35 protein-coding genes (1 of these 35 cut by a window edge) are annotated in these 46,168 nt (G+C 57.3%); 27 read left to right on the top strand and 8 right to left on the bottom strand.

Going from position 1 to position 46,168, the window contains the following annotated elements:
- The 4 genes from IEY52_RS09870 to IEY52_RS09855 all read right to left on the bottom strand — a co-directional run.
- Positions 1 to 385 (bottom strand): ATP-binding cassette domain-containing protein (locus tag IEY52_RS09870; protein WP_189002513.1); only part of this gene is annotated, 385 nt, incomplete at its 3' end.
- Between the two features lie 3 nt (positions 386 to 388).
- Positions 389 to 1,585 carry an amino acid ABC transporter permease gene (locus IEY52_RS09865; protein WP_229684709.1) on the bottom strand — a complete coding sequence of 399 codons (1,197 nt, stop codon included), beginning with the start codon at positions 1,583 to 1,585 and terminating at the stop codon, positions 389 to 391.
- 3 nt (positions 1,586 to 1,588) lie between these two features.
- A complete protein-coding gene (locus tag IEY52_RS09860) occupies positions 1,589 to 2,710 on the bottom strand; it encodes an amino acid ABC transporter permease (RefSeq protein WP_189002512.1) in 1,122 nt (373 codons plus the stop codon).
- A gap of 121 nt (positions 2,711 to 2,831) precedes the next feature.
- Positions 2,832 to 3,845: an amino acid ABC transporter substrate-binding protein gene (locus IEY52_RS09855; RefSeq protein ID WP_189002511.1), complete on the bottom strand. Its 1,014-nt coding sequence runs from the start codon at positions 3,843 to 3,845 to the stop codon at positions 2,832 to 2,834.
- Positions 3,846 to 4,402: 557 nt separating this feature from the next.
- Here IEY52_RS09855 and IEY52_RS09850 point away from each other — a divergent pair.
- Together IEY52_RS09850 and IEY52_RS09845 are read left to right on the top strand one after the other, a co-directional pair.
- Positions 4,403 to 7,678, top strand: coding sequence for a PAS domain S-box protein (locus IEY52_RS09850; RefSeq protein WP_189002510.1), 3,276 nt, complete (start codon positions 4,403 to 4,405; stop codon positions 7,676 to 7,678).
- 379 nt (positions 7,679 to 8,057) lie between these two features.
- Positions 8,058 to 10,574, top strand: a complete 2,517-nt coding sequence (locus IEY52_RS09845; RefSeq protein WP_189002509.1) for a vWA domain-containing protein — start codon at positions 8,058 to 8,060, stop codon at positions 10,572 to 10,574.
- Between the two features lie 77 nt (positions 10,575 to 10,651).
- On the opposite strand, the gene IEY52_RS09840 is transcribed toward IEY52_RS09845, so the two are convergent.
- Entirely contained in the window at positions 10,652 to 12,526 is a 1,875-nt protein-coding gene (locus tag IEY52_RS09840) for a diguanylate cyclase domain-containing protein (protein ID WP_189002508.1), read from the bottom strand.
- A gap of 125 nt (positions 12,527 to 12,651) precedes the next feature.
- Between IEY52_RS09840 and IEY52_RS09835 the strand changes: the two genes are divergently transcribed.
- The 22 genes from IEY52_RS09835 (at position 12,652) to IEY52_RS09730 (ending at position 38,738) form a co-directional block, all read left to right on the top strand.
- Positions 12,652 to 12,828 carry a hypothetical protein gene (locus IEY52_RS09835; RefSeq protein WP_189002507.1) on the top strand — a complete coding sequence of 59 codons (177 nt, stop codon included), beginning with the start codon at positions 12,652 to 12,654 and terminating at the stop codon, positions 12,826 to 12,828.
- Positions 12,821 to 13,426, top strand: a complete 606-nt coding sequence (locus IEY52_RS09830) for a Pvc16 family protein (RefSeq protein ID WP_189002506.1) — start codon at positions 12,821 to 12,823, stop codon at positions 13,424 to 13,426. The genes IEY52_RS09835 and IEY52_RS09830 overlap by 8 nt, the downstream gene beginning before the upstream one ends.
- Positions 13,417 to 14,139, top strand: a complete 723-nt coding sequence (locus IEY52_RS09825; protein ID WP_189002505.1) for a hypothetical protein — start codon at positions 13,417 to 13,419, stop codon at positions 14,137 to 14,139. The genes IEY52_RS09830 and IEY52_RS09825 overlap by 10 nt, the downstream gene beginning before the upstream one ends.
- Positions 14,140 to 14,191: 52 nt before the next feature.
- The gene (locus tag IEY52_RS09820; RefSeq protein ID WP_189002504.1) at positions 14,192 to 16,243 is read left to right on the top strand and encodes a phage tail sheath family protein; all 2,052 of its coding nucleotides are present in this window, start codon (positions 14,192 to 14,194) and stop codon (positions 16,241 to 16,243) included.
- Positions 16,244 to 16,390: 147 nt separating this feature from the next.
- Entirely contained in the window at positions 16,391 to 16,828 is a 438-nt protein-coding gene (locus IEY52_RS09815; protein ID WP_189002503.1) for a phage tail protein, read from the top strand.
- Positions 16,829 to 16,836: 8 nt separating this feature from the next.
- Positions 16,837 to 18,516 (top strand): hypothetical protein, encoded by a 1,680-nt coding sequence (locus tag IEY52_RS09810; protein ID WP_189002502.1) that lies wholly within the window; start codon positions 16,837 to 16,839, stop codon positions 18,514 to 18,516.
- A gap of 2 nt (positions 18,517 to 18,518) precedes the next feature.
- Entirely contained in the window at positions 18,519 to 18,959 is a 441-nt protein-coding gene (locus IEY52_RS09805) for a phage tail protein (protein WP_229684708.1), read from the top strand.
- Positions 18,952 to 19,704 (top strand): CIS tube protein, encoded by a 753-nt coding sequence (locus IEY52_RS09800; protein ID WP_189002500.1) that lies wholly within the window; start codon positions 18,952 to 18,954, stop codon positions 19,702 to 19,704. Before IEY52_RS09805 ends, IEY52_RS09800 begins: the two co-directional genes overlap by 8 nt.
- Positions 19,704 to 19,871 (top strand): hypothetical protein, encoded by a 168-nt coding sequence (locus tag IEY52_RS09795; RefSeq protein WP_189002499.1) that lies wholly within the window; start codon positions 19,704 to 19,706, stop codon positions 19,869 to 19,871. Before IEY52_RS09800 ends, IEY52_RS09795 begins: the two co-directional genes overlap by 1 nt.
- On the top strand, positions 19,868 to 20,917 hold the full coding sequence (locus IEY52_RS09790) for a phage late control D family protein (protein ID WP_189002498.1): 1,050 nt from the start codon (positions 19,868 to 19,870) through the stop codon (positions 20,915 to 20,917). The genes IEY52_RS09795 and IEY52_RS09790 overlap by 4 nt, the downstream gene beginning before the upstream one ends.
- Positions 20,917 to 21,561 (top strand): phage baseplate assembly protein V, encoded by a 645-nt coding sequence (locus IEY52_RS09785; RefSeq protein WP_189002497.1) that lies wholly within the window; start codon positions 20,917 to 20,919, stop codon positions 21,559 to 21,561. The genes IEY52_RS09790 and IEY52_RS09785 overlap by 1 nt, the downstream gene beginning before the upstream one ends.
- A 16-nt stretch (positions 21,562 to 21,577) precedes the next feature.
- Positions 21,578 to 23,038 carry a hypothetical protein gene (locus tag IEY52_RS09780; protein ID WP_189002496.1) on the top strand — a complete coding sequence of 487 codons (1,461 nt, stop codon included), beginning with the start codon at positions 21,578 to 21,580 and terminating at the stop codon, positions 23,036 to 23,038.
- A 3-nt stretch (positions 23,039 to 23,041) separates the two neighbouring features.
- A complete protein-coding gene (locus IEY52_RS09775; RefSeq protein ID WP_189002495.1) occupies positions 23,042 to 23,431 on the top strand; it encodes a GPW/gp25 family protein in 390 nt (129 codons plus the stop codon).
- The gene (locus IEY52_RS09770) at positions 23,431 to 25,548 is read left to right on the top strand and encodes a putative baseplate assembly protein (protein WP_189002494.1); all 2,118 of its coding nucleotides are present in this window, start codon (positions 23,431 to 23,433) and stop codon (positions 25,546 to 25,548) included. Before IEY52_RS09775 ends, IEY52_RS09770 begins: the two co-directional genes overlap by 1 nt.
- A gap of 1 nt (position 25,549) precedes the next feature.
- The gene (locus IEY52_RS09765) at positions 25,550 to 27,619 is read left to right on the top strand and encodes a phage tail protein (RefSeq protein ID WP_189002493.1); all 2,070 of its coding nucleotides are present in this window, start codon (positions 25,550 to 25,552) and stop codon (positions 27,617 to 27,619) included.
- Between the two features lie 39 nt (positions 27,620 to 27,658).
- Complete coding sequence (locus IEY52_RS09760) at positions 27,659 to 29,917, top strand: hypothetical protein (RefSeq protein WP_189002492.1); 2,259 nt, start codon at positions 27,659 to 27,661, stop codon at positions 29,915 to 29,917.
- A complete protein-coding gene (locus tag IEY52_RS09755) occupies positions 29,914 to 31,026 on the top strand; it encodes a hypothetical protein (RefSeq protein WP_189002491.1) in 1,113 nt (370 codons plus the stop codon). The genes IEY52_RS09760 and IEY52_RS09755 overlap by 4 nt, the downstream gene beginning before the upstream one ends.
- A gap of 124 nt (positions 31,027 to 31,150) precedes the next feature.
- Positions 31,151 to 32,707: a hypothetical protein gene (locus IEY52_RS09750; RefSeq protein WP_189002490.1), complete on the top strand. Its 1,557-nt coding sequence runs from the start codon at positions 31,151 to 31,153 to the stop codon at positions 32,705 to 32,707.
- A complete protein-coding gene (locus tag IEY52_RS09745) occupies positions 32,704 to 34,461 on the top strand; it encodes an ATP-binding protein (protein WP_189002489.1) in 1,758 nt (585 codons plus the stop codon). The genes IEY52_RS09750 and IEY52_RS09745 overlap by 4 nt, the downstream gene beginning before the upstream one ends.
- Complete coding sequence (locus IEY52_RS09740) at positions 34,458 to 37,640, top strand: phage tail protein (protein ID WP_189002488.1); 3,183 nt, start codon at positions 34,458 to 34,460, stop codon at positions 37,638 to 37,640. The genes IEY52_RS09745 and IEY52_RS09740 overlap by 4 nt, the downstream gene beginning before the upstream one ends.
- A 148-nt stretch (positions 37,641 to 37,788) precedes the next feature.
- Positions 37,789 to 38,229 carry a putative endonuclease domain-containing protein gene (locus IEY52_RS09735; RefSeq protein ID WP_229684707.1) on the top strand — a complete coding sequence of 147 codons (441 nt, stop codon included), beginning with the start codon at positions 37,789 to 37,791 and terminating at the stop codon, positions 38,227 to 38,229.
- Positions 38,226 to 38,738, top strand: a complete 513-nt coding sequence (locus tag IEY52_RS09730; protein WP_189002487.1) for a DinB family protein — start codon at positions 38,226 to 38,228, stop codon at positions 38,736 to 38,738. Before IEY52_RS09735 ends, IEY52_RS09730 begins: the two co-directional genes overlap by 4 nt.
- An 18-nt stretch (positions 38,739 to 38,756) precedes the next feature.
- On the opposite strand, the gene IEY52_RS09725 is transcribed toward IEY52_RS09730, so the two are convergent.
- The gene (locus tag IEY52_RS09725) at positions 38,757 to 39,572 is read right to left on the bottom strand and encodes an AfsR/SARP family transcriptional regulator (RefSeq protein WP_189002486.1); all 816 of its coding nucleotides are present in this window, start codon (positions 39,570 to 39,572) and stop codon (positions 38,757 to 38,759) included.
- A gap of 253 nt (positions 39,573 to 39,825) precedes the next feature.
- Between IEY52_RS09725 and IEY52_RS09720 the strand changes: the two genes are divergently transcribed.
- Entirely contained in the window at positions 39,826 to 40,665 is an 840-nt protein-coding gene (locus IEY52_RS09720; RefSeq protein ID WP_189002485.1) for an MBL fold metallo-hydrolase, read from the top strand.
- A 59-nt stretch (positions 40,666 to 40,724) separates the two neighbouring features.
- Here IEY52_RS09720 and IEY52_RS09715 read toward each other — a convergent pair whose 3' ends face one another.
- Together IEY52_RS09715 and IEY52_RS09710 are read right to left on the bottom strand one after the other, a co-directional pair.
- Complete coding sequence (locus IEY52_RS09715; protein WP_189002484.1) at positions 40,725 to 42,545, bottom strand: glycoside hydrolase family 43 protein; 1,821 nt, start codon at positions 42,543 to 42,545, stop codon at positions 40,725 to 40,727.
- A 429-nt stretch (positions 42,546 to 42,974) separates the two neighbouring features.
- Complete coding sequence (locus tag IEY52_RS09710; RefSeq protein WP_189002483.1) at positions 42,975 to 43,937, bottom strand: ArsR/SmtB family transcription factor; 963 nt, start codon at positions 43,935 to 43,937, stop codon at positions 42,975 to 42,977.
- A gap of 224 nt (positions 43,938 to 44,161) precedes the next feature.
- On the opposite strand from IEY52_RS09710, the gene IEY52_RS09705 reads away from it, so the two are divergent.
- A complete protein-coding gene (locus IEY52_RS09705) occupies positions 44,162 to 45,994 on the top strand; it encodes a glycoside hydrolase family 2 protein (RefSeq protein WP_189002482.1) in 1,833 nt (610 codons plus the stop codon).
- A 78-nt stretch (positions 45,995 to 46,072) separates the two neighbouring features.
- On the top strand, positions 46,073 to 46,168 hold the 5' end (the start) of the coding sequence (locus IEY52_RS09700) for an ABC transporter substrate-binding protein (RefSeq protein WP_189002481.1). It continues 1,206 nt past the right edge of the window; the window shows 96 of its 1,302 coding nt (coding positions 1-96); its start codon is at positions 46,073 to 46,075; its stop codon lies beyond the right edge, outside the window.

Here is a 46,168-nt window from a genome sequence, read left to right as displayed (position 1 = left end):
GCTCGGCTTTCTTTTTGTCCCATTTGCGCACCCGGATCGGAGCCAGCGTGATGTTCTGCAGCACCGTCAGGTGCGGGAACAGATTGAACTGCTGGAAGACCATCCCCACTTCCCGCCGGATCTGGTCGATGTTTTTGACATCGTTGTTGAGTAACGTTCCGTCCACGGTGATGGTGCCGCCCTGGTGTTGCTCGAGGTGGTTGATGGTGCGGATGAAGGTGGATTTTCCTGATCCGGAGGGGCCAATGATGACGACGACCTCACCCTGTTTGACGGTGATGGACACGTCCCGGAGGGCGTGGTAAGCGCCGTAATGTTTGTTGACTTTCTCGGCAATGATGATGTCTCTGGCGCTCTGGAGTCTGGCTGGATACTGATAGCTCATGGATTACCTCTTGGACGCATTCAGGCGGGCTTCTACGGCCCTGCTGGCCCGTGCCATCGGGATGGTGAAGCACAGGTAGATCAGGGTGATCCCAATGTAAACTTCTTTGCTGAGACCGATGTAATTGCTGTTGGCGGTGATGCTGTTCGCCACACCGAGCATGTCGGTCAGGCCGATGATGGCCACCAGCGAGGTGTCCTTGAACAGGCTGATGAACTGTCCCACGATGGCTGGAACCACGGCCCTGAGGGCCTGGGGCAGCACAATCAGCAGCATGGTCTGGGTGCCGGTCAGGCCCATGGCACGGGCGGCTTCATCCTGGCCTCTGGGAACGGCCTGCAGGCCGCCACGCAGGTATTCTGCAAGGTAAGCTGCACTGAAGATGGTGAAGGCCACCATGGCCCGCAACACCTTGTCAATGCGCACATCCGGCAAGAACAGAGGCAGGAACAGCTGTGCCATGAACAGAACGGCAATCAGCGGAACTCCACGCACCACTTCAATGAAAACCACGCAGAAGCCCGACACCACGGGCAACTTTGATTTTCTCCCAATGGCAAGCAGGATGCCCAGTGGGAAAGAGGCCACAATGGACACCACGGCCAGCAAAAAGGTCAGCAGCAGGCCGCCCCACAGGTCACTGGTGATGGGGCCGCCTCCGAAGTTGCCTCCAATCAGCAGCAGAAACACCCCAAAGCCAATCACCCATGCGATGGTCCACCCGAGGGTGCTGATGGGATTAAGGCGGCGACCCACAAAGAAAGCGACGGTCAGCACCACCAGCACGGCGGGTAAAAATTTCGCGCTGGGTGCGCTGAATTGCAGCGCACTGTACACCACAGTGATCACCACCAGGGCGATCCAGGTGTTGCGCAGGTCGGGACTCACCCGTTCACGGTTGCTGTTTCCGAGGTGCAGTCCTGCGAGCAGATTGATCAGCATCACACCTGCCCAGACCCGCCACAGGCTTTCCTGCGGGTAAGGTCCCACCATCAGCAGTCGAAAGTTTGCGGGAATCACGTCCCATCTGGCCTCAGTCAAAGCCCAGTTCAGGGCATTTTTGGCCACAAAGAAGATCACCAGCAGGGTGATGATGGTCAGCAGGCTGTTCCAGATGCCATTGAAGAGGTTTTCTTTGACCCAGCGCAGTGGGTCAGGTTTGCTCGGAGCCGGGGTGGGCATTTCGGTGGCGCTTTTCATGGGTCACCTCGCTCCCTGGATGTTGAAACTGCGGTTGTACAGGTTGATCAGGAAGGAGATGATCAGGCTGATGGTCAGGTAGACCAGCAAAATGATGGTCATGGCCTGCAGGTTGTTGCCCGACTGGTTGCCTGCCGTGCTGGCCACGTTGAACACATCAGGATAGGCAATGGCAACCGCCAGTGAAGAATTTTTGATCAGGTTCAGGTACTGGTTGCCCATGGGGGGAATCAGGATCCTGAGGGCCTGCGGAACGATGACCAGTTGCAAAGTCTGCCCATAATTTAGCCCGAGGCTGCGTGCGGCTTCCCACTGGCCTTTGTCTATGGCCTGAATGGCCCCACGCACAATCTCACCCGTAAAAGCCGAGGTGTAGAGCACCAGGGCCACCAGCAGTGCTGTGAATTCCGCACTGAGGGTGCTGCCTCCCGTGACCCTGAAGTTTCCGAGCACCGGATGGTCGATCCCGAAAGGTTTCAAAATGGTCCAGCCTGCAATGGCCACAACCAGTGGAAGCAGAAAGCCGATCAGGTTGTTCTTGATGGCTCTGGTGAGAAAAACACTGCCCACCACACTGGCAATGAGCAGCAACACATAAGTCCAGCTGTTTCCGTTGGGAATGAGACCTGGAATGGTCATGCCTGCATTGCTGAGGTAAAACCACCCATCAATGTTGTAGCCCTGTTTGGCTGCAGGCAGTTGCAGCACCACAGCGATGTAAAAGAAAAAGATTTGCACCAGCAGAGGGGTGTTGCGAAAGAACTCCACATAAAAAAAGGCCAGACGGTTGACCAGCCAGTTGCTGGACAGTCTGGAGATGCCAATCATGAAGCCCAGAAATGTGGCCAGCACAATTCCGGTCAGTCCAACACGCAGGGTGTTGACGATGCCGACCCAGAAAGCTTTCAGGTAACTTTCTGCAGGGTCAAAAAGAGGGCCTTCAGAAATCTGGAAGCCTGCAGAGCCGGTCAGGAAAGAGAAGCTGAAGCTGAGGTTCTGTTTCTCCAGGCTGTGGAGCATGTTGAGGCCGAGCCACACCAGAGCACCCACCACCAGCACCAGAAAAATGACCTGCAGCAGGATGCTGATGTAACGGGTGTCCCGGTAAAAGGGGATTTTTTCCATGTGACCTCCAGAATGAGGCATCTGGGGATGCCTGCCTGAGCAGGTGTGAGCAGCACGTGCCAGCGGGCATTAATGTGATGGGGCGCAAAATTGCGCCCCGTGGATGTCTGCGTTTTGAGGTTTAACGGAAAGGAACGCCGTACATCAGGCCGCCCTGGGTGTAGAGCTTGTTGAGGCCTCTGGGGATGTTCAGTTTGGTTTTCTTGCCGAGGTTGCGTTCGTAGATCTCGCCGTAGTTGCCCACAGCCTTGATCACTTCAACAGCGAAGTCGTTGGACAGTCCGAAGCCCTTGGCTCCGTTGTTTTCCAGCCCCAGGAAACGGCGGATGTTGGGATCGGTGCTGGTCTTGAAGCTGTCGATGTTCTTCTGGGTGATCTTGAACTCTTCGGCGTTGAGGGTGGCGTAAACCACCCAGGAAATCACGTCTCTCCACTGGCTGTCGCCCTGGGCCACGAAGGGGGTGAGGGGTTCTTTGGAGATGGTTTCAGGAAGGATGCGGTAATCGCTGGGATCTTTGGCGGCGGCCCGTCTGGAGGCCAGACCGGAAGCGTCGGTGGTCACGGCGTCACAGCGGCCCTGATCGAAGGCGGCCATCACCTTGTCAAAGTCCTGGAAGGTGAGCAGTTTGAACTGCTTTTTCTTCAGACGGAAGTAATCGGTGATGTTCTGCTCGGTGGTGGTGCCCTGGTTGGTGCAGATGGTGGCTCCGTCCAGATCGGTGATCTTCTTCACGGGGCTCTTGGACATCACCATCACGGCCTGACCGTCGTAGAAGGTCACGGGCCCGAAGTCCATGCCGACCTCACCGTCGCGGGAAGAGGTGTAGGTGGTGTTTCTGAAGACCACATCCACTTCACCGCTCTGGGCGGCAGTGAAGCGCACAGCAGCCGTCAGGGGAACGTACTGCACTTTGCTGGGGTCGCCAAAGACAGCAGCAGACACAGCTTTACAGAAGTCCACATCGAAACCAGAGTATTTGCCGTTGGAGTCGAGAAAGCCGAAACCGGGCAGTTTGTCGTTCACACCGCAAACGAGCTTGCCACGCTTTTTGACGGTGTCGAGTTTGTCGGCCTGAGCGCTGGACAACAGACCCAGCAGGCTGAGGGTGACTAGGGTAAAGGTTCTTTTGCGCATGGTCTTCCTCCTCGGGTGCTACAAATCTTGGGTGCGTACAACTTAGTTGTTTATTCTACAGGTATAGACGTCTTTTTTGGCAACAACAGAAACCGCAAGGGGAGCAAGGGTGAGAAATTCTGCCACCAGAACCAGCAATGACTTGCCAGGTCCTGGCTTTGAACAGGCTGGCGGCAGACCGAAGAGCATCTTGTTGAACCAAAAACACCGTAAGCGATTCCATGAAACACAAAAAACGCTCACCAGTAGATCAAAAAGTCAACGTTAGCGCTTTTTGATGTGGAGCAGTATACCATTCTGGCTTGAGGTGTCAAAATTTTAACACTTCAGGGAAGCCGAGTGTGAATCGAGTCCAAATGGGATCCTGCATCCAGGTGATTTCTGGAAAACAGGAGGCAACAAGAAACAAAAACCAGAACCCTTCAATGCTTTTCAGTCCACCAAAAGCAGATTCTGGTTTCTGCTCGTGAAGAATTCTGGGGCAACTCCTTTTTGCTCAGTTTGCTTTCAGTTGAACATGACACCCTGAGAGAAACATCTTCAAGAGATGGTGAACCATGACGTTAAATGGCCTGCAGGCCAACAGCACCCTCACCCACGCTTTAAACTTGCTTCCTCATCCTGCCTGGGTGCAGGATCGGAATGGCTGTCAGCAATTCAACTCAGCCTGGATGCTGTTTTTTGGAGGAGTCCCGGTCCACTGGACGGAAGTGCTGCATCCCCATGACCGGGAAAAAGCGGCACTGCTGCAGGAAGGTGCCTGGGAGCAAGCTGAGGGTTTTCATATGAAGGTGCGGGCGCAAAGCACCACAGCTGGAGAAAAGACCTGTCAGCTGTCTTTTCAGCCCATTTCTGGCCTGCTGGACACCTGGATGGGTCTGCTGGTGGAACTCGAAACGCCGGTTCCAGAAGCTCCAGAATTTCAGCAGGCCCTGCATGATTTGCGGGTGGGTCTGGCAAGCTCACTGAAACAACAGGACGTGGTGACGGTCATTGTGCGCCAGATGCAGCAGGCTTTTCAGGCTGCAGAATGTCAGTTGCTGTTTTGCGAAAAACAGGGAACGCTATGGCAACTGCGCCAGATCCAGGATGGCACCCTGCGGACCCTGGAGCCAGAGGTGCAACAGGGCTTGCAAGAAGGGAAAATCCTGCTGCAAAAACAAAAATCCCACACCCTTCTGGAGGTCAATGCTCACACCCTGCCAGACCCGCAGACCCTCGAGCCTGCCTTGCTGCTGGTGCCCCTCAGGATGGAAGACCAGTGGGTTGGGGTGATGGAGCTGCATTTCCCAGAGGGATTCCAGATGTCTGAAGAGCGCTATTGCGGACTGGTGATGCACACGGGATACCTGGCGCTGGTGTTGCGCCGCACCCGACTGTTTGAAGCTGAGAAGCGTGCACGCACCTCTTCGGAAGCCGCCCTGAAACACAGCCAGGTGTTGCAACAGTTGACCTCGGCTCTATTTCGCACCGACACCCCGGTGCAGATGATGCAGGAGGTGCTGGACCATGCCCGCATGCCTCTGGGCATCCAGCAGACCGCCCTGTTCCTGATGGATGCCCTGCCCGCAGACCAGAATCCGCACCTTGAACTGGTGGCGTGGCAGGGTCAGGGCTCTGAAGTGGCTTTGATCGGGAAACGCTGCACCCTGGAGGCTGGATCTCCGGCTGTTCGGGCAGCTCGGGAGCGCAAGCCCCTCTATCTGGGCACCCCAGAAGAAGCCCGTGCACTGTTTCCTGGCACCATGCAGCAACCTGCCCACACCCATCTGTCTGCCAAGGTTTATCTTCCTTTGCTGTTGGGTGAGCAATTGCTGGGCGTCTTGCTGGTGGGGTTTGCCGATTCAATGGCTTTTCAGGAAGCCCATCAGGTGTTTCTGGATGGACTGTCCACGCAGGTGGCGCAGGCGGTGGAACGCCTGCGTTACCACGCCAAGGAAAAGCGCCTGATTGAAGAGCGTGAAGAAACCATTGCCCGCCTGAACGCCATTCTGGACAATGCTCCCATTGGCATTGGGATGTTTGATGAAAACAGAAAATTTGAAACGGTGAACCCCCGTCTGGCAGAATACAACCAGTTGGCGGTTCAGGACCAGCTGGGAAAAACCCTGGCAGACCTCTATCCAGGCAGCGCAGACCACCTGATGGCTGCCCAGCATTACGTGCTGCTGAGCGGCAGACCTGTGCTGAACATCGAAGAAACCCGCGCCACCGTGACGGGTCCCGTGCAAAACCACCTGATCAGCTACTTCCCGGTGAAAACCCACGATGGACGCACCCTGGGGGTGGGCACCACCCTGCAGAACATCACCGAACGCAAACAGACCGAGGAAGCCCTCAGGGCCAGCGAGCATTTCCTGAAGCACATCAACGACACGGTGCCTGCACTGGTTTACGTGTTCAGCTTGCGTCAGAACCGCATCACCTACATCAACCCCAGTTTCACCCAGGTGACGGGGTACACCCTGCGGGATTTGCAGCAGATGGGTTCAGATGCCCTGGCCCAGATGATCCACCCGGAAGACCAGCCGATGGCTGTGCAAGAAGCCCAGAAATTGCTGACCATCAAAGATGGAGAGGTCATCAGCACCGAATACCGCACCCGCCACAAAGACGGCCACTGGTTGTGGTTGCATTCCACGCAGGCGGTGTTCGCCCGTGGACCGGATGGCACCCCCTCTTTGCTGCTGGGGGCAGGCCTGGACATCACCGAACGCAAAGAAGCCGAGATGGCTGTGCGTGAAAGCGAACAGCGTTTCCAGATGGTGGCCAATCAGGCCCCGGTGATGGTCTGGATGGGCAGCGATGCTTTTGGAGGAACTTTTTTCAACACCAGCTGGCTGAATTTCAGGGGTCGCACCCTGGAAGAAGAACTGGGAGAAGGCTGGCTGGAAGGCATCCACCCCGAAGACCTTGCCGTGTGTGACAGCGTGTTCCGCGAGGCCCACGACACCGTCAGTGAATTCCAGCTGGAATACCGCCTGAAACGCCATGATGGACAGTACCGCTGGGTGGTGGACCGGGGCATCCCCCGGCTCACCGAAAACGGGGAGTTTCGCGGGTTCATTGGGGCCTGCATTGAGATCCATGACCGCAAAATGGCGGAAACCGTTTTGCAGGACAGCGAGAAACGCTTGCGTGAACTGATGGACGCCCAGAAGCGTTTTATTGCAGATGCCGCTCACGAGCTGAGAACCCCTTTGACAGCCATTCAGGGCAACCTGGACATCCTGATCCGCTACCCCCACATTCCTGAAGACGAGAAAAAAGACATCATTCAGGATGTGCAGCGGGAAGCCACCCGTCTGGGCAGACTGGTCCATGACATGCTGCAACTTGCCCGTGGAGACAGTGGGGCCACCATGCGGGAAGCCGAGGTGGATTTCAGCAAGTTGCTGATGGACACCTGGCGGGAAACCGAAAGGGTCTTCACCTCGCACCGTTTTGTGCTGGAAGAAGTGCAGAAAGTGCACCTGTTTGGAGATGCAGACCGCCTGAAACAGGTGATGCTGATCCTGCTGGAAAATGCCCTCAAATACACGCCCAAAGGAGGTGAGGTTCGGCTTTCTTTGCAGCACCAGGGCACCCACGCCCTGCTGAAAATTGCCGACACCGGCATGGGCATCAGTGAAGAGGATCTGCCCCGGGTCTTTGAGCGTTTTTACCGGGCAGACAAATCCCGCCACCGCAGCCCGGACCCAGGTGGAACAGGTCTGGGTTTGCCGATTGCCCGCTGGATTGTGGAGGCCCATGAGGGGCACATCTGGATTGAAAGCCAGGTGGACCAGGGCACAGAAGTGCATGTGCAACTTCCCATCCGCACCGAGGAGTGAGGGTCTTGAGAGGACATCAACCCGCACAACTGCAAACCAAACTGCAGCCATCAGGATGAACAGTTGGATGCAGGGGATTCCCGTGGCTGAAGGTTTGTTGTTCGATTCAGACGAGAATTTTTTTTGTGATTGAATCAAAAATCAGGGCACATGAGCTAAGTGTAACCTATGTTGCTGATACCACATGATCCAGAGAACCAGATGCTTGCCGCATGGAGAGAATTTCTTTTCCAGAAGGCATTTTTCCAAGCTTCATTTTTTGATTGATCTGATTGATGATCTGCGGTTGCATGCTCCTGGAATTGCGGCCAACTCCAGAAGGCCATTGCCCGTGACCACCAACACCCCACATCCCTGCAAAATCCGTATCATCAAAAGTATGACCCCCTTCAACCGACTTCACCGGGCAATGGCTTTGCTGGGCTGTCTTCTGCTGTCCATGGCCAGTGCAAAAACCCATGTGGAACTGATTCTGGATGCCTCGGGCAGCATGTACAACAAACTCCCGGATGGCCAGAGCCGCATTCAGGCAGCCAAAGATGTGCTGAACAGTTTCATTGGCAGCCTGCCTGAAGACCCAGAACTGAATGTGGGATTGCGGATTTATGGAGCCAAAACCGTTGCTGGTACCCAGGGCAGCTGCGAGGACAGCGAACTGGTGCTTCCCATTGAAGGCCTCAACCGGGCGGCCTTGCAGGAAACCGTGCGCAAGACCACCCCCAAAGGGGCCACCCCCATAGCTTTCTCATTGCTCAAAGCTGCAGAAGATTTCTCCAACGATGCAAGCAAGAAGTTGATCGTGCTGGTGACAGACGGACAGGAGTCCTGCAAAGGTGACCTCAAAGCTGCCCTGGATGCCTTCAAGAAACGGGGCATTGATGTGGATTTGCGCATCGTGGGCATTGACCTGGATGAACGTGCAGTGCAGAGTTTTCAGGGGCTGGGCACCATCGAAAATGCCCGCAGTGCAGGCACACTGGCAGCAGCCCTCGGGCGTGCTGTGGAAACAGTGGCCCGCGCCGAAGACCGCACCTACCCCATCACTGTGCAACTGACCCGTGATGGTCAACCCGATCCCGGAGGCAGTCGGGTCTACCTGACCAACACCGTGGAGCGCACCCGCAAATACGACTTGAGGCCCACCGCTCAGGCTGGGGAATACACCGCGACTGTTCCAGCAGGCAGCTATGAAGCCACAGTGGAAAGCCCCGGGCAGGAGCGGCGGGTTTACTCCGGAATCAATGTGAATGTGGGTGCAGAAAACCGCTTCAGCTTTGAGACCCGCAAGCTGGACAACAAAGTCAAATTGACCCTCGGCAGCACCACGCCTCTGGCAGGCAGCAAGCTGGAAGTGCAGTATTCTGGGGCACCAGAGCTGGGAGAAGGCTGGATTGCCCTCACCACCGAAGATGCTGCAGAAGGAAGCTACCTGAACTGGGAAGCGGCAGAAGGTGCTTCGGGTAAGGTACAGTTCACGGTTCCAGAGGTCATCCAGGCCTACGTTCTGCGCTACCATTTCCCCAACCCGGATGGCAGCCTGCAAACGCTGGGACAGAGTGCCCCCTTCACCCCACGCAAGGCTGAAGTCAGTGTGAAAGTTCCGGCAGAAGTGCTGAGCGGACAGGATTTTGCTGTGGAATGGAAGGGACCGGCCAACGAAGGGGATTACCTGACCGTGGTTCCAGAAAATGCCCCGGAAGGCACGTACACCCAGTACTTCTATGCTGGCCCCAATGCTGAAAACCAGCTGCCCGCACCTGTAGAAGCAGGCACCTTTGAAGTGCGCTACATTTCCGGGCAGGGCAACACGCTGGCCAGTGCCCCCCTGAAAGTCAAACTGGATGCTTACTCGGTTTCAGGGCCATCAGAAGCGGTGGCAGGTTCCCTGATCACCGTGGGCTGGAAAGGGGGAGGGGCAAACGGAGATTACGTGACGGTGGTGCGTGCAGGGGCAGATGATCGGGCTTACACCGATTACGCGTACACCAAAGACAAACCCGACCAGAAAGCAGAATTGAAGACCCCTGTGCAGCCCGGAGAATACGAAATCCGCTACAACACCGAACGCGGCAAGGTGTACGCCAGGGCCAAACTGACCCTGAAAGCAGGCACTTACGGCCTGACCTTCCCTGCAGAGGTGATTGCAGGCAGCAACCTGACCCTCCAGTGGACAGGACCGAACAACCCCGGAGATTACATCACCATTGTTCCCAAATCTGCCCAGGACGGCCAGTACATGAAATACGCCTACACCAGCAGCGGAAACCCTCTGGAGGTGGGCACCCCCGGCACCCCCGGAGATGCAGAAGTGCGTTACATGAGTGAATCGGGCAATGTGGTGCTGTACCGCAAGGCCCTGAAGCTGACGGCGGCCAAGTACGACCTGAAGTTCCCTGCTTCCATGCAGGCCGGAGGTCATGTTTCCATCCAGTGGACGGGGCCGAACAACCCCGGAGATTACATCACCATTGTCCCTAAAAATGCGCAGGACGGACAATACGGCGTTTATGCTTATACCGACCAGAACCCCATTGTTTTGCAACTTCCTCGCACGGCAGGGGAATACGAGATTCGTTATATGAACGATCAGCAGGGAAACATCGTGGTGTTCCGCAAACCGTTCACCCTCACCGCGCCCAGAGCGACCCTGAAAGCACCCGCTTCTGTGAATGCCGGGGCAATGTTCACCCTGAACTGGACCGGTCCAGCAGGAGATGGGGATGCCATTTTCATCGTGAAGAAAGGGGCACCCCAGGACGCCAGAGACTTCGGGTTTGACCTGACCGAGGGCGGGCAGGTGGAGGCTTCTGCCCCTGAAACCCCTGGCACCTACGAAATCCGTTACCTGACAGGTGAAGGTCAGGTGCTGGTCAGCATCCCCCTTATTGTGAAGTAAGAGTTCGGACCAAAACAGGCCCTGCAGAGGAAACCTCAGGGTCTGTTTTTGCTGTTGTCTGCTGTCCAATGCGGGATTCAGCTGCGCCTGAACACATCGTTTTTCTGGTTGCTCTTGATCTGGTACATGGTGTGATCGGCATGGATCAGCAGGGCATGCTGATCTGCAGCATCATCCGGGTAGATGCTGATGCCCACACTGGCGGTGATGTGCACCTCATGGCCTTCAAGCAGAAAAGGTTTGCGCACCAGTTCCAGAAATTCCCCGGCCACCCGCTCCACGGATTGAACATCAAGCACATCGTTCAGCACGATGGCAAATTCATCTCCGCTCATGCGGGCCAGGGTGTCGCTTTCCCGGATGCGTTCCTTCCAGCGTTCGCTGACGGCCTGCAAAAGCAGGTCTCCCACATGGTGACCCAGGCTGTCATTGACCTGCTTGAAACCGTCCAGATCGATGAAAAGCACAGCGATGCGGGATTGCTTGCGTCTGGCCTGGGCCAGCGATTGCCCCAGACGGTCCTGGAAGAGCAGGCGGTTGGGCAGATTGGTCAGGGCATCATGGAAAGCCATGTGTTCGATGCGGTCCAGCAATTCACGCTGGGTGAGGGCCACCGACACCTGACTGGCGATGGCTTTCATCAATTCCAGGTCTTCCTGCGAGAAATCCGGGTCATCCAGATGGTTGAGGGCAGTCAGGGTGCCCATGGCAAGCGGACGGTCCGGGGCATTCAGCGGCACCACAATGACTGAGCCTACCTTTTGCTGGATGCGTTTGGCCTGCACCTCCAGGCTTTCCCTGGGGTCTGGGATCCCTTTCGGGGAAAAAGCCGGGCTCTGCTCCTGGATCACCCAGCCTGCGAGGCCATCCATCAACTCTTCAAACTCCACCATCTGTAGGGAGGAGGCATTTCTGGACCGGATGGCTCCAGCCTCCACCCGCCTTTCTTCATGGTTGAGCTTGAACACACTGCACCAGCGGGCAGACACCGCCTGCGCCACAATTTCACAGATGCGGTCCAGCAGGTTTTGCAGGGTGCGGGCTTCCTGCAGGGCCTCGCTGACCCGGTACAGGGCCTGGGTGCGGGCCAGGTCAGCCTTGCTGCGCTCCAGCAATTTTGAGGCCTGCAGGTACAGCTCCCGGTAACGCTCCTCGCTGGCCAGCAGTTCCTCGCGGGTTTGCTTCAACACCGTGATGTCGGTGGCAATGCCCAGCACCTCCTCCATGTGTTCGGGGGTGTTGAGGAACTGCTTGCTGGTGGTCAAAAAGCGACGGTTGCCTTCCAGGTCAGTGACGGTTTCTTCCTGAATCACCATCGGAATGCGGTTTTCAATCACATGCAGATCGGCTTCCCGGTATTTCTCGATCTGTTTGAGGTCCTTCTGGAAATCCAGATCGGTCTTGCCCAGCAGCTGCTCAGGGGTGGTGCCGTAAGCCTCTGCAAAAGCCCGATTGGCCAGGGTGAAGCGGCCCTCACGGTCCTTGGCGAAGATCAGGCTGGAACTCATGTCCACAATCTGCTGCAAGAGGATGCTGCGGCTGTGATCCAGGCCTCTCAGGTCCCAGTGCTGCTGTTTTTGCAGGTAAAACAGCACATGTTCTCCCTGGGGGCCACCCAGAGGCACCGCCATGCACAGCACATGGTGCTCTCCAAGAGGCTGTCCTTGCTGGTGGATGCTCAGGTTCAACTGCTGCACAAGGTTTTTCTGGTCTTTCAGGGCCTTTTTCAACAAGGGGCCAAAGCCCGATTGCGTGGCAGGCTGGGAGGGCACTTGCAGATGAAACTCCAGATTCAGGTCCTGACTGCGCTGTCCCAGCAAATCTGTCGGATGCAGCTTCAGGGCCTGGGCAAAACCCGCATTGATCAGCAAGTGTTCTTCCCGGGTGTTCAACACAAACACCCAGCCAGGAAGTGCCTCAAGAATGTGCTGCAGGGTCAGCCCTGAATGCATGTCTCATTTTGCACCTTCAGGTCTCACAGGATTCCACACAGAACACAAGTGCCCGGAACATTTCTGGAACACCCACGGAACGCTGCTGGGCTGCCTCCTGTTTAACATTCCAGAACGAGGTCCGTATGCAGAGAAAACGCATGGTGTTTCTGGTGAGGCTGTGGGTGGAACGCAGGCCTCTGGGGGTGCGCATTTACGGTCAGCTTTCAGAGGTCACCACCGAGACCCACCTGAAGATTCACAATTTCACGGAACTGAAAAGCCAGCTCAGACGCCTGATCCTGAGGTCAATCCATGGCTGATTCCCGGGCCATTGTTGCTGTGGCAGATGCCTTGAAGCGTCTGTTTGACCAGCAATTCAAGCAGGATTACCCCAGCCATCCCGTGGTGACCTCGCTGACGGTGCAACTGATCCGTGGACAGGACCTCGCTGGTTCTGGGGCCATTTCGCAGGGCACCTTGTTGTTGTTCATTCCCAGGGTCACACCAAACCTGTCCACCCGCAACCGCCTGCCAGAAGACCGCCCGGATGGCAAGCGCTATTACCCTCTGCTTCCTGTGGACATTCATTTCGTGCTGTTGCCGGTTTTGAAAAGTGCTGCAGCGCACCTGGAATTTCTGGGCTGGATTTACCGCACCCTGGACGACCATCCAGTGCTGTCCTCTGGGTTTCTGAATGCAGGCACCTACGGAACGGTGTTCGGGCCAGATGAATTTGTGGAAATCCAGCTGGAATCGCCGCCTTTGCCAGACTGGGTGGCCCTCTTTGAAGTCAACAAGGCCCGTCTGGATGCGGGTGTTTCCTGTGTGGCCCGCGCCGTCAATCTGGACTCCAGACGGCAGATCGAAACCCATCCCGAAGTGCAGATCCAGGACTGGAGGCACGACACATGGAAGTGAATGTGCGCATTGCAGACCTGGGGGTGCGTTTCTTTGACCCCATCCTGGGTGCTTTTGTCGAGGAGGGTTTGCAGGTGGGGGTGCATCCTGTGGGTTTTCCACACTTGCACCGCACCCTGACCAGCAACCGGGTGGGGGTGTACCACCTGCCTCCTAAACTGGTGCAAACCGAGGCTGGACATTTTGCCAGCACCACCCCGCATGAACTCACCGTGCAGGACACCCTGGGCCGTTACCTGCCTTATTCCCTGAAAGTCAATTTGCCCTTGCAGGGCCGCTTTGATGGTGGCTCTGGAAAGGGATACCTGCTGCTGTATCCTGCGCCGTCTTACCCGGTCAGTCAGGGGATGCAGGTTTATGCAAGTTTAAGAACCCTGGCCCTGGAACCCATGCCCTGGGCTGCAGTGAAAGTCACGCTGGGAACGGGAGGGAAGTCCACCAGTTCCATCGGTCTTGCAGACCAGAACGGCGAGGTTTACCTCTCGGTGCCGTACCCGGCTTACCTTCCCCTCGGCTCCAAATCCCTGATGGAGCAGAAATACCCTGTGGCTGTGGAGGTCGGATGGGACGCTGCACAGAAAGCCAGCCCCATGCCTGAACTCACTGCCGCCCTGGGAGCCACCCTGTCCAGTGTGACGGTCACCCCAACCAGCATTGCCTATGGTCAGCGTCTGGTGCTGCGCTCCTCTGGAAGCAGCTTCCTGCTGGTCTGAATGTTCTGTCCGCCCTTTTTCCGAATGCACTCTTGTTTTTCAAGGAGGAACCATGCCCGAGTATCTGGCCCCCGGAGTATTCATCGAAGAAACGTCCTTCCGCTCGAAGTCCATTGAGGGAGTGAGCACCACCACCACCGGATTCATTGGTGCCTCCCGTTTCGGTCCCATTGACCTGGAACCCGATCTGGTCACCTCCCTGGGGGAGTACGAACGCCTGTTCGGAACGGGTGAACCGCTGGCATTTGACCTCAACGACAGCAGCAAGAAAAGCCTGCCCATCAACGACCTCTGGCAGGCTGTCCGGGCTTTCTTTCTGGAAGGGGGCACCCGGCTGTATGTGTCCCGCACCTTCCGGCCTTATGCCACCGGAGGGCTGTACCTGGCCCCCACCGGAAAACCCAAAGACGATCAGGCAGCCAGGACCGTTGCAGACGCAGCAGACAGCAGCCGCTCCTACTACGAAGATGGCCATGCCCGGCAATGGATCAAAGCGGGTGCAGCCGCCGTTCCTGCCAGCAATGCCGACAGTGAAATGGCCCAGTTTCTGCAGTTGCGCTCCCGTTTCCCCGGTTCTTACGGGAATTTTGGGGTGCGTTTTGTGCTGCAAGGAGCCGGGAACCTGATCTCTGGCAAGAAAAAAGCCATGTTTCCAGACCCAGCAGACAGCACCAAAACCAAGGAATTTGAATTTCCCGTTCTGGCGGGTGTGGCTGCCGGAGATGTGATCCTGCTGGACGAAGACAAAGCCACCACCCAGACCCTCAGTAAAATTTATGTGGTCAAGGGTGTTGGTCAAGACGTGGTGCTGACCCAGACGGACGGCACAGACGTTTCTACTCACATCATCCTGGACGCTGCCAAAACCTACATTGCCCGCAAGGTCAGCCTGAACCTGGAAGTGTTCAGCCCCGAAGGTGCCCTGTTTGGTGCATGGTCTGGTCTGGGCCTCAACCTCAGAAATGTGGACAGCCTGACCAGTGTGTTCAAACAGAAACTGGACAATCCCCAGTCTGCGGTGCGCTACCCGCTGGTGATTCAACATGGTGCAGCCACCCCCACAGGCCTGGATGTCCTCAAAGCCCTGTTCTCCAAAACAGAAAAATACCTCACGGACACCGAAACCGCCCAGAAACTCACCCTGGCAGACAAGATCCTGCGGGGCATCGAAAGCCGTTTTGCCCTGACTGGAGGCAGCGATGGAGCCAGACCCACTGCTGGTGAGTACGAGGGGAAAGAAGACCTTGCGCTCAACACCCGCACCGGACTGAAACAGTTTGAGGCCCTGGAAGACATCTCCATCGTGGCCGCTCCGGGCATCACCCGTGGATACTTCACCAATCAACAAAACGCCCAGGCCATCCAGAACCTGTTGATTGCCCACTGCCAGAAGATGCGCTACCGCATTGCCGTGCTGGACTCTGGAGACAGCATGGGCATCAGCGACGTACGCACCATGCGCAGCGTTTACGACACCAGCCACGCAGCCCTGTATTACCCCTGGGTGCGCATCCTGGACCCCGTCAGCAAACAGGAGATTTTGCTGCCCCCCAGCGGTTTTGTGTCCGGGATTTACGCCCGCAACGACATCGAACGGGCGGTGTTCAAGGCCCCTGCCAACGAGGTGGTTTCTGGCGCACTGGGCTTTGAATTCAACATCCACAAGGCCCAGCAGGAGGTTCTCAACCCCGAAGGCATCAACTGCCTGCGCTTTTTCGAGGGACGCGGCAACCGGGTGTGGGGGGCCAGAACCTTATCGAGCGACAGCGAATGGAAGTACGTGAACATCCGCCGTTACTTCGCCTACCTGGAACGCTCCATCGAGCGGGGAATGCAGTGGGCGGTGTTTGAACCCAACGGCAACCAGCTCTGGGACAACGTGCGCCGCACCATCGAGGACTTCCTGCTCAACGAATGGCAGAGCGGAGCCCTGCTGGGCGAAAAACCCGAACGGGCCTACTTCGTGCGCTGCGACCGCAGCACCATGACCCAGAACGACCTGGACAATGGCCGTCTGGTGTGCCTGGTGGGTGTGTCTCCCGTGAAACCCGCAGAATTCGTGATCTTCCGCATCGGGCAGTGGACGGCGGACCGGAAGGTTTGAGCATTGCCGAGAGCCGAGAGCCAAGGGCACAAAATCCCCTTGAAACAAGGGAAAGGTCTTCAACATTCTTTTTGAAGCTTGAGCCAGAGCTTTCTGACCAGCTCTCGGCCCTGAGCCCTCGGTAAAATTCATTGAAAGAGGAAAAACATGCCAGACAGCAAAAACGCCAGACCATACATGCAATTCAATTTCCGGGTGTCGTTCGGTGGAGTGGAGGCCGGGTTTCAGGAGGTCAGCGGGATTGGCACCGAGGTGACCGTGGCCGAGTACCGCAACGGCAACGAACTGGAAAACAACGTGCGCAAACTGACCGGGCTGAACAAGGCCACCGACATCACCCTCAAGCGGGGGGTGACCGGAGCCAAGGAGCTTTACAAGTGGATGGATGAAGTGCGCTCTGGGACCGGGGAACCCCTCAAGCTGGTGACCATTGAACTGCTCAGTGCCAGCCGTGAAAAGGTGATGGCCTGGAACCTCAGCAATGCCCGCATCATCAAGCTGACTTTTGGCCCCCTCAATGCCAAGGGCTCAGATGTGGCGATGGAGGAGATGGTCATTGCCTACGAGCGCGTGACCGTGGAGTGAGGTGAGTGATGCTCAGCCGCCTGCCTGCTGTGAAAGTGGAGGCCCTGCCTCCCAGAACATCTGATTTTCTGCCCCGCATGGACATCCCGCTTTTTGTGGGGTTTGCCCAGAAAGGCAGCCTTTCTGCGGTGCTGGTGCAGGACATGGTGCAGTTCAAGGCAGAGTTTGGGGAAGCCCAGGTGTTGTGCTGGAACGACCAGGACGGCAGTGAAATCAGGATGCAACTTGCGGGAACCGTGCGGGCTTTCTTCGAGAACGGTGGGCGGCAGTGCTATGTGCTGCGGGTCAATCCCGATGGCGTGACCCATGAAGACGAGGGTGCCCAGTGGGGGTTTAACTTGCAGCGCTTTCAGGATGCCCGTCTGGATGCCCGTGATGTGCGCAGTCTGGCCTTGCAGGTGGACAGCTGGCGTCTGGCTTCTCGCACGCCCCAGGTGGGTTTTCAGGGCATTCACAAGGCCATTGAGTTGCCCGATGTGGCTTTCATCAGTGTGCCAGATGCCGTGCATGCCGGTTGGGTGCATCGGGTGGTTTTTCAGGTCAGTGTGGTGACTCCGCCTGCTCCTGTGCCTGAGGTGGTGCCCGATCCAGTGCCTCCTCCGGGTGCCTTCGAGGACTGCGAGGTGCAGCACACCCCCATCCTGACTGCTCCTTTTCTGAAGGTCACGCAGGACCATGAAAAGCTGGTGGTGTCTTTTGTCCCTGGCAAGTTGCTGAATGCAGTGGGGGTTGTGAAGCATGTGCTTCAGATCCGTTCTGACACGGAGGTGAGAGAGCGCCTCCTGCAGCCTGGTCTGGATCTGGTGCTGACCCCGGCAGACCTGGGGGTGGGGTTCTTTGATCTGCAGGTGGTGGCCAGTTGCCCTGCCCCAGTGCTCAACACAGTGGGCAATCCGGTGCGGGTGCGGGTCAGGCGGCTTTACCGGGCTTTCCAGAAAAAGAATCCGCCCAGAGAGGATCTGCTGGAACTGCACCGCTCCATGCTGCTGACCTGCGCTTTCAGGGCAGACACCCTGGCCATCCTTTCGGTGCCCGCTTTGAAGTTTGGTGCACTGGTGCGCCATGCGGCCCGCCTCAGGTCTCTGGTGCCTTCTGGAACGGAGCGTTATGGCAGCCTTTATGCCCCTTTGCTCAGGCAGGCAGAACAGGTGCTGGTTCCAGATGGGGTGGTGCTGGGACAGCTCTCCGAGGTGGCCCTGACCCGGGGAAGCTGGGTGGCTGCGGCCAACCGTCCTTATCGGGATGTGACCGGGGTGGAGCAGGAATTCAGCGATGCCCAGAGGTTGCAGTTGCAGGAGGCCAGAATCAATGTGGGCTTTCTGCCACCCGCAGGCATCCTGCACCTCTCTGCACTGGTGCTCAGCCTGGAAGAACCGCACCAGAATGTGCGTTTGCTGCTTCACCTGCTCAGGAGGTACCTGGATCGGCTGGGGAGCACTTTTGTGTTTGAACCCAACACCCAGCCGTCCCGTCTGGGCATGAAACGGCAATTGGAAGATGCGCTGGAAGTGCTGTTCAAACGCGGAGCTTTTCGGGGCCGCACACCTCAGGAGTCCTATCAGGTGGCGGTTCTGACTGCCCCGGAGAACACGCTGCTGTTTGAAATTCGGGTGAATCCCAGTGTTCCCATGACCCACCTCACCGTCACCCTGGTGCAGGCCGAAGATGGATGGAAAGTGCAGGAGTGAGCATGCAGATTTTTCAGGCCTTCAATTTTCGAGTCGAGATCCGCCTGCCCGACAGCAGCAACCCCCTGTGTGAAGCTGCTTTCAGCGAGTGCGATGGTCTGGAAGTCACCCGCGAGGTGAAAAGCATCCGGGAGGGCGGCAACAACAGCACCCACCTGCGCCTCCCTGGAGGGGTCAGTTATGGTCAACTCACCCTCAAAAGGGGCATGACAAAAGGGTTTGACCTCTGGAAATGGTTTGACCAGTCGGTGTCCAGCCCATCCCTGCGGGCCAGCATTGATGTGGTGATGCTTTCAGCCTCGCGGGAGGAGGTGGCCCGGTTCACCCTGAGCCGCGCCGTTCCTGTGAAACTCAAGGCTCCAGCCCTCAATGCCCGTGAAGGCATCATGGCCATTGAAGAACTCGGGGTGCTCTTTGAGCGTCTGGAGGTGCGTTATGCCTGAACTCCAGCAACTGGCCCGCGCTTACCTGATCGAACTGGACGCCCAGAACCAGGAAAAGGCAGACACCCGCATCGAGGTGCAGTTCAATCCTGAAACCCTGAAAGTGACTTTTGCCAACCAGGTCGCCAACCAGGACCAGGGGGGCAAGCAGAACAGCCCGCAATTTGTGGGGAAAGGCAGCACCAAGCTGTCCCTCACGTTGTATTTCGATGTGACTGCAGAACTCTCTGCAGGGCTGGACAGCACCGCCCAGGGGCAGGGAGAGGCCAATTCCGGAATGCGGGATGTGCGCCGCCTGACCCGCAAGGTGGCTTACTTCATCACCCCTGGTGAAATCAAGCAGGGCAAGGACCGGGGAAAATTTGCTCCTCCCAGAGCCCGGTTTCACTGGGGAAGCTTCCAGTTTGACGGCATCATGGAGTCTTTAGAAGAGAACCTGGAATTTTTTTCGCACGATGGTTTTCCGCTCAGGGCCAGCCTGACGGTGAGTCTGACACAACAGGAGATCCAGTTTCAGATTGCCAGCAATGCAGCAGCAGGGAATCCTGCAAAACCAGGGGCAAAACCCGCTGGAACCCGCCCGCAAACCCCGGCCAGGCAGGGCGGCAACCTGCCCCAGATGGCCGACCAGCAAGGCCTGGGAGACGACTGGCAGGGGGTGGCGCGGGGCAACAACATCGAAACCCCCAGAAACCTCAAACCCGGACAGCTGATTGACTTTTCCCTCAGGAAGCAGGTGGAGTGATGCCCGTGCAGATCAATGATTTTCAGGTGGTGACCGGGCCTGCTGCCAGCCAGAGCGGCCAGGGCCAGACCCCCCATAAAACCGACACCACAAAAGAAGTGCTCAAAATCGTGCTCAAACGTGAATCCAGAAAACAGCGCCTCAAGGTGGATGGGGGCAAACCATGACCCTCACCGTGGCCAGACCAACCCTGCTTTTGAATGGGCAGGACAGCGTGTTGTTCAGAGAAAACCTGCTGGAACTGTCCATAGAAGATTCCCTGGACGGGTTGTGCCGTCTGGAAGCCACGTTCAGCAACTGGGGCAACCGGAACAACCAGCTTGGGTTTCTGTTTCGCAAGCAGGACGTGTATTTTCAGACCCCGGTGCAGGTCAAGATGCAGGACACGCTGCTGTTTGAAGGGCGGGTCAGTGCGCTGGAAGCAGCCTTTCCAGAAGGAGAAGCCCCTCAGCTCACCCTGCTGGCAGAGGACGCTTTGCAGGAACTGCGCGTTCAGGTCAAAACCCGTGCTTTCGAGCAGGTCTCGGTGCCAGCTGTGGTGCAGCAGGTGGCCCAGCAGCATGGCCTGCAGGCCCAGGTGGAGGTGTCCAGCGAGGTTCATCCCCTGGTCATGCAACTGGAGCAGACCGATCTGGGTTTCTTGCGTGATCTGGCTTTGCAGGTGGGAGCAGAATTGTCTTTTGCCTCTGGAAAATTGTTCTTTCAGACCAGGGACCGCCGCAACACCCAGACCCTGACCCTCAAGGTGGGAGCCAGCGTGCGGGATTTGACCATCACGGCAGACCTGGCCAATCAGGTGAACCGGGTGGAGGTGCATGGCTGGGACGTGACTTCCAAACAGGGGGTCAAAGAAACGGCAGGCGATGCCAGCCTGGGGGCGGAATTGAAGGCCGACAGCGCTGCAAAAATCCTGCAGGCCCAGGGCCTCACCCGCGTGAAATCCGTGGCTTTGCCGGTGCAGATCAACCCCACCGCAGCAAAGACCCATGCCCAGGCGGTGTTCAGACGGGTGGCCCGCAGTTTTGTCACCCTGCATGGCGTGACCAACCCAGATCCCAGAATGAAAGTGGGCAACAAGCTGGAGCTGCAGGAGGCTGGAGAGGGCTTTTCTGGCACCTACACCATCACCTCCACCTGCTTCCGGTTTGACTCGCTGTCTGGGGCACGGTTTGAATTTCAAGCCCAGCGGCCTGACTTTGGGGGAGGATTCTGATGGAACGCCTCTACGGAGTGTATCCCGCACTGGTCACCAGCCACCAGGATCCGGACAACCAGGGTCGGGTGCGGGTCAAATACCCCTGGTCCAGCTCGGACAGCCAGGAAGCCTGGGCGAGACTTGCCACCCTGATGGGGGGTGCGGGCAAAGGGTCTTTCTTCATCCCAGAAATTGACGATGAAGTGCTGGTGACTTTTGAAGCTGGAGACCCTTCAAAGCCTTATGTGATGGGTTGCCTGTGGAACGGCTCAGACCGGCCCCCGGAACGGGTGGGTTCCCAGAACGAAACCAAAGTCCTCAAGACCCGGAGTGGCATGCAGCTCAGGTTCACCGAGCGTTCCGGACAGGAAGAAATCCTGATCCAGACCCCGGCAGGGCAGACCGTGAAACTGAAAGATGGACCCGGCAGCATTGAATTGCAGGACGCCAACGGAAACAGCGTGAAACTGGATCCCTCTGGAATCACGGTGAACGCTGCAGGTAAAGTGACGGTGGGGGCTGCCACCGTGGAAATCTCTGCTGGGATGGTCACGGTCAATGCAGGCATGAGCAAATTCAGCGGGGTGGTGCAGGCCGACACCGTGATCACCAACAGCGTGGTCAGTGCCGCCTACACCCCCGGCGCAGGGAACATCTGGTGAGTGTATGCAGGCAAGAATGATCGCAGCACACGCCCTGGTGGGACAGACCCAGTTTGTGACCCAGTGGGTGAGTCCTTCATCAAGCTGGCATGGTCAGAACCAGAACACCATGAAACGCCCCTCGGTGCTGGTGTTTCACGACGATGAATTCATGACCACCCTGATCGAAACGGCCAGAAACAACCCGGACGATCTGGAACAGTACCGGGTGAAAACCGCAGGCCAGAAACTTTTCCAGCCCACCCATGGAGATTTTGCAGTGGTGACGGCCAGTCTGGTTTGCTCTGGAATCACCCTCCCTGAACGCCAGACCCACCCTGAAAAAGGGGAGAGGGTGGCCTTTGTGGTGCGCCGTCTGGTGGGAGGTGAGGAGTACGCCTGGGTGAAAGGCCAGGGCTGGCTGACCGCAGACCTGCAAAAACCCAACCCCCAGGAGGAACTGCAGGGGCTTTTCCCGGTGATGTGCGGCTCTGGAGACCAGCAGCGCAAAATCTGGGCGGGTCTGGTGCCCACCTCCAGCAGGGACACTTATGTTTCTGATTCTGCCCGTCCCAGTGCGGCAGATCTGGCCCAGGAAGTGGCCCGCTATGCCAGCACCAGGGGTGCTGGCCCAAAACACCCGGCCACCCAGCAATTCAAAGAGCAATTGCAGGAAGCCCTGAATGGGTTTCAGTTTCTGCCTGCGGATCCCACCGATCAGGAGGCCAGCACCTTCTTCTTCTCGGATTTTCTGGATTGGTTTTCCAGGTATTTGCCTGCTGCCCTGAGTGCCATAGATGCTCCCAGCAATCCGACAACTGGAAACCCCATGACACCCCTTTTTGACAGGCTTTCCATTTACAAGACAGCGGGGAATGTGACCTACTGGGATGCCCTCAGGCAGGTGCGGCCCTACCACAAACTGGGCACTGTGGACCCTGCCAACCATCCCAGCCTGAATTTGCGCACCACTTCCGTTTCGGTGGGTCAGGATTTGTTCAACTTCTTCAATGGCTTGCAGTACCCGCCCCTGACCCTGCCGAATGTGCCCCTCAGGGAATCCCGACTCTCTGCCTCGGACCCGTTTGTGGTGCGGATGTATTACCACCGCCCTTACTGCCGCTTCCGGCCCCACCTCCTCTCTGAACCCAGCCTGCCTTTCCTGATTGCCCCTTATTTTGATCCTGATGCTCCTGGCAGACCCATCCGCATTGTGATGCCCAGTGATGTGAGCATCCGGGGGTTGCGCAAATACCGCCGCAACGTCTCCATCGAGATGAGCACCGAACTGCGCAAGAAAATCCAGCAGATCACCCCAAAGGTGCTGGACGGCAAGCTGGAGCAGGCGGTGGATTTCAACCTGGGCCTGATCTGCTCGTTTTCCATTCCCATCATCACGCTGGTGGCGCTGATTTTGCTGCTGGTGTTTGTGGTGGTGCTGAACATCGTGTTCTGGTGGCTGCCTTTCTTTCGAATTTGTTTCCCCGTGAAGAGGTGATGTGTGCGTGACTCCCTGTTAGGAACTGGACTGAATTTTCCACTGCAAATCAAAGATGGACGTTTCGTTTACGCTGCAGGCACCGAGAACATCCTGCAGAACATTGAAATCATCCTGCGCACCCAGGTTTCAGAGCGCCTGCGTGCCCCGGAATTTGGGGCTGGACTGGAACGCCTGCTTTTTGAGCCCAACACCCCCGCCACCCGTCACCTGATTGCTTCAAGGGTGGAACTGGCCTTGCAGCAGTGGGAAAAGCGCATCTCGGTCAAAGATGTGGCCGTGCTGGAAGACCCGCAAGACGAAACCGCTGTGATCGTGCAGGTGCAATACCAGCTGGTGGCCAGCGGAACCACCCATGAAACCCGCTTTGCCATGCAACTGGGAGGTGCCTGATGCCTTTAAAACCTCCGGTGCTGGAAGACAAAAAGTACGCAGATCTGGTGCAGGAAGCGCTGGCCCGCATTCCGGTTCACAATCCCGAATGGACCAACTTTTCCAAGGCAGATCCTGGCGTCACCCTGCTGGAACTGTTCGCCTTCATGACCGAGACCTTGCTGTACCGGGCCAACCTGATCCCGGAACGCAACCGCCTGAAATTCCTCTCCCTGCTGGGCATGGGACTCCAGGAAGCGCAGGCGGCCTCTGGACTGGTGTCCCTCAAAGCAGATGCACTGGAAGAGGTGCGCCAGGAAACCCTGCTCAGAGCAGGAAGCATCCCTTTCCGGGCCACGCATGGTCTGAAGGTGCTGCCTCTGGAAGCCAGGGTCTTTTACAAACAGCAGATCACCCCGGATGCTGCTCTCCTGCAGGCCTATCAGGACCTGTACGCCTCATACCCCGACCATGAACTGACCCTCTATCAGGTGACCCCGATTCTGGACGACTTGCTTTCACGGGTGGGGGCCAGGGACAGCGCAGATGGAGCCGTCTGGCTGGGCCTCTTTCTGCCTGAAGGCTCAAAAGACACCCGCGATGCCTTCCTGAAGAAGCACACCGGGGAAAAGCTCACTCTGGGCGTGGTGCCTTCTTACGACCTGAAAAAAGTGCGGGTGGACCAGAAACGGGACCAGTTGCCTTTCACCATCGATTTGCCCTCGCTGAAAAACGACCAGTTGACCTTCCGGACCCTGCCTGCCCGTTTGCTGCAGGACACCGTGACAGCCCCTTTCACCCTGGAAGTCACCCTGCCCACCTTTGACACCGACTGGAACGATCTGGACCCCCTGGAAGCCGGGGTGGGCCTGATGCCCCCAGATCTGGAAGACACCCAGTTGAAGGAAAAACTGCTGGGCTGGCTGCGCATCAACCTGCAGGGAAGTGAATTTCAACTGGCTGCTGTGCAGGTCAATGGTCTGAAAATCACCCAGGAGGAATGGGTGTATTCGGAGATCCTGCCAGATGGCACCGGCGAACCCGATCAGGTGGTGCGCCTGTCCCGTGCTCCGGTGCTGCCCAGATCTGTTGCCGTGCATGTCCGTGCAGGCAACGAAACCCAGACCTGGACCCGTGTCAATGACCTGCACGAAGCTGCGCCAGAGGTGATCCTTCCCGATCCGACCCTGCCCCCTGCCGTGAAAAAGGTCTACCAGGAGCAGAGTCGGGTTTTCGTGCTGGACGCAGAATCAGGAGAAATTCACTTTGGAAATGGCCTCAGAGGAACCCGTCCAGCACCCCAGTCCCAGATCCGGGCCGATTATGCCTACTCGGTGGGTGCCAGGGGGAACCTGGGGGAGAAAGCCATCAGCAGCATCGAGCACCCCAGAATCAAGGTGTTGCACAGTTACCCCACCTGGGGCGGAGCAGATGCAGAGAAAGTGCAGGATGCAGAAAAACGCATCCCGCAGCTGTTCCAGCATGGCCAGCGGGCGGTGACAGCAGAAGACTTCAAAAACCTGACCTACAGCACCCCCGGAATTGAAGTGGGGCGGGTGGAACTCCTGTCCCAGAAGACTCCTGGCACCGTGCGCCTGCTGGTGGTTCCACAACACGACGCAGCCCACATGGACGCCCCCATGCCAGACACCCTGTTTCTGCAGGCCGTGTGTGACCATCTGGACCCGCGCCGTCTGGTCACCACGGAAGTGGTGGTTTACCCTCCCAGGTACCGCCAGATTCTGGTGTCCATTGGGCTGGAGGCGCAACCTGGAGTGGCTTTTTCGCAGGTGCAGGACGATGTGAAAGCTGCATTGAGGGCCTTTCTTTCCCCCTTGCCTTCTGCAAACCAGACAGGCTGGGCCATGAAGAAACCCGTGCGGGCCATGGAGTTGCTGGCCACAGTGAACCGGGTGGCCTCGGTGCAGTACGCCCAGGATGTGCTGCTCGCAGAAGTGGGGACCCCCAACCCCACCCAGACCGTGACCCTGCAAGAAGATGAATTTCCTTTGCTTGCAGCCCTCTCCATCAGTGTGGGAGATCCCCTGCCCCTGGAAGACCTTGCTCCCAGCGCCCCGGACACCCCGGACCGCCTGCTGGTTTCGGTGCCCAGCAGCAAAGTGAAAGGATGCGGCTGACATGGATGTCAACGGCTCGGGGTACCACCTGCTGCTCGGTCAGACGGACTGGGAGAGCAGCATCGGGGGGTTTCACCTCGGATACGACCAGACATCCCAGGCCGTGACGCTGGCCCCCGAAGTGTTTCACTTCCAGACCCATCCCTCAGACCACCTGCCCACCGCTGCTGATTTGCGCAGCATAGGGGCAGATGCCTGGGGGAATGTGTACCTGATTTCCGAAGACCGCACGAAAGTGCAGGTGCTGGCCCCCCAGACCCGCATTCCCCAGACTTACTGGACAGGGGACATGGCTGCTCCTTCCAGAGAACACGGGGCTTTCAGTGATCAGCCTGCTGCTTCACCTGCTCCGGTGTTGCTGAATGCCCTGGCAGTCACCGAAAGCCAGCGTCTGGTGGTGGCTGCAGACCGCACCCTGTACGTGTTCGATCTGGTGGCCGGAGGACCTCCTTTGCCAGAGCAGGTGGATTTTGCACCCAGTGGACGCATCCAGCACCTGTACCCCAGGGTTGAAGGTGGATTCTGGTTGCTGGAACAGCAGGGTGATCAGGCCCACCTGTGGACTTTTGATGCCCAGTTGCGCCCCATTCCCACGGAAACCACAGCCCAGGAGGCCACTTTCGCAGATGTGGGGGACACCCGCACCCTGCAAAAAGTGACCGGAAGTTTTCACGATCTGGGTCAGGTGCAGGTTTTGCAGATGGTCTTTCCAGACCGTGAAAGAGGCGTGCTGTTGACCCATCAGGGCGTGTTTCAATGGACCTCCCAGAACGGGCTGCAGGACCTCAAGTTAAAGCTCCCGGATGGGTTTGAACGGGGTTATGCCCTGCATGCACTCCCCTCCTGCATTTTTCTGGTGGAAAAGCAGGGCAACCAGGCCCTGAAGTACCGCACAGGGGCCACCCTGCCAGAATCCTGCTATTTCCCCATGCGGGATTTTGTGGGGAAAGGACTGGTGCTGGTGCGGGACCGCATCCATTACCACTCTGAAAACGGGATTTTGCCTCTGGCAGAGCAACCCAGACCCCGCTTCAAGACCACCGGACAGCTGCTTTACTGCTTTGATGGCAAGGAAGCTGGTTGTGTTTGGCACCGCCTTTTTCTGGATGCCGATCTGGAACCCGACACCCGCATTGAAATCCGGGCTTATGCCACCAATCAGGCCTTGCCGCCCAATCAGGCCCCCAGAAGCCGCTGGCTGAAACCCCAGCCCACCCCCTACACCCGTGGCATGGGCCGGGAATTGCCCCTGGAACCCCTGGACGCCGGGTTTCGCACCCTGGAAACCCTCTTTCAGGAGGTGCAGGGCCGTTACCTGTACCTGGAAGTGACTTTGCAGGGTTCCGGGCGCACCACACCCCGAATCCGGGCCCTCAGGGCTTACTACCCCAGATTCAGCTACCTGCAATACCTTCCTGGAATTTTCCGGGAAAATCCAGAATCTGCCAGTCTGCTGGAGCGCTTCCTGGCCAACACCGAGGGCATTTTCACGGATCTGGAAGGCCGCATTGCTGCCAGTGAGAAACGCTTTGACCCCCACAGCACCCCGGCAGAAGACCTGGAATGGCTGGCCTCCTGGATGGGCATTGAATTTCCAGGGCACTTCAACGGGCAGCAAAAACGCTTCATGGTCCAGCATGCCTCGACCATGCTCCCCCTCAGGGGCACCCGCAGAGGACTTGAAATGCTGCTCAATCTGTCCCTCGACCCTTACCCCGCCCCCAGCACTCTGGACCCCGAATGCTCACGGGTGAAGGTGCTGGAAGACATCCGCACCCCCCACCAGTTTCAGGTGGTGATCCTGCTCCCGGATGGGGTTCCTGAAGTGGAAGAACTGGAACGCCAGGTGCAACTTCTCACCCTGATCACCGAACAGAACAAACCCGCCCACACCCGTTTTGAAGTGTATTTCGACTGGGCACTGTTCAAGGTGGGCAGCGCTGTGCTGGGTTCTGGCACAGCCCTCAAAGAGGTTCCACTTTCCAGACTGCTGCCCAGCCTGATCCTGGGCAGAAACCCCCTGCTGTCCCGGCTGTGGGACGCTGGCACCGATCCCCGCTGGGTGCTTTGATCCACCCTTTTGCTGTGCCCATTGATTCAAGGAGGACCCATGAAAACCTGCACCGATCCCCTCACCCATGCGCTCACCCGGTTTGACAAGCACGTTTACTTCGCAGAAGGCATGGTGCTGGGCGAAGACGATTTCACCCAGGAATTTGCTTACCTGTCCGGCCACCAGCACCTGCTCAGCCGGGGAGCGCTGGGATACGGCACCCTTTGCGGCCTGCAGGTCAAATACGAATCTGCGGAAGTGAAAGTCACCCCGGGTCTGGCCCTCACGCCCAGCGGAGAACTGGTGCGGGTGCCCCGTGTGCAGTGCGCCAGCCTTGCTGCATGGCTGAAAAAGCAGCCTGGTCTCAGCGAAGGGGAACAGCACCTTTACGTGACCCTGGAATACCGTTCCTGCCCCACCGATGAGGAGCCATTGCCCTCACAGCCCTGCCGCACCGCACAGGAAAGCCTGGTGCCCAGCCGCTGGGAAGACGACTTCATTCTGGATTTCAGCTTCACGGCCCCGGACCACCGTCTGTACCGCCTGGAACATGAATTCTCTGGCTGGTTGCGGGACAGGGTGCGTACCCGTGCCCTGATGGGAGAGGAAACCCCGGACCATCTGGTGAACCAGCTCATTGGCATCCTGCAGCAGAACCTCAACCCGGATCTGGGGGCAGGGCTGGAAACCCACCTGCAAACCATTCTCGCCCCCCTGCTGGACTGGGAGGGCCACCTGAGTGTTCCCGAACCGGTGCTGGACCGGGTGCTGCAGGTGCTGACCACCCACTGGGTGACCACCCTGCGCACCGCTGCACTGGACCAGGAAGCCACCCCGGATGGTCTGCCTCCCAGACAGCATGCCCTGCTGCTGGCCGGGATCATCGCTGATTTCCAGGCAGGCAACGTGAACAGCGTTCGCATTGATGAAACGGCACGTCCTGTGCTGCTGGACCTTTCCCTCCTCACCACCTACCTGCAAAAGGGGAAGGACCGGGTGCTGTACGGAGAAGTCACCGGACCCACCCACCAGACCAGAGTCTCCAAGATCCAGACCTACGATGTGTACCCGGACGGGACCATCCGCACAGACGATGAGCCCCTGACCTTCCTGGGCCTGAAAGACAACATCTGGCAGGCCACCCCCTTTCCCATGCTGGTCGGGGACATCACCGGAACGGTGAAAAGCACCTTCGTGTCTGCATTGCAGGGCATCCCGCTGCAAAGTCCAGCCACCCAGAACAACCAGCTTCTGGTCACCACCTACACCGGAAACCCTGAATCCGAAGAAGACCCACAGCGTCTGGTGTGGGTGCCTGTGAATGCACCTGCAGGAGATGTGCAGCTGGACTTTGAGCACGGAGATTCCACCGTGGTGGGCCTGCAGAAACACCCTGTGTCCAGCCAGACCCCGGATGACAACCAGATCCTCAAATACACCGGGTCAGAATGGCAACCCGTGTATCTGGGTGGAGATGTCACGGGAGATCCCCAGAACAGCCAGCTTTCCGCCATCCAGGGCGTGTCCATTTTCGGGCCTGCTGGAGCGCCCGGACAGTTCATGATCACCACTTTCACCGAAGGTCTGGAAACCCTGCAATGGACCCCGGTGATTTTCCCGCAGGGGGATGTCCTGATGGATTTCCTGTCGGGTCAGTCCACAGTGACCGCCATCCAGCACGTCCCTGTGCGCAACCAGGGACCGGACAATGGTCAGGTGTTGATGTTCACCGGCGAGGACTGGGCACCGGTTTCTCTGGGCGGCGATGTGATTGGAAGCCCCGACAGCACCACCGTGCGGGCCTTGCAGGGCATTGAGATTCAGGGCACCCCCACCAGTGACAACCAGACCCTGGTCAGCGTCAATCTGGGAGGCGGAGAAGGCTTTGTCTGGCAGGTGCGGGATTTGCCTGAAGCTGGTGCAGAGCCCTCCTCTGGATCCAAAGATTATGTCAGCACCATTCCCGGCAAACCCTACGGCCTGTACGCGGCTGGACCCATCGAACTGATGCCCTTCAATCCCAGAGGGCTTTACAACATCAACGGTGTGGAACCCGAAGGCGAAGGGCGCATCGCCGTGTACTTTGGACCCTCCAAACACGAAGCTGGAAATTACCGCTATGTGGTCAAGGCCACCGTGCAATCCCGACGTGGGGTTTTCGTGCATGTGCAGGTGGCAGAACCCGCCACCTCAGAACGCGTGGTGCTGCAACTGTTTGGCTGGCGCGGAGAGATGTTCCCCATGGACTTCAGGGAATTTGAATCGGAAATCACCCTGCATCTGGAAGTCAACTTTTATCAGGTGAGGGCCGAATGAACACCCTGCTGGACGAATTCATCGCAGCCAGAAGTGGGGCAGTTCCGCACTTCTTCAACGGACGTGCCCTCAGTGCCGAAGACCTCAAGCGGCTTTACGCTGCACTGGACAACCTGGACCAGCGCTTTGGTCTGCTGCACGGCTCAGGGGTGGCAGAGGGCCTGAAGGTCACCCTGCAGAACCAGACCCTCAAAATCACCCCCGGATGGGGCTTCAACCGGCTGGGCACCCCTCTGGTGCTGGACAGTGAAATCCAGCTGAACATCCATGACATCTACACGGACACTGAAGACGACGATGGAGAATTCCGCAACTGCAATGAAGGCATCTATGTGTCAGACACCGTACAGAAAGACCGGGTGTACGTGCTGACCGTGACCCCCAGGTCCCGTCTGGAAGGCCGGGCACCGATGTTCGGGATGGGTGGGGCACCCAGCAAATGCAATTACAAAGACCAGATGCCGGGTGTGGTGTTCCGACTGCACCGCTGGCCTGATGCAGAGAAAGCCATCCAGAACGCTGTGGCCTCCCAGCAGCAAAACCTGCTGGCCCACTTCTGTTATGGCACGCGCAATCCCACCCCAGTCAATCCCCTCCAGGATGACTTCTGGCCTGAACTCGTGCTGCCTGACCCCGTGCGAGACTGGATTTCCAGCGATGAGGAACCCCTTACCCTGCTGCACACCCGCACCTCGGGATGGGTTCTGGATGGTTGGGCCGTGCGCAGGTCCCTGTTTCACGCCTTGCAAGAAAAACTCAACCTCTCCCAGAACCGGGCCAGAAACCACGCCATGCTTCAGCAGTACCACGAACAGCTCGGGCAACTGGTGGCGAATGTGGGAGGAGACCCCGGACAGATCACAGCCAATGCCTTCGATGAAGCTTTTGCTTTCCTGCCCCCCACTGGAATCCTTCCTGCACAACTGAACACCGGATCCCAGGCCACCCTCAGCCGCAGTGGAACCCGACGCATGATGCAAGAAGCCCTGAACAGCGGAGAAGGTTTTTCGCGCACTTCCCTGGGGTACTGGGGCAGTTATTTGCTGGATTTCAGCCAGCGCTGGGCGATGTTCACCGATCCCACGCTGTACTGGAACAACAGTTACTGAAGACAGAGAAGGCGATCAGTGATCAGCAATCAGCGCTCAGCAAAAGAAACAATTGATTTTTGACCAGATCCAGAAATGCCCAGTGCAGGTTGTTCCTTTGACAAATTGGAGGTGAAAAACACCCATGAACACAGCAGACACCATCCGCAAACTGACCCTGCAAACCCACCTGCAGGACAGTTACCCCCAGCGGTACAGCCTGGAGCGCCTCTTGCAGGACACCACCTTTTCTCTGCCGGGATTTCCACGTCGGGGAAGGCTGGTGATCCGCAAGCTGGCCCTGCCTTTCCCAAAACAGGGCCAGCAATGGCAGAAACGCCTGCAGGACTGTGTGCTGGACCTCTGGCAAAAGGCAGTGAGGCCCCAGATGGGCTGGATTCCCTCAGATGCAGATGCGGTGTTCTTTGCATCCCCCGAAGAAGAATTGTTGTGTCTCATCCGGGCTTTCCCTGATCCTGTCTGGTGGGGGAGGGGCACCCCGGAAGCCCTGACCGCAGAACATCTGCCTGAATTGCCGGGGGTTTTGCTGCTGCTGGACTGGACAGAAAGGAAACGCTGGATTTCTGCCCTGCCTGCCACTTTTGTGACGGAGGCGGTGCGGCACCTGGCCCGCCATCACCTGCTGCCTGAACTTCCTGGGGCAATGCGAGAGTTTCTGACAGCTCCTCTCAGTTTGCGGAAACAGCTGAAGGCCATGATGGAACAGGGTTTCCCCGCCAGGAATACACAGGTCAGGGCGGTGCTGGACCGTTTGCAGCAGGTGTCCCAGATGCAATCTCCGATGGAAGAACAGGACATCCACTGCCTGACCTTGTTGATGCTGTCTGCCCCGGAGCTCAGGTTTCTGGCCTGCCAGTGGGTGCTGTTGCTGAACCCTGAAAACAAACCCATCTGGTCTCCAGAAGATGACGAAGAAGCAGAGAACCAGCAGGAACAGAAAACAACACAGTCCTTTCTGGAAGAGGCTCCACAACAAAAGAAGAATCAGGATGCCCAGGAAAATCCTGATTTTCCTGCCCGGCTTCCATCCGTCCTGCCAGCAGCCACCCCGGACCTTGCCCTCCAGCACCAGCAAGAAAATGTGCCTGAAGGGCCTGTGGAATTTTCCCAGACGGATGCTCTGGAGCCTGTTTTGGCCCCGGACCTTCCACAAGCTTCTGAAGCCCCATTCCCGGAAACCACCCGCATGCGTTCGAGGTATGCTGGACTGCTGTTCCTGATGAATCTTTTCTTGCAGCTGGATCTGGTCACGGATTTCAGCGACCTGACCCCCAGAGCGCAATCTCCCTGGGCCTTGCTGGGGCGGGTGGGGCTGATGGTGTTTGAAGATTTCAGATCAGATCCCCTCTGGATCCTTTGTCACACGGCTGCAGGAAAACCTGCCACCTGGACCCCCAGAATTCGGCTGCCAGACAACCTCTGGTCTTCCACGCAGCCCCACGCCCAGAGGTTGCTGCACAACCTGACCCTGATTTTAGAAACCCTTCTGGACACCTCAGATCCTTTTGGGCTGCTCTGCCAGCAGGCAGGCATTCTGGAGGTGGGTGCAGCCCGTGTTGAGGCAACCTTTTCGCTGGAAACCCACCCCATTGAAATCCGCCTGGCCAGGCTGGACCGGGATCCTGGCTGGCTTCCTCAGGCGGGTGTGGGCCTTTACTTCCAATTCGAGGTGGACCGATGATGGACCTTGCACCCTTCAAATTGCATTTTTACCAGATGCTGCGCCTTGCCCTTCCTGCCCTTGAAGAACAACTGGGAGGTTTTCAGGAGTTGCCTTTTCTGGAAGCCTACCAGCAGGAACTCTCGGACCTGAGGCCCTTTAAAACCCCCTTTGCCCATCCCATCATGCGTTTGAAAGAGGGCCTCAACCTCACCGATGAGGAACTGGCGCTGGTTTTTCTGATCGGCAGTGTGGAGGAGGATGTGCGCTTCAGTGCTCTTTTTGAGGGCCTCACGGGGCAGGGGTACCCCACAGTGGGCTTGCTGGAACAGTGGTGGCAGGATTACACCCCTTTGCCTGTCCGTCATCTGCTGGAACAGTGGGTGCGTCTGGGTTTGCTGAGGTTTGTGCATCAGGAGGGAACCCGTTTGCAGCGCCCTGTGTGTGTGCAACCTGAACTGTGGGAGGTCCTCAGGGACCACAGCACTCTGGAAAGGCATCTGCCGGAATCCAGACTTCCCGTCCTGTCAGAATTGTTTTTGCCTGAGGGTTTTCGTTTGCCAGCTTTGCAGGATGTGCTGGTGTCCGGGGTCCGGCACTCAGGCCGCAAGACGCTGCTGCAGGCCACTGCCAGACAACACCAGAAAGGCATCCTGCTTTGCGATCTGACGGACACCTTTCATGAAAATGCCCTGCTGGCAGTGGTGCTGGACGCGGTTCCTCTGGTCAAGCTTCCCCAGTCTCAGGACACCCTTAAACTGCCAGAGTTGCCTCTGGGGATTCCGGTGTTTGCTGTGTCCTCCCAGCACCAGTCGGTGCAGACCCGTGCCCACCGGGTGGTGCTGAACAAACCTGCTCCCTCAGAGCGCCAGCGGATCTGGCAGCAGGTGACAGGTCAAACTGGAGGCATTACCCACCGGCGTTTGCCCACCGGGAACCTGATCCGTCAGGCCAGAGGAGAGGATTTGCGCACCTCAGCCCTGCATCCCAGTGTGAATGCCCTCCCTTCTTCTGGAAGCCACCAGGATCTGGCCCTTCCGGAAACGGTGATGCAGGATTTGCGGCTGCTGGAAGCCCGCTGCAGGTTCCGGGAACAACTGGGAGAGCACCTTCCAGAGGTGCTGGTTCCCCCGGTGGGCGTGAAAGCCCTGTTTTCCGGGCCAAGTGGCACAGGAAAAACCCTGACTGCCAGGGTTCTGGCTGGCGTACTGGACATGCCGCTGTACCGGGTGGACCTTTCACGGGTGGTGTCCAAATTCATCGGAGAGACCGAGAAAAACCTGGATGAGGTCTTTGAGCAGGCCGAATCTGAAGACGTGATCCTGCTGCTGGATGAAGGAGACGCCCTCTTGACCCAGCGCACCGCCGTTGGCAATGCCAACGACCGCTATGCCAACCTGGAAACCAATTACCTGCTGCAACGCCTGGAGCACTACCAGGGCATCCTGTTGATCACCACCAACGCTGCAGACCGCATCGACACGGCTTTCCAGCGGCGCATGGATCTGGTCATCGATTTTCCCTGTCCCAGGGCCGCTGAACGGGAAAGAATCTGGAAACTGCACCTCCCTGCCAGCCACCAGTTGCGCCCTGCAGAACTGGATTTTCTGGCAGAGCAGTGTGATTTTACGGGAGGCCAGATCCGCAATGTGGTGCTGCAGGCCACCTTGCTGGGGTTGCAGGAGGGGGTTCCTCTGCAATTTCAGCATTTGCAGCACGCCGTGCAACGGGAATACCGCCAGATGGGACAGCATCCCCCCACAGGTGAACCATGACCAGCAAAGCCCCTGCCCCCCGCAAAAGTTCAGGCCCGGTGACCCCCGCAGCCCGCAAAAGCAGTGGAGGAACGGTTTCTGGAAAAACCAGCCTGACCCCAAAAGGCAAGGCCGCTCAGGACCCCCGTTTCCAGAAAACCGTGTGGGACCTGCAGGACAAAAGCCGCAAACTGGGTCAGCATGACCCGGCCAGCAAGAAAAGGGGAGATCTGGAAAATGCGGCCCAGGATCCTGCCAATGCCCGTTCTGCGGGTGCGGCGGCATCCCAGGTGGCCACCATGGATGGGGCACCCACCGGATCGGTGCAGCCCGGCAATTTTACAGGCCTGCTCAGGCAGGAAATTGACCGCCTGATGCCCCAGACCCTGGACAACGCCGACCAGTTCATGCAACATGGCGAGGCTTCTCAGATCCAGCAGGCTGCAGGAGGGGCCGTTCAGCAGCAAACGGACAACGCCTCGGGCACACTGCAGGCCACGGCAGCCCAGGCTCCAGATCCCGGCAGTCAGCCTGTCAGAACAGCCACGCCACTGGCTTCAGAAACTCCAGCCCAGACCCCAAACGTGGACACTTCAGGTGCTGTTCCTCAGCCAAAACAGAATTTTGATGCTGGAATCAAACAGAACCTGGACACTGGAAAAGACGAACTGAAGAAAACCGAATTGCCCGAAAGCTCCTTTAAAAAAGCCAACGATTCCCGCTTTTCAAAAGTGCTGGACCAGAACCAGAAATTGCAATCCCAGGCGTTGACAGGATTGCAGTCGTATCCCAGGACCGAAAACCAGATTCAGAGCGCTGCAAAGTCAGCAGTTTCTGGAGACAGCAAAAAGGGCGCAGCCAGCCTTGCCAGGGCCAGAGTGCAGGGGGGGACTGCAGTCCGCCTCAAGCAGCAAAGCGCCAAAGAGCGCAATGAGTCCCGCAGAAAAGCTGTCACAGACAACATCGAGCGCATTTACAACAAAACCAGAACAGCAGCCCAGAAACACCTTGATGGCCTGCAAGACGAGGCCATGCGCCAGTTCGAGCAGGGCCTGACCCGTGCTGCAGACAACCTCAAACGCAATGCAGAGCTGGAAAAAGAGAAATTCCGCGAGGAACGCTATTCAGGGGTGACTGGAGCGGCACGCTGGGTGGCAGACCTCTTCAGGGCCTGCCCGGATGGCCTCAAAGAAGGGTTCAAGCGGGCCAGGGCAAAATTCACCCAGGAAACCGATGTGCTGGTGAACCGCATCGGGCAATTTGTGGATTCCCGCATCAAGGCGGCCAAAAGCGAAATCCAGCGCGGTCAGTCCGAGATCCAGACCTATGTGCAAAGCCTTCCCTCAGACCTGCAATCGGTGGGCCTGAACGCCCAGAGGGACATGGAATCCCGCTTCTCCGAGATGCAAAGCAGCATCGACACCCAGGCCCAGGAACTGGCCCAGAAAATGGCTGAACGTTACCAGAAAGCCCAGGAGGATGCCGACAGCGCCATCAAAAAATTGGAAGAAGAAAACAGCGGCATGCTGAGGGGGCTGGTGGACGCTGTGGGCGAGGTCATCCGGGTGCTGATGGAATTCAAAGCCCGACTGCAGGCCGCCCTGCGCAAAGGCGAAGAGACCATCAAACTGATCCTCAACGACCCCATCGGGTTCCTCTCCAACCTGCTGGCCGCCATCAAAGGGGGCCTGAATGCCTTTGTGGGCAACATCTGGACCCACCTGAAAGCCGGATTCATGCAGTGGCTTTTTGGCAGCCTGATGAAAGCAGGCATCCAGCCCCCAACAGATTTGTCTCTGGGCAGCATCTTCAAACTGGTCTTGCAGGTGCTGGGCATCACCTACGACCGCATGCGGGCCAAAGCCGTGAAACTCATCGGAGAGCGCAATGTGCGCCTGCTGGAAAAACTCTATGAACACATCCAGACCCTGATTTCTGGAGGCATCCAGGCTCTGTGGGAGAAAGTCAAAGAGGACCTGGGGAACCTCAAACAGATGGTCATCGACGCCATCCAGAACTGGCTGATCGAAACCGTGATCAAGCAGGCCGTCATGAAAGTGGTCAGCATGTTCAACCCAGCCGGGGCCATCGTGCAGGCGGTCATTGCCATTTACAACACCGTGATGTTCCTGTGGGAGAAAGCCAACCAGATCCTCTCCTTTGTGGAGGCCGTGATCAACAGCATTCATGCCATTGCCACCGGAGCCATTGGGGGAGCCATTGGCTGGATTGAACGCAGCCTTGCCAGCATGATCCCGCTGGTGATTGGTTTCCTGGCCAGATTGATCGGGCTGGGAAATGTCTCCAACAAGATCCGGGAGTTCATCACCAGGGTGCAGGGCAAGGTGGATGCAGCCATCGACAAGGTGATTGCCAGAATCGTGGAGACGGTGAAAAAACCCTTTGGCAAGGGCAAGAATTCTGAAGACAAACGCACCGATGCTCAGAAACAGGCAGACTTGCAGCAAGCCTCTCAGGAAGGCACAGCCCTGCTGAAAAATCCCAAACTCAGCCTGAAGAAAATCAAAGGCAAACTGGGGGCCCTCAAACAGAAACACCGCCTGACCCAGATTGATCTGGTGGCGGACCAGCAAAAGCAGAGCAAAGAAACCGCCCACATTTATGCCAGCATCAACCCGGACATCAAAGGGCCAACTGTGGAACACGAGTCAGAAGCAGAAGTGAAGGTGACCGTCAAGGAAGATCCGCCAGCTCCCAAACTGCTTCCTGCTCCAAAGGGACCCATTGCCCTGCTGCCCGCGCCACGCAACATTCCCGCCAAAACCCACCAGCAGATTGGCAACCTGAAAGGCAACAACAAAGAAAGGGGAGATGCCGCCTCTGACCATGCCCAGGTGCTGCATGGAGGTGACCGTGAAGTTTATGTTTCCACCTCTCTGGGTGCACGTTTTCATGATTTGGGCAACATCCCCATTGCTGCCAACACGGTGATGGCTGTGGAAACCAAAAACTACCACCGCTACCTCACGGTCAATGGCACCCCCACCGAGAACTTTGTGAAACTCACCTCCACCCTGCAAACCCAGATCGACAAGGACACCATCTGGGTGCATCGGGGCAAGTTCCAGACCCCCAGAGAACGCCGCATTGTGCAATGGGAATTCTACGGAGCCAAACCCACCTCTGAACTGATGCAGATGCTGCTGGCCCGTGGTTTTGCCGTGGTGACGCGGGGTTGAAGGCTTTTTGATCCAATGCCCAGCAGACCCCATCATCAGGACATCCGCCCGGACCTATCCCACTACACTGCAATCAGGAGCACACCCCAGCTGCTTTAAGGCGGGGGTTGTTCCAGATGCCCCACTTTCGGCTACTCTGAAGACAGGCATGAAGAACAAACTCCTGGAAGACTACGCGCAAAAACTCCCTCCCGAGAAGCGGATGATCCTGCTTCGACAACTTCAGGATCTGAAAGGAACAGGGCTGCCCAGAGCGGGATCCCACCTTGAAGAAATCTTCGTGCTGCAAATGCGACTCTTTGGCATTCCCAACCCCATCCGGGAGTACGAATTTCACCCGGAGCGCCGCTGGCGTTTCGATTTTGCCTGGGTGCACCTGAAAATTGCTGTGGAAATTGAAGGGGGGGTCAGTTCCCCCAGAGGTCGCCACACCCAGCTGGATGGTTTTGTCAAAGACGCCGAAAAATATGCCATTGCCACCGAAATGGGCTGGAGGGTGTTCCGTTACCCTGCTGCATTGATCAACAATGAATTTGCCATCCAGCAACTTGCCCGCGTGCTGGACGTGAAGCCAGGAGTGAAGCCATGAACGAAGTGGAAACCATGCAACCCAGCGAAAAAACCCTGCAAGACGTCCTGACCGAGTTCAGAGAAACCCTGCAGGCCGTGCACCCCAAACTGCAGGCCCTGACCGAAGAACTGGCAGATGCACCCTGGGCACAGGGCAAATGGACCCGCAAGCAGGTGATGGGCCACCTGATCGATTCGGCAGCCACCAACCACCAGCGGTTTGTGCGCGGACAGCTTTCCACCCACGCTGTGATCCCTGGTTACCACCCGGATGCCTGGGTGGAGGTGCAGAAATACCACCTGCTGCCCTGGAACACCATCCTGGATTTGTGGTACGCCTACAACCAGCATTTGCTGGGCATTGCCAGCCAGATTCCCCCTGAGCGGCTTTCCAACGTGATCCAGATTGCAGGAGAGACCTTTGAAGCCCCTCTGGAATGGTGGGTCACCGATTACGTGCGCCACCTGCGCCACCACCTCGGGCAGGTTTTCACTGGGCTGGATGCAGATGAGGCCCCCACGGGCTGAGCTTTCAGCCTCAAGCTTTCAGGGCTGGATCAGGCGTTCAATTTGCCGCAGTTGCTGCTGGGTGTCCTCCTGCAACTTCAACATGTGCTGGTACAGGTCTGTGAGCCTGGAAAGCACATCTCTGGGTGCAGTGGTTTCCCCACGGGCTTCCCGGAACAATCCGGTGGTCTGGGGGGCAGGTTCCAGGTCCCATTCCTGCAAAGCCTGCCTGCAGCGCTGGTATTGTTTCATGGCCCCTGCACGGTCCCCCCGCATCAGGTGCACATGGATCAGGGTCTGGTGGGTCGGTTCGTGGGCGGGTTCCAGATGCAAAATGCGCGTCCCAAATTGCAAAGCGTCCTCAAGGTGACGCATTTGCACGGCGCAATCCAGTGCTTTTTCCAGCAAACCGATCCACAGGTGGTGGTGGCGTTCCCGTTCAAACCAGCACCACTCCTCTTCCCACCCGGAAAGCAATCCTCCCTGCAGGGACATCAGGAAGTCTTTCACCTGCAGGTAATTGCTGTCCTGGATGTTTTTTTTGCAGAGGTCCTGCAGCATCCAGACATCCACCTCTGCATGGTCTTTTTGCAGCAGCAAATGTTCCCCGTGGGATTCCAGCCATCCAGGCAGGGCCTTGTTGACCTGATGCAGCGCTTTCCTGAGGTACCCCCTGCGCATTTCAGGAGAGCATTCCCCCCACAGGGAGGTGGCCACAGCATCCCGATCCAGCAATCGGTCTGCATTGAGGATGGCATGGGCCAGCAAAGACTGGGCTTTTTTGCTCTCTGGCGTGCATGGCGTGGGAACAATGGAGTAAGACCCCATCAACCGGACCTGAATGTTTGGCATCATGAATTCCTTTGGAATGGTGTCAGAGCAATGGGACAGAGAAGTTGTAACAGAGCACCTGCTGTTTGATTTCAGTGTATGCAGTTTTTCGCCGTCTGGCTGTGACCGCACAGCCCACGGGACTAGGGGAAAACACCCAGAAAAACCGGGTGAAATCCTGCATTTTCTGAGGCGTTTGTGCAGCACGCGGATGGAAGATTGGGGGTGGATGGCTGGCGCTCCGTTTGTGCAGATCTCACATGTTATGGTGTGGACCATGTGGCTCAAACAACACAAAATCGGTGGGGTGCAGGTGACCTCACTGACCGATGGACATTTCAGACTGGATGGCGGGGCCATGTTCGGCACCGTGCCAAAAGTGCTGTGGAACAAACTCACCCCTGCAGATGACCTCAACCGCATTGCCCTCAGAATCAATCCCCTGTTGATCCAGTTGCAGGGCAAAAACATCCTGATCGAAACCGGGATGTTTGAAGGGGATGCCAAATTTCAGGGCATGTTCGATTTGCAAAGGGACAGCACGGTTTTTGAGGGCCTGAAAGCTGTGGGTCTGGACCGCACAGACATCGATCTGGTGGTCAACACCCACCTGCATTTTGACCATGCAGGACGCAATGTGCTGGAAGGCAAACCCGCTTTTCCCAATGCCCGTTACCTTGTGCAGAAGCAGGAACTTCAGGATGCCCACCACCGCCACGAGCGCAACCGGGCCTCTTACTACACCGAGCAGTATGTGGAACCCATCGAAGCTGCAGGGTTGTTTGATGTGCTGGATGGGGCTGCTGAAATTCTCCCTGGCCTGTCTGTGGTGCAGATTCCTGGCCACAATCTGGGGCAGCAGGCCGTTGTTCTGGAATCGGAAGGGGAGATGCTGGTTTACACTGCAGATTTGCTTCCAACCTTCATTCATGCCCCCTACCCTTACATCATGGGTTATGACCTGTATCCGGTGACCACCCTGGAAACCCGCAAAAAGTTCTTTCCAGAGTGGTTTGAACGGGGAGCGGTGCTGGCCCCTCCCCACGACCCTGAACATGCTTTTGGAAAATTGACTGAAAACCCAAAAGGTGGGTTTCTGGCAAAGACACTGGAATAAATCAGGGCTGGAGCAAACCAGAAGAGAGGCCCAGTCCGGGCCTCTCTTTCTTGCAACTTTTACTTGAGGGTGTAGATGCGAACGTAATCAAAATTCGCCTTGAACTGCTGACCCCCGTCCTGGGTGCCCATGGACACCAGACCGATTCTGGCATTTGCTCCGAGGTTGTGTTCCCAGGTGCCGCCACGGTTCCATTTCACGCCGTCCAGGCTGGTGTACCCGGTGTAGAGGTCATGGCCGTTTTCGGTGTGCTTCACGATGCGCAGGTAGGTGTACTGGTCAGCACGGGCAGGAGGTCCCAGCACCAGGTTTCCATATCTGGGGAAGCCATCTGGCACAGCCCCCACTTCTTTGGCGAACTCCACCTGGCGGGTTTCCCACAGGGAGAACTGCACCAGCTTCACAAAGTTGTTGTCGTTGGAGAAGATCACCAGTCCAGCCTGGGTGTAGTTGAAGCAGCACCCATCTGCAGGGAAGTTGATTTTGACTTTTGTTTCCACCACATAATCCTCTGCAGGAGCAATTTTGCTGAGGATGGAAGCGGTGTTGCTGTCCATGTGCAGATCGGCATGCTGGGCATCCATTCTGAAGGTACCCTCTTCCAGCCCAAATTCTGCGGCTGCAGGTTCACGGGTCCATTCCCACCCGGAGAGGTCCCCAGAGAATTCATCGGTGGCAGCTGCAATGGGATCTCTGGGTTCGGCATTTTTGAGGAAATCTGTCTTGTAATTGTTCTTCTGGCCTTTTTTGGCGGCAGGGGCAGGCATGGCCTGATCAGAGGGACCATGGCCTCCGCGCACCACGGGCCAGCCATTCACCCAGTCCACAGGGTCCATCAGCACAGGTCTGCGGGTGAAGTTGTTGGTGTTCAGGAAAGGGGAAGTCTGGTCCACCCCGTGGTATACGGTCCAGTCCTGACCGCTGGCATCGGTGAAGACCGCATTGTGCCCGACCCCCACCCAGCGGTTCCCATTCTGGGCCAGGAAGGGGGTTCCTCCTGCATTGGTGGCATTGAAATCCACACCATCCTGATCCAAAAAAGGGCCATCTGCGTTCTTGGAGCGCCCAACAAACAGGCTGTATCCGGTCAGCGGTCCATTGCAGCAGGCAGAGGCAGAAACGGTCAGGTAAAAGTAACCATTTTTCTTGAAGACCTGGGCCCCTTCATAACGGTTGGCAATGGCAATTTCTTTCTGGCTGGCTTTGTTGGAGGTCAGGCCATCTGCAGAAAGTTTGCGCACCGACATGCCACCGTAATAACTTCCGTAAAAGATCCACAGTTGTCCAGCATCGTCTGCAATGACATCCGGGTCAAAGGTCCACCTGCGGTCATTCTCTCCACAGCAGTTGGGTGGGCGGTGGGGTTCCACCACAGGTGTTCCGCTGTCCACCCAGGGACCCAGTGGGCTGTCGCTGGTGGCAACGCCTATGGCACTTCCCCCTGCAACGGTGTCGCTGGCGGTGTAGTACAGCAGGTATTTCCCATTGATGTACTCGATGTCTGGAGCCCACAGTCCAGCGTCATTTTTCACCCAGGCGGGTTTGTCTTTGAAAGCGTCTCCCTGGTAACTCCAGTGCACCAGATCTTCAGACATCAAAATCGGAATCTGGTGAAAGTTGAAATCCCCCTTGTCGTTTTTGTCGGTGCTGTTCAGCGGATCGGTGGTGCAGTAGATGTACCACTTCTGGTCTCCCGCTTTCTGGCCCTGAATGATGGAGGGGTCGGCGCAGGTGTCAACGGTTTTTCCGTTATCAAGCGTGATTTTCAGAGGGTTCTGAAAGGTGGAAATGGGCTGTGGGGGTTGGGTGTTGCAGGCATTCAGGGCGGTCACAGACATGACGGCCAGAACACCCAGCGAAAGGTTCCGGGGGTTTTGCATGAGGTCTCCTGTGGGAACAAAAACCCGCCCCCAGCCCCCACCTGGATGGGTTCTGTGTGCTGTTGAGCGGTTGAGTGAAAAAGCGTCAGGATGCCATGCGAAAAGCACCAGATGGATCATCTGGCTGGGCATGATGGAGGCACCCTGGCGTTGATGCATTTATAGCAAAAATATTTGTTAAGTGTCAAATTGAAGCAAGATCAAACTTGAGGGTTTCACCCTGAAATCTGCCTGAAATCTGGGCTGAAATCCACTGTAGCCTCCTGAGACCGTATGATTTGTCACAAAAAAATTTGTAGGATTGTGGGTTTGGTCTGGGCAGAGAAACCCAAAAGGGCGAGATGTCTTGTGAAACCAGGGCCCATAAAAAGGGCGAGGCATGCCTCGCCCCTACCACCTCAATTGAAATTCCTACCAGCAAACCCGCGTTTACCGCACCTTGACCCGGGGTTTGTCCTGCGGAAAACGGTACGCCATGCGCATCACCAGATCCTGCTCGTAATTGCCGAATTTGCGCCCGAACAGGTTCACTCCGCCTTTGTGGCGGGCATCGTCCTTGACCCCGATTTTGACCTTGATGTGGTTTTTGGAGCCCAGGTGCAGGTCCACCAGGGACACCCCAGACAGTTTCTCACCATCGATGAAGCTGCCATCTTCAGTGACCTGCCAGTGTTTCAGCAGGCCGTACATGGTCTGGTCTTCCAGCCACCAGGCAGGAGTGAGCCTGCCCCTGGTGCCACCGAAATCGCCTGGACAGGTCCAGGTTCCGACCTCAATGTCGTTCAGCCACAAAGTGATGTCTGAAGGCCAGTCCGGGTCGTACTGGGGGGCCTCAGAACAGATTTCCATGGAGAGCACCAGCGAATGGGCCACCGAGCCGTAAGGCAGGTTGTTGGGAAAGGCATATTCCACAAAACCCTCTCCGAACCACAGAATCTGGGCATACACGTGGTCGGGTTCAAAGAAGCTTCTGGGGTCGTCGAACATCCCGATGATCTTGCTTTCGCTGGCCAGACCGCAGGTGGGTTTGATGTCAAAGTTACGGTAATTTCCGATGGGCATGGATACCGTGACGGTATCGGTTTCCGCTTCAACATTCGCTCCTGGCAGTTTCAGGATGATCTCGTCGTACTTTTTGGCACAGAGTTTCTGTGAGCCGCGCGATCCGGGTTCGTACTGCACGCTGATCAGTCCGGCTTCCTGCAACTGGTTGAGGTTGAAGTTCACCGTGGAGTGGGGGAGGCCCATGGTTTCGGCCAGTTCGCTGATGTTCATGGGGTTGTGGGACAGCAGGCTGAGGATCAGCAGACGGGTGTCAGAGGCAAGTGCCTTCAGCACGTGGAGGGATGAATCGCCATCGATGTACAGCACACGGTTTCCAGAAATGCCCATGGGTGCTCCTTCAGCAGAAAGATGTTTTTGATTGTAACAACTCTGGCTTCTGTTTTGCAACATTGCAAAATTTTTTGTTGAGAACTGGCCTGTACCGGGATTTTGGCAATAGGCAGGCGGTCCACCTCAGTGGATTTTAAAAGATATTGACAAGAAATAAAAAAAGTTGTTAGTATTGAGGGGTCAGGAAATCCAACCTCCCATCAAGACCAGCAGGTGTAACCATGCCGATAGATGCATTGCACCCCAGACCACAGCTTCAGCGTGCCTCCTGGGTGTCTCTGGACGGATGGTGGCAGTTCAGCACGGACCCCGCGCTGCTGCATTCCCATCCTCAAACCGTCGAATTTTCTCAAAACATTCTGGTTCCCTACGCCCCCGAATCCCCCAGAAGCGGCATCCAGGACGAAACCCCCCACCACAGCGTGTGGTACCGAACCCACTTCACCCTCACCGAGGCCCTGCTTCCCGCAGCCACCGAGCGCCTGATCCTGCATTTTGGTGCAGTGGACTTTGACGCCCGTGTGTGGGTCAACGGCCAGTTTGTGGGCGAGCACAGCGGTGGGTACACCCCTTTTCAACTGGACATCACCCCTTACGCACAGTCCGAAATCCTGGAAATCGCAGTGCAGGCCAGAGATTACCCCACCGACCTCTCCATTCCCAGAGGCAAGCAGGACTGGCTGGACCAGCCGCACGGCATCTGGTACCCCCGCACCACCGGCATCTGGAGAACCGTCTGGCTGGAAAAAGTGCCTGCAGCGCGCATTGAAAAAATCCACTGGACGGCCAACCTTGAGCGTTTTCAGATTGGTTACCGGATGTCCCTGAAACTCACCCAGACCGCAAAAGTGCAGGTGCGCCTGTTTTTACGGGGTGAATTGATTGCAGAGGACGCCACCCTGGTGAAACAGGGCCATCTGGAGCGCATCATCCACCTGCCAGACCCCGGCATCGACGATGCCCGCGACGATTTCCTCTGGAGCCCCGAACACCCCCAGCTCATTGAGGCTGAAATCACCCTGCTGAGCCTGGAAAACCAGGTGCTGGATCAGGCTTCCTCTTACACTGCCCTGCGCAGCGTGACCAGCCGCGACAACCGCTTCTACCTCAATGGCCGTCCGTATTACCTGCGTCTGGCTCTGGATCAGGGCTACTGGAAAGACGGTCACATGACCGCCAGCCCTGAAGAACTGCGCCAGGATGTGGAACTCACCAGAAGGCTCGGATTCAACGGGGTGCGCAAGCACCAGAAAATTGAAGACCCCCGTTACCTCTATCAGGCAGATGTGCAGGGTCTGGTGGTCTGGACCGAAATGCCCAGCCCATATGCCTTCACCCCCGAAGCGGTAGAACGCACCACCAGAGAATGGCTGAAGGTGCTGGACCGGGACCGCTCCCACCCTTGTGTGGTGGCCTGGGTCACCTTCAATGAGTCCTGGGGCGTGCCTGATCTGCCCGTTTACGAGGAGCAGCAGCAGTTCGTGAAAGCCCTGTACCACCTCACCCGCACCCTGGACACCAGCCGTCTGGTGGTGGGCAACGATGGTTGGGAGCATGTGGTCACCGATATTTTCTCCATCCATGACTACGAAGCCCGACCTGATGTGCTCAGACAGAACTTTCAGGACCTGCAGTCCGTGCAGAAACTGATGCCCGGAAACCGCAAACTCACCGTGGCAGACTGCCAGATCACCGACCAGCCTTACATGCTCACCGAATTTGGCGGCATTGCCTACACCGAAACCCCACAAAAAGGCTGGGGATACAGCACCGCCAGCAGCAGCGATGACTTCATCCAGCGCTACGAGAAACTGCTGGCCGCCGTGCACGACAGCAAAGCCCTTTCTGGTTTCTGTTACACCCAGCTCACAGACACCTTCCAGGAAATCAACGGTGTGCTCTACATGGACCGCACCCCCAAAGCCGCCATCGAGCGTTTTGCCCAGGCCAACCTGGGACGCCCACTGGCCCAGAACAACCCCCTGAATTACTCGCACAGGTGGCTTGCAAAGCAGCCCCAGCAACCCCAGTCTGAAACCCCACAGACCCATTGACCCCGGCACCACCCAGCCCCGTTCCGATTCCCCTCTTCAAAAAAGAGGTGGAGAAAGAAACCCCAGGAGGAGAACCGCATGAAACTCAAACCCCTTACCCTGATTCTGGCCATTGCCGCTGCATCCACCGCCCACGCTGAATACACTGGTCCCAAAGTGGAAATCACCTACCTG

The sequence above is a fragment of the Deinococcus roseus genome (assembly GCF_014646895.1).
Taxonomy (GTDB): Bacteria; Deinococcota; Deinococci; order Deinococcales; family Deinococcaceae; genus Deinococcus_C; species Deinococcus_C roseus.
Note: the sequence above shows the minus strand (reverse complement) of the source record. Positions and strands in the feature narration are given on the sequence as shown.

What these genes read in the sequence shown, in the direction of transcription:
- IEY52_RS09865 (WP_229684709.1), bottom strand. Translation starts at nt 1,585, where the DNA reads ATGAAAAGCGCCACCGAAATGCCCACCCCGGCTCCGAGCAAACCTGAC.
- IEY52_RS09860 (WP_189002512.1), bottom strand. Translation starts at nt 2,710, where the DNA reads ATGGAAAAAATCCCCTTTTACCGGGACACCCGTTACATCAGCATCCTG.
- IEY52_RS09855 (WP_189002511.1), bottom strand. Translation starts at nt 3,845, where the DNA reads ATGCGCAAAAGAACCTTTACCCTAGTCACCCTCAGCCTGCTGGGTCTG.
- IEY52_RS09850 (WP_189002510.1), top strand. Translation starts at nt 4,403, where the DNA reads ATGACGTTAAATGGCCTGCAGGCCAACAGCACCCTCACCCACGCTTTA.
- IEY52_RS09845 (WP_189002509.1), top strand. Translation starts at nt 8,058, where the DNA reads ATGACCCCCTTCAACCGACTTCACCGGGCAATGGCTTTGCTGGGCTGT.
- IEY52_RS09840 (WP_189002508.1), bottom strand. Translation starts at nt 12,526, where the DNA reads ATGCATTCAGGGCTGACCCTGCAGCACATTCTTGAGGCACTTCCTGGC.
- IEY52_RS09835 (WP_189002507.1), top strand. Translation starts at nt 12,652, where the DNA reads ATGCAGAGAAAACGCATGGTGTTTCTGGTGAGGCTGTGGGTGGAACGC.
- IEY52_RS09830 (WP_189002506.1), top strand. Translation starts at nt 12,821, where the DNA reads ATGGCTGATTCCCGGGCCATTGTTGCTGTGGCAGATGCCTTGAAGCGT.
- IEY52_RS09825 (WP_189002505.1), top strand. Translation starts at nt 13,417, where the DNA reads ATGGAAGTGAATGTGCGCATTGCAGACCTGGGGGTGCGTTTCTTTGAC.
- IEY52_RS09820 (WP_189002504.1), top strand. Translation starts at nt 14,192, where the DNA reads ATGCCCGAGTATCTGGCCCCCGGAGTATTCATCGAAGAAACGTCCTTC.
- IEY52_RS09815 (WP_189002503.1), top strand. Translation starts at nt 16,391, where the DNA reads ATGCCAGACAGCAAAAACGCCAGACCATACATGCAATTCAATTTCCGG.
- IEY52_RS09810 (WP_189002502.1), top strand. Translation starts at nt 16,837, where the DNA reads ATGCTCAGCCGCCTGCCTGCTGTGAAAGTGGAGGCCCTGCCTCCCAGA.
- IEY52_RS09805 (WP_229684708.1), top strand. Translation starts at nt 18,519, where the DNA reads ATGCAGATTTTTCAGGCCTTCAATTTTCGAGTCGAGATCCGCCTGCCC.
- IEY52_RS09800 (WP_189002500.1), top strand. Translation starts at nt 18,952, where the DNA reads ATGCCTGAACTCCAGCAACTGGCCCGCGCTTACCTGATCGAACTGGAC.
- IEY52_RS09795 (WP_189002499.1), top strand. Translation starts at nt 19,704, where the DNA reads ATGCCCGTGCAGATCAATGATTTTCAGGTGGTGACCGGGCCTGCTGCC.
- IEY52_RS09790 (WP_189002498.1), top strand. Translation starts at nt 19,868, where the DNA reads ATGACCCTCACCGTGGCCAGACCAACCCTGCTTTTGAATGGGCAGGAC.
- IEY52_RS09785 (WP_189002497.1), top strand. Translation starts at nt 20,917, where the DNA reads ATGGAACGCCTCTACGGAGTGTATCCCGCACTGGTCACCAGCCACCAG.
- IEY52_RS09780 (WP_189002496.1), top strand. Translation starts at nt 21,578, where the DNA reads ATGATCGCAGCACACGCCCTGGTGGGACAGACCCAGTTTGTGACCCAG.
- IEY52_RS09770 (WP_189002494.1), top strand. Translation starts at nt 23,431, where the DNA reads ATGCCTTTAAAACCTCCGGTGCTGGAAGACAAAAAGTACGCAGATCTG.
- IEY52_RS09765 (WP_189002493.1), top strand. Translation starts at nt 25,550, where the DNA reads ATGGATGTCAACGGCTCGGGGTACCACCTGCTGCTCGGTCAGACGGAC.
- IEY52_RS09760 (WP_189002492.1), top strand. Translation starts at nt 27,659, where the DNA reads ATGAAAACCTGCACCGATCCCCTCACCCATGCGCTCACCCGGTTTGAC.
- IEY52_RS09755 (WP_189002491.1), top strand. Translation starts at nt 29,914, where the DNA reads ATGAACACCCTGCTGGACGAATTCATCGCAGCCAGAAGTGGGGCAGTT.
- IEY52_RS09750 (WP_189002490.1), top strand. Translation starts at nt 31,151, where the DNA reads ATGAACACAGCAGACACCATCCGCAAACTGACCCTGCAAACCCACCTG.
- IEY52_RS09745 (WP_189002489.1), top strand. Translation starts at nt 32,704, where the DNA reads ATGATGGACCTTGCACCCTTCAAATTGCATTTTTACCAGATGCTGCGC.
- IEY52_RS09740 (WP_189002488.1), top strand. Translation starts at nt 34,458, where the DNA reads ATGACCAGCAAAGCCCCTGCCCCCCGCAAAAGTTCAGGCCCGGTGACC.
- IEY52_RS09735 (WP_229684707.1), top strand. Translation starts at nt 37,789, where the DNA reads ATGAAGAACAAACTCCTGGAAGACTACGCGCAAAAACTCCCTCCCGAG.
- IEY52_RS09730 (WP_189002487.1), top strand. Translation starts at nt 38,226, where the DNA reads ATGAACGAAGTGGAAACCATGCAACCCAGCGAAAAAACCCTGCAAGAC.
- IEY52_RS09725 (WP_189002486.1), bottom strand. Translation starts at nt 39,572, where the DNA reads ATGATGCCAAACATTCAGGTCCGGTTGATGGGGTCTTACTCCATTGTT.
- IEY52_RS09720 (WP_189002485.1), top strand. Translation starts at nt 39,826, where the DNA reads ATGTGGCTCAAACAACACAAAATCGGTGGGGTGCAGGTGACCTCACTG.
- IEY52_RS09715 (WP_189002484.1), bottom strand. Translation starts at nt 42,545, where the DNA reads ATGCAAAACCCCCGGAACCTTTCGCTGGGTGTTCTGGCCGTCATGTCT.
- IEY52_RS09710 (WP_189002483.1), bottom strand. Translation starts at nt 43,937, where the DNA reads ATGGGCATTTCTGGAAACCGTGTGCTGTACATCGATGGCGATTCATCC.
- IEY52_RS09705 (WP_189002482.1), top strand. Translation starts at nt 44,162, where the DNA reads ATGCCGATAGATGCATTGCACCCCAGACCACAGCTTCAGCGTGCCTCC.